Here is a 56,896-nt window from a genome sequence, read left to right on the forward strand (position 1 = left end):
CCGTCGCTTGGCCCCCGTCGCCGGCCGACCCGTCGGCATCGGCTGCCATCGACAGGTCCTGCTGGGCATTTCCGGTCATAGCGCCTTTTCTGGGAATTGCCTGCGTGATAGGCAGACGTTTGGAATGCTTCGGCACAGGATCCCGACCGGTTGCCCCCGGGCCGCTCGGCTTGAGCCCACGCGAGGCGGAGCCATGAGCATCAGCCACCACCGCACGGCCAGCGGCCGACCGTTGCGGGTCGCCCCCGCCTGGGTCGGGGCCGCGGGAACGGCGGACGAGGACCACCTCCTGCCGGTACGCGAAGCGGTGTGGATCTGGTCGGTACGCCGCTACGCCCGCTCGGCGCTCTGGGCGCTGCCGGCCGCCGCGGTCCTAGATGGCTGGCTGACGCTGGGCATCGACACCCCGCCCGGGGAACTGCCGGTGGCGCTGGCCGCCGACTGGCTCTCGGTGATCGCCATGATCGCCCTGGCCGGCTTGCTGGCCGGCACCCGCTCCCGCCGCCCCGCCATCGCCGGCCTGCTGATAGGTCTGGCCGGCGCCATGCTGACCCTTCCCCTGGCGGCCCTCCCGGACGGCATCGCGGCCGACGGCAGCCCTCTTACCGTTGACCAAATGCACTATGCAGCGACGGCGGCCGCAGTTACCGCCGGCGCCGGCTGGCTGCTGCTGGGCTGGTCGGTCTTCCGATCAAAACTGGTCAACCCGGCCGACGGCATCCTGCTGATGCTGGCCGCGTGTGCGATCGGCGCCGGGTCGTACGCCCAGCAGCCCCTGCCGACGGTAGGGGCTCTTCTGTTGCTGGCCGCCGGCACCGGCTTGGCCTGGACGGGCGCCCGCCTGATCCCCCGAGCCTGACTACCCACCCGCGCTGCCCACTCGCGCTGCCCGCCCGCGCTGCCGGGCTCGGCTTGGGCGATCTTGTCGACTTCCGGTTCGGAGCGAGCAGGAAGTCGACAGGTTTTGGGGCGGACTCGCGAGCAGTGGGAAACGCGGGCGGAAACTGTCACACGCGGGTGGCATGCTCCCATGAGGTGGCCCGCCGACCGGCGGGCGGCGGGCGGCGGGAAGGAGCAGGTCATGGCCAAGGTGATCGCCGACATCACGGTGTCGCTGGATGGGTTCGTCACCGGCCCGGGCGCGGGCCTGGAGCGCGGGCTCGGGGTCGGCGGCGACGCGCTGCACACCTGGGCACTTGAGCCCGACGCGATCGACCAGGCGGTGCTCGAGGAGTCCGTCGGGGCGACCGGCGTGGTCATCATGGGACGCCGGCTGTTCGACATCATCGACGCGCCGTCCGGGTGGAACGATGAGATGGGCTACGGCGCCGGCCTGGCCGCCGAGCCACCGGTGCTGGTGGTGACCCGCAACCCACCCGACGAGGTGCGGCTCGCCGACCGGATGACCTTCGTGGTCGACGGCATCGCGAGCGCGGTCGCCAAGGGCATCGCCATGGCCGAGGACCGCAACGTCGTAATCATGGGCGGCGGCGAGACGATCCGCCGAGCCATCGAGGCCGACGTGGTCGACGAGCTGCGCCTGCACGTCGCGCCACTGCTGCTGGGCGCAGGCACACCGCTCTTCACCGACGCCACCCCACGCACGCTGCGGCAGATCCACGTGCAGGCCTCCGGCCACGCCACCCACCTGACCTACCGCCTCAACTGAGCGACCCTCCAGCGCCGCGCCGGGATTGGAGGTTGGCGTGCGGGTGGGGCCGTCAGGCGGAGGCTCGCCAGACTATGGGGGACGGGAGCAGTAGGCCCTGCTCGGGGATCTGCTCGCCGCCCAGTTGGCGTAGGACCATGTCGGCCGCGTGGGCGCCGATGTCGTCGGCCGGCTGGTGGACGGTGGAGAGGTTCGGGCGGGTTCGGGTGGCCCAGGAGCTGTCGTCGAAGCCGACCACGCCTACGTCGCCGGGGACGCTTCGGCCGGCCTCGCGCAGCGCCTCTATCGCGCCGGCGGCCACCGCGTCCGACGCTGCGAAGACGCCGTCGATGTCGGGGTCGCGCTCCAGGAGCGTACGCATTCCTTTGGCGCCGCAGGCGAAGTCGTAGAGCGGGACCTCGGCCACCAAGGTCTCGTCGAACAGCGGGCCGAGGGCCCGCCGGAAGCCGGTCAGGCGGTCGGCGCCGGAGTCGCGGTCCACCGCGGCGGCGATCATGCCGACACGGTGACGGCCGGTGGCCAGCAGGCGGCGGGTGATCTCCTCGGCCGAGGCCAGGTTGTCTATGCCGACGTAGGGGATGTCGGGGTGCAGGTCGCGTGGGTGGCCGACGAAGGCGGACGGCAGGTTGAGGCCGCCCACCACCTGGATGATCGGGTCGTGGCTGCGGGCCGAGACGATGATCGCGCCGTCTACGAAGCCGCCGCTCAGGTAGCGGGTGATGCGGGCCGTGTCGCGTTCGGAGTCGACCACCAGGTTGACCATCTGGTAGTCGGCGGCGGACAGCGTCGAGTTGGCGCCCAGCATGATGCCACCGATGTTGGGGTCCTCGAGGAACAGTGAGTGCGGCTCCAGCACGATGAAGCCGATGGCCTGGGAACGCTGCATGACCAGGTTGCGCGCCGCCGTGTTCGGCACGTAGCCGACCTCACGGATGGCGCGCTCGATGGCGGTGCGGGCCGTCGCCGACACGTAGCCGCCGTTGAGCACACGGCTCACCGTGCCCCGGGAAACCCCGGCGGCGGCGGCGATGTCGTGCACGGTGGCCCTTTTGCCGGGCTTGTTCGGCACTCCTGGCGAACTCACGTGCTGACTTTATCTTTTTCGGTCTTGACGCTGGTCACAGGCAATCCTACTGTGTGCACGTTCACACATCTGACCTGCGGAATTTTCCGGCCGGAAATGTGTGCACGTGCACAGGCAAAGGAGAGACGCCCGTGATCACTCTGGGCTGCGATTACAACCCGGAGCAGTGGCCGGCCGAGGTGTGGGCCGAGGACGTCGCTTTGATGCGTGCCGCCGGAATCAATCTGGTGGCCATCAATATCTTCGGGTGGTCGGACCTCGAGCCGCGCGCCGGTGAGTACGACTTCAAGCAGCTCGACCGGATCGTCGAACTGCTGCACCAGAACGGCATCCGGATCAACCTGGGTACCGCGACCGCGTCCCCGCCGCCGTGGCTGGCCAGCCGGCACCCGGAGATCCTGCCGATGGCGGCCGACGGCACCCGGCGCTATCCGGGTGGCCGGCAGGCCTGGTGCCCGAGCTCGCCGGTCTTCCGCGAGCGGGCCTTCGCCCTGGTCGAGCAGGTCGCCCAGCGGTACGGCGACCACCCGGCCATCGCGCTCTGGCACGTCTCGAACGAACTCGGCTGTCACAACGCGCTCTGCTACTGCGACGCCAGCGCCGAGCGTTTCCGCGAGTGGCTCACCGACCGCTACCGGACGGTCGAGGCCCTCAACACCGCGTGGGGCACGTCCTTCTGGAGCCAGCGGTACGGCGCGTGGGACGAGGTGCTGCCGCCGCGGGCCGCGCTGTCGTTGCGCAACCCGGCCCAGATGCTCGACTTCCAGCGGTTCTCCTCGGACGAGCTGCTCGGTTACTACGAGGCCGAGGCCGCGATCCTCCGCCGCCATTCGGCGGTAAGAGTCACCACGAACTTCATGGTCACCGCGCACATCCGCAACATGGACTACTGGCGCTGGGCGCCGCGGATGGACGTCATCGCCAACGACCACTACCTCGACCACCGCCTCGGCCACCCGGCCGCCGAGCTGAGCTTCGCCGCCGACCTGACCCGCGGCCTGGCCGGCGGCAAGCCGTGGATGCTGATGGAGCAGTCCACCGGCGCGGTCAACTGGCAGCCGGTCAACCTGAGCAAGGCGCCCGGCGAGATGCTCCGCAACACGCTCACCCACGTGGCCCGGGGCGCCGACTCGATCTGCTTCTTCCAGTGGCGCGCCTCGGCCCAGGGCAGCGAGAAGTTCCACTCGGCGATGCTGCCGCACGCGGGCACCGAGACCGAGCAGTGGCGCGAGGTCCTCGACCTGTCGTATTCGCTGCGCCGGCTGGCCGAGGTGGCCGGTTCCACCGTCGAGACCGACACCGCGGTGATGTTCAGCTGGGAGTCGTGGTGGGCGGTCGAGCAGGAGGGCCGACCGTCGTCCGCGGTGAACTACCTGGAGCAGGTGCACGCGGCGTACCGGGGGCTGCGGGAACTGAGTGTGACGGCCGACGTGATCAGCCCGGACGGTGACCTGAGCAAGTACCGCTTTGTGGTCATCCCCTGCCTCTACCTGGTCACCGACGAGCAGGCCGCGGCCGTGCAGAGCTTCGTCGACAACGGCGGCCACGTCCTGGTCACCTTCTTCAGCGGCATCGCCGACGGCGACGACCGGGTCCGGCTCGGCGGCTACCCGGGCGCCTTCCGCGACCTGCTGGGCGTGAGCGTCGAGGAGTTCGCGCCGCTCGGCCCGGACACCACGGTCATTCTCGACAACGGCGGCGAGGCCGGCCTCTGGGCGGAACGGCTGCGCGCCACCACCGCCGAGGTCAAGGCCCGTTACGTCGACGGCCCGCTGCCCGGCGTGCCGGCCATCACCCGCAACGGGAACGCCTGGTACGTGGCGACCGCGCTGGACCGACCGGCGATGCGCGCGGTGCTGCGCGAGGCGGTGGAAAGCGCCGGCGTCCGGAGCAGCGGCCCGGAGAACGACGGGTCCATCGAGGTGGTGCGAAGAAAGACCACCAGCCAGACGTACGCCTTCGTGATCAACCACGGGGCGCGCGAGATCGAGTACGCGGTCGCCGGGTGCGACCTGATCAGCGGAGAACACGTGCGCGGCCGGCTGCGGGTGCCGCCCGGAGGCGTACGCGTCGTCCGTGAGGAGGTCCAGCCGTGAAGCGCCATGCCAGCGCGATTCTCTTCTTCGTCACGCCGTTCGGCGTGCTGTTCGCGCTCTTCTATCTGATTCCCATCCTGTACGCCGTGTGGCAGTCGCTCTACACGGTGAAGCGCACCGGAACCTTCGGACCGGCCACCGACGTCTTCGGCGGTCTCGTGCAGTACCGCGAGGTCTTCACGAACGGACCGTTCTGGCAGTCCATCGAGCGGGTGTTCCTGTTCGGCATCGTGCAGGTGCCGGTGATGCTGGGCGTGGCGCTGTTCCTTGCCCTGCTGCTCGACTCCGGCCTGGTGAAGGGCAAGGGTTTCTTCCGGCTCGCGTTCTTCCTGCCCTACGCGGTGCCGGGGGTGGTCGCCGCGATCATGTGGGGCTACCTGTACTCGCCGAACCTGTCGCCGTTCACCGCGGTGACGGCGAGCGCCGACCTGCTGTCCCCGAGCTTCGTGCTCTGGGCCATGGCGAACGTCGTGACCTGGGTCTACATCGGCTACAACATGCTGATCATCTATTCGGCGCTGCTCGCCGTGCCGACCGAGATCTACGAGGCCGCGAAGATCGACGGCGCCGGGGTCTTCCGTACGGCGTGGTCCATCAAGATCCCGATGGTGTTGCCGGCGATCGTGCTGACCACGGTGTTCTCCATCATCGGCACGCTCCAGCTGCTGGCCGAGCCGCAGGTCTTCCGCAGTTTCAGCTCCGCGGTGTCCAGCACGTACACCCCGAACCTGACCGTGCTGTCCACCTCGGCCGTGCCGAACTTCCACCTGGCCGCTGCGTTCTCGGTGGTCCTGGCGCTGGCCACATTCATCCTCTCGTTCGCGTTCCTCAAGGTCACCCAGCGCAAGGGAGTGCAGTGATGGCTGCCTTCAAGCTGCCGAAGTACGCCGCCATGCTCGTGATGGCCGTCTTCACGCTCTACTTCCTGACCCCGCTGTGGTGGCTGTTCGTCGCCTCCGGAAAGAAGGACGGGCAGGTCACCGAGGGAAGCCCGCTGTTGCCGGACCACTTCGCGCTCGGTGCGAACCTGGCCGACCTGTTCCACTACAACGACGGGATCTTCCTGCGCTGGATGGCGAACTCGATCGGCTACACGGTCGGGGCGGCGCTGCTCGGCACCCTGCTGGCCGGCATGTGCGGCTACGCCCTCGCCAAGTACGTCTTCCGCGGCCGGGAGCTGATCTTCAACATCGTGCTCGGCGGTGTGCTGGTGCCGGCCACCGCGCTGGCCCTGCCGCTGTTCCTGATGTTCAGCAAGGTCGAGCTGGCGAACACCTTCTGGTCGGTCTTCCTGCCCAGCCTGGTGAATCCGTTCGGCGTGTACCTCGGCCGGATCTACGCCGCGGCCAGCGTCCCGGATGAACTGCTGGAAGCGGCCCGGATCGACGGTTCCGGCGAGGTGCGCACGTTCTTCACGCTGTCCACGCGGCTCATGGCGCCCGCTTTCGTGACGATTTTCCTGTTCCATTTCGTCGCGGTGTGGAACAACTTCATGCTGCCGCTGATCATGCTCGGCAATGAGCGGTTGTTCCCGGTCACCCTCGGTCTCTATTCCTGGAACACCCAGGTCAACCAGCATCCGGAGCTGCGCGCCCTGGTTCTCGTCGGAGCGTTTGTGTCGCTCGTTCCGATGGTTATCGCATTTCTCTCACTACAGCGCTTCTGGCGCAGCGGCCTCGGGGCCGGATCCATCAAGTAAAAGGCAAAAAAGTCCCAGGAGGGAAAATGCGCCTTCGCGCTCGCTCCATCGCGATTCTGCTTCTGTCCACCCTTTCGATCACCGCCTGTTCGTCCGGCGGTGACGACGATGCCGCCACCACCGCCGGCGCGGCGTCCTGCGCGCCGTCCAGCGGCCCGGTCACGCTGACCTACACGACCTGGATCCCGAACATCGAGAAGGTCGTCGACGTCTGGAACAAGGCGAACCCCGACATCCAGGTGAAGGTGCAGACCGGTCCGAACGGCAACGGCGGCACGTACGCGAACTTCTTCAACCAGCTCAAGGCCGGTAACGCGCCCGACCTCGGCCACATCGAGTACGACGCGCTGCCCAGCTTCCGCGTCCAGGACGGCCTGACCGACCTCGGCAGCTGCGACATCGTCGCGAGCGCGCAGAGCAAGTTCATCGACTGGACCTGGAACCAGGTCAGCTTCGGCGAGCAGGGCCACGTGTACGGCATCCCGCAGGACGCCGGCCCGATGGCGCTGTTCTACCGCAAGGACCTGTTCGAGAAGAACAACATCCCGGTCCCGACGACCTGGGAGGAGTACGCGGCGGCGGCCGCGAAGGTGAAGGCCGCGGGCGGTTACATCACCAACTTCTCGCAGAGCGACATCAACCAGTTCGCCGGCCTGGCCTGGCAGGCGGGCGCCCACTGGTTCGGCAACGACGGCACCAACTGGACCGTCAGCATGACCGACGACGCCACCAAGAAGGTCGCCGATTACTGGCAGGGACTGATCGACAAGAAGCTGGTCTCCTCGGTGCCGCCGTGGACCCCGGAGTGGGACAACGCCTACAACTCGAGCAGCGCGTGGACCTGGGTCTCCGCCGTGTGGGGCGCCAACTCGATCGCCAGCGGTGCGCCGAAGACCTCCGGCAAGTGGGCGGTCGCCCCGATGCCGCAGTGGAGCGCGGGCGAGAAGGTCGCCGGTAACTGGGGTGGCTCGTCCACCGCGGTCTTCAAGACCTCGAAGCACCCGTACGAGGCGGCGAAGTTCGCGCTCTGGCTCAACACCTCCACCGAGGCGCTCACCCTGCTGAACAAGGAGGCCAACCTGTACCCGGCCACCAAGGAGGGCGCGTCGCTGCCGGCGCTGAAGGAGGGCGTCGAGTTCTACGGCGGCCAGCCGATCTACGACGTCTTCGCGGAGGCCTCCACCCAGGTCAAGGCCGACTTCACCTGGGGTCCGACGATGACCCAGACGTACGCGGACGCCTCCGACGGCTTCAAGAAGGCGGTCACCGGCCAGAGCACGCTCACGCAGGCCCTGACCGACGCCCAGGCGAAGACCGTTTCGACGCTGAAGTCGCAGTCGATCCCGGTCAAGGAATAGGTACGACGGCCGGCCCGTCCGCGGGCCGGCCCACATCCCGATACGTCTGGGCGGCCGGATCGTTGTCCCGGTGTGGCGTGTTTCCGGCGCCGTCAGGACGGTCCGTGTACGGCTGCGAGGATGGGATCCGGCTGTGACCTACCAGGGAGTCTCCGGGGCCGCGCTCGTTCATCCGCAGGCCGACCCGTTGACCGTGCAGCCCTCCGGTCCGGCCGAGCCGGAAAGCTGGAAGTGAAACCGCAGCGAGCCGGTGGACCCGGCGGCCAGCGGGACCGAGGACGTCCAGGTGTAGGACGTGCCGCGCTGGACGAGGGTGGGCTGGGGGAGCGACTCGAGCCAGGACGTGACGAGGGTGCCCGGGTAACGGAGGCTGACCGTCCAGGACCGTCCGGCGCCGGTGTCGTTGCGGATCAGCACCTCGCCGATGAAGGAGTCGGGGTAGGAGTTGAGGACCCGGTAGGTGCCGGTGACGCCGGGCGGGGCGGTGGTCGGCTGCGGGTCGGCCGTGGGGTCACCGGGCGGCACCGTTTTGGAGGCCTTCTCGACGTCGGCGCTCCGAGCGGGGCTGTCGGTGGGGGTGCTGGGCAGGAGGCTGACCGGGATCTGCGGCCCGGAGGTGACACCCGGGAGAGTGAAGGCGGGCTCGGGTGGGGGCAGGCTGCTCGGCTCGGACCGCCCCGGAACGCTGCGCAGGATGAGGACCGACATGATCCCGATTACTGACAGAGCGACTATCCACGGCAAAAAACCTTTATTGCCCGATTTTTCGGCCAAGTTATTCACATCCCGGTCATAGCCCGCATCACCGGACGTAAGGCTAGCTATTACCGAGGTCGCTGAGAAGCCCCGAATTCCGACCGTGAAAGTGATTCCGGAATTCAGCGGGAAAGTTCCCAGAATGCGATCGCCGCGGCCGTGGCCACGTTGAGCGAGTCGACCCCGTTCTGCATCGGAATCGCCACCCGCACGTCACTCGCGGCCAGCGCCGCCCGGGTCAGACCCGGTCCCTCGGCGCCGAGCATCAACGCCGGCCTTTCCCGGTCGGCCGCGCTGAGCGCCTGCAATTCCACCGAATCCGCCCCGGGCGTGAGCGCGAGCAGGCGGAACCCCGCGTCCCGGACCACCTTGAGCGCTTCCGGCCAGGTCTCCGCCTTGGCGTACGGAATCGCGAACACCTCGCCCATGCTCACTCGCACGGCCCGCCGGTAGAGCGGATCGGCGCAGTTGGGCGACAACACGATGGCATCGATGCCGAGGGCGGCCGCACTGCGGAACAACGCACCCAGATTGGTGTGCGTATTCAGCCCTTCGAGCACGACCAGCCGCCGGGCCGGAGCCACGAGTTCCTCGAGAGACACCAGTTCCCGCCGGTGGAACGAACCCAGCACGCCGCGGTGCACGTGGAAACCGGTGATCGCCTCGAGAACCGGCGGGGTGCCCGCGTAGACGACGGCGTCGTCCGGCAGATCGGCGAACTGATCGATCCTTTTCTCGTCGACCAGAATCGACCGCAGCCGATAGCCGGCCCGTAGGGCGCGCCGGATGACCAGCTCGCCCTCGGCGATGAACAGCCCGTTGGGCGGTTCCCACCGGGTGCGCAACTCCAGGTCGGTCAGTGCGCGGTAATCGCTGATCCGCGGATCGTCCGCGCCCTCAACCCGAATTACGACCACGGGCCCATTCGCTTTCTCTCAGCCGCCGCTGCGCCGGTTCCCGAAGGACTTACGCGCCGGCACCACCCCGCGTCCGTGCGGTTGCCCGCCGGCCTGGGCGACGCCGCTATCGGAATGCCCCTGCTTCTTGCCCTTCGCGGCCCGCCGAGCAGCCCGATTCATGAATTCCTCGGGTTGCTCGGCCTGCTCGGCTTCTTGTTCCTGCTCGGAGTCAGCCATGACGTCAGTATGGCCGATCAGGCTCGCATCGAGGCGAGCAGGCCCAGTTCAGGCTGGAGGGCGCCGTCCTGGCCCAGCGCGACGAAGTCCGCCTCCACCTCGGCCAGATCGAGCGTGCCGTCCCGGACCGCCTCGTAGCGGACGTAGCTCCAGAGGAACACGTCCAGGTTGTCGAAACGGGTGCCCTCCTCGAGGACCTCCTCCTCGTGGAACCAGATGGCCACCTGACCGTTGGTCAGCACGACCCAGAGGTTGCCGCCGCCGTCCGCGCCGATCGAGTAGACGTCGTCGTCGCTGAGCCGGGTCTCGTAGTCGGAGTCGAGGATCCCGCAGTCGTTGGCGGCGAAGTCGAAGCCGTAGGACCACTCGGCGACGTCCAGGAACTCGGGCAACGTGCCGGAGCGGACCAGTCGATCGAAGGCCGCCAGGGCGGCCGCGGCCGGTGCGGGCAGGCGCGCCAGGAAGGGTTCGATCGGGCGTACGTCGCTCAGGTCCAGGTCGTCGAGGGCGGGACGGTCGGTGAGGAAGAGGGTCAGGTCGGCGTCAAAGTCGCGCTCGACGTAGCCGGTGAGATCTTCGACGGTCAGGGTCACGCGCGGATCTTAGTGGCCGCTACTGTTGCGTCATGATCGGGTTACGCGTCGGTTTCATGTTCGAGCGCGACCGTGCTCCCGAGGAGCTGCCGGCCTGCGCGGCCGCGCTCGAGGAGCTGGGCGCGGACGACCTCTGGGTGGTCGAGGACCTCGGCTGGGCCGGGTCGATCAGCGCCGCGGCCCTCGCGCTGGCCGCCACCCGCCGGCTGCGGGTGGGCATCGGCATCGCACCGGTGGCGTTGCGCAACCCGGCCCTGCTGGCGATGGAGGTCGCCAACCTGGCCCGGGTCCACCCGGGACGGTTGGTGGCCGGCGTGGGGCACGGGGTTCCGGAGTGGATGCGCAAGGTCGGCGCCGAGACCCCGCGGAAGCTCGCCCTCCTCGAGGAGACGATCGTGGCGGTACGCGGCCTGGTCGCCGGGGAGACCGTCACGTTGCACGGCCGCGAGGTCACGGTGGACGGGCTGAAGCTGGTGCACCCGGCGAACGAGGTGCCGCCGATCGTGACCGGCGTGGTGAAGCCGCGGTCGCTCGAACTGTCCGGGCGGGTCGCCGACGGCACCATCCTCGCCGAGGGCGCCGGACCGGCCGAGATCATCGCGGCCCGCACGCACATCGACGTCGGCCGCGAGGCCGGTGACCGGCCCGGGCACGAGCTGATCGTCTTCGCCTACCTGCATGTCTCGGACGACCCGGAGCAGGCCGCCGAGGCCACCCGCGAGATGGTCACCGGCCAGGCGGCGTGGCTCGGCGTTCCGCCGGAGGAGCTGTTCACCCTCATCGGGCCGGCTGCCGACATCCCGGGGCGGGTGGCCGCGCTGCACGAGGCCGGCGCCACCACGGTGATCCTGCGCCCGCTCGGGGCCGACCCGGAGGGGCAGGCCCGCACGGCGCTGGAGGCGCTCGGCCGCGTCCGGCAATGATCCGGAAAGTTCCGATCCGAGCTGGGACGCTGGAGGAAGGCAGAAGGTCCGGAGCGGCAGTACGGTTGTACTGTTCGGGTGATCCGTCGAACGGGGGGTGTGACTGTGTCGTCCGGATCGGGTTCTGGTTCGGGAGCGGACCAGCACCTGCTCGCGCTGCTGCGCGCCATCCGCCTGCGACAGGCCGCGCCCGATGCGGCGGAGGCCGGCGCCGCCGACACGGCCGCGGCGCTGAGCGAGATCAACCGGCGCGCCGGCGCGCCCCGACCGGCCGGGGAGCCGCACGACGCCCCCGCACCGGGCCGACCGGAGCCGCCGACCGGTTCGATGCCGCAGCGGCCGGGATGGGCCGAGCCGCACGCCGGCGACGAGCCCGCGGCCACTGACGAAGGGTTGACGGCCTCGGCCGGTGACTTCTTCGGTCGCGGGGGCATCCCACCGGTGCCCACCAATTCCGAAAAGACGGATTTGTCCGGAAAGCCATCCGCAGGCGCGACTCGACCGCCGGTGCCCGAGACGGCGACTCGACCGCCGGACGGCCCGGCCCACCGGCCCGCGATGCCGGCCACCGGCGGCCCGTTCACCGAGCGCGGGCCTCTGCTCCGCCCGCCGGGCCTGTCCCCGATCGACCCGCTGCGCAAGCCCACCGACACCGTCGCCGGGGAAACCGCCGCCGCAGACGGCACCGCGAGTGCCCGAGGCAATGCCTCGGCCGGAGGCAATGCCGCTGCTGGAGGCAGTGCGGGCGCCGGCGGCAGTGCGGGCGCCGGCGGCAGTGCGGGCGCCGGCGGCAGTGCGGGCGCCGGCGGCAGTGCGGGTGCTGGCGGCAATTCGGGTGCTGGCGGGACTGCGGGCGGCGGGCCGGTCAGGGTCCGGGAGTTGGCTGACGAGGGCTATGGGCCGGACGGTGAGGATCGGGTCGGGCGGCTGAGTCGGAACCGGTTTGCCGGGCTCGGGCCGGGGCAGCCGGCGCGGGAACCGGCCGCGCCTCGGGCGGAGGCGGTCGTCGAACCGGCCGAGACCGGTGTGCCGGGGCGGCCCCGCTGGGCCTCGGGCGATGAACCGGAGCACGACACCCGCCCGCGGATCCCGCACTTCGAGGGCGTGACCTCGCCGACCGTGACGACACCGGCCCGGACGTCCTCGGTGGACGGCATGGACCCGGCCGACGACGCCCTGCTGCGGCAGACGCAGCGGCTGCTGGCCACCAGCGTCACCTTCGCGGGCGGCGCCGACGAGGTGGCGGTCCGGCTGCGGGAGGCGCTCTGGCAGGCGCACCCGTCGCTGCTCGCGATCCTGCCGGGCGACGCCGTCGCGCAGGCCGACCGGCTGGCCCAGGGCCTGGTCTGGCTCGTGCACCACCTCGACCAGCCGCCCCTGCTGGTGGCCGGGTGCGACGCGCTCGGCAAGGTCCTCGCCGAGGCGGGGGTGGAACACGACCGGCTGCAGCTGGTCGGGGCCGCCCTGGCCGAGGCGATGCGGGCCGGCATGGCACCGGGGGACTGGCGGCAGGAGTTCGACCTGGCGTGGCGCTCGACCTGGCAGCACCTCTACGAGTGGATCCGGCACGGCGAGGCCACCGCCGCCGAGATGCTCGGCTGGACGGCGGTCGTGGTGTCGCACGAGCTGCGCCGCCCCGACCTGGCCGTCATCAAGCTGCGCCCGCACCTGCCGCTGCCGTTCCGCCCGGGGCAGTACGCCCGGGTCGAGGTGGCCGCCCTGCCGGGGATCTGGCGGCCCTACTCACTGGCCGGGGCCCCGCGCCGCAACGACCTCATCGAGCTGCACGTGCGGGCCAAGACCCAGAGCGGGGTCAGCGGCACCCTCGTCCAGCGCACCCGGGAGGGCGACCGGCTGCGGCTGAGCCGGCCCGAGGGGCAGATGTCGCTGCCGGCCGCGCCGGACCGCAACCTGCTGATGATCGCGGGCGACACCGGCGTGGCGCCGCTCAAGGCGTTGCTGACCGAGCTCGCGGACACCGGCGACCCGCGCTCGGCGGTCCTCTTCTGGGGCGTGCGCAACCTCGACGAGCTGTACGACATCGACGACATCGCCGAGATCGCCCGCTCCGCGAAACGGGCCACGGTGGTGCCGGTGATCTCCGAGGGCGACCCCGGACCGTACGCGTCGGGCCTGGTCACCGACGCGGTCGCGGCCTACGGCGAGTGGTCGCGCCACGAGGTCTACCTGGCCGGCCCGCCGCTCATGCTGACCAACACGACGATCGCGCTACAGCTGCTGGGCGTCGCGCCCGACCACATCCATCACGACGCGCCGGAGTAGGGCACCGCGTAGCCCGGCACCGAGGGCCAGCGGCAGGTCAGCACCACCGACTCCTGTTCGGCGAACCACGAGTGGTCGTCGCCGGCTCCCCACAGCACGTAGTCGCCGGGCTCGGACAGCACCACCGTGCGCTCCGGGAAGATCATCTGGAAGCGGCCGCTGATCAGCACCAGGACGGCGGTGCGGTGCTCGCCGCGTACCCATTGGGCCCGCCGTTCGCCGGCCTCGTGCCGGCCCCACTTGATCTCGACCTCGGTGCTGTGCCGGGCGTCGCCGGGTGGCAGGAAGTGCCCGACCAGCCAGCCACGCTCCTTCGGAGCGTCAAGGTCCGCTTTGCCGAAATAGATCATGCGAGGGCGGCATCCAGGATTTTGGCGTACGCCTCCGGGACGTACGTTTCTCCGCCCGGCGTGAGCACCGCCTCGCGGGAGGCCTCCGCCCAGGCCTGCGGCGGCACCGCGGCCCGCAGCGCAACCAGCACCGGGGCGTCGTCGTCGAGCATCGCCAGGGCGACCAGGGATTCCTCGACCTCGCCGACGCACTCGAACGGCTTGTGCGCGTCGATGCCGAGCAGCTCCAGGAAGCCGGGCACCTGTGCCGGGTCGGCGAACAGGTCGTGGCCGAAGATGTGGGTGAGCCGGGCCCGGTCCATCGCCGGCGCCATCGCCAGGAAGACGAACCGGCACTTCGGGCAGTCGCCGCACCAGCGGACGGTCGGGTCGTGCAGCTTGAACGCCTTGTTGCAGCTGGTCACCACGTCGTCGTAGATGGTGTGCCGGGCGAACAACTGGGCGATGTGCAGCTCGGACAGCGACCGCAACAGCGAGAAGTAGGGCTCGGTGAGCCCGGCGTGGGCGGTCACCGCGGCACGCAGCAGGCCCTCGGCGACGACGCCCTTGGACCACTGGTGGTTGATCTCGTGACCGTTCCAGACCAGGTTGGGGTCGGACGCCGAGCGCTCGTTCGACATGACCACCGGGCCGAGGCCGTGCCAGGCCGCGGTGGCGATCGCGATCAGCGAGTTGATCGCGGTGACCGGGATGTGGCCGTTGAGCGCGCCCGCCTTGTTGAGCTCGAACAGGCGCGGGTCGAGCTGCCGGCGGGCGGCCAGCGCGTCCAGGCCGGAGGCGGCGTTGACCGCCTTTATCACCGGGTTCGGGTTGACCGAGAACGGGACCGGGTCGAGCCCGGCCGCGCGCAGGATCTCAAGGGTGACGATCGAGTCCTTGCCGCCGCCGACCGCGGAGAGCGGGCGACCCTGCGAGTTGTCGACCGGCTCGGCCGTGCCGGCTTCCGCGGGCACCTCGACTGTCAGATCGAGGACATGGGCAAGTTGGTTGCGATACGCGTACTCGGCCAGGCCGTGGGTGTAGATCGCGGTGAAGAACGCGCCGACGGCCGGCGGGACCGGCTTGGGCGCGAGCACCCGCAGGGGAGCGCCGACCTTGTAGTAGCTGACCCCGGCGACCACGTGGAGCAGGTCGAGGACCCGGTAGAACGCGTCCGGGGCGGTGCGGCCGGAGGGCACCGGGAAGGTGATCGTCTCGGTGAATTCCAGCGGTTCCGGGCCGTCCAGCACGTAGTCGAACGTCGCGACGCCGGTCTCCGGGTCGAACGCGTACGAGGGGAAGCGCATGACGTCGAACTGCACCCGGAAACTCCTGTCTTTGGGCCGACCGGCAATACTAGTTCGACTCGACTAGGAGGGCTCGACGTGCGTCTGGCAGACCTGAACGGCCGGTCGGTGGCGATCTGGGGAACCGGCCGGGAGGGCAGGGCCGCGGTCACCGCGATCGCCAAGCACAAGCCGTCCCGGCTGATCGCGGTCGACGACAGCGCGAACTTCCTCTCCGTGCCCTGGGACGAGTTCGCCGCGACCGCCCCGCTGGCCGGTGGCGACCACGCTTTTCCCGCCCTCGTCACGGCCGACGTGGTGGTCCGCTCGCCGGGCGTGCCGCAGACCCACCCGTGGATGAAGGAGCTGCGCGAGCGCGGCGTCACGGTCACCGGCGGTAGCGCTCTCTGGATGGCCGATAACGCAGCGCGAACCATCGGCGTGACCGGGAGCAAGGGCAAGAGCACCACCTCGAGTCTGATCAGCCACCTGCTCGCCGCGGTCGGCCGGCCCAACATCTTCGGCGGCAACATCGGCGTGCCGCTGCTCGACCTGCCGCCCGCGGCGCAATACGTTCTGGAGCTGTCCAGCTATCAGTGCGCCGACCTCACCGACTCGCCCCGGGTCGCCGTGGTGACCTCGCTGTTCCCCGAGCACCTCGATGCGCACGGCGGCGAGGAGGCGTATTACCGCGACAAGCTCAACCTGCTGCGGCACGGCCCCGAGATGATCGTGGTGAACGGCTCCGACCTGCGCCTGCGCGACAAGGTCCGGGGCATCTGCGATCTGCACGGCTTCCCGCCGATCCCGGCCGGCGCCGACGATTCCCGGTTCCGCATCCACGACGAGTGGGTGTACTGCTCGGACGAGCCGCTGTTCCACCGGGAGGCGCTGCACCTCAAGGGCGCGCACAACGGCCGCAACCTGTGCGTGGCGCTGGCCGTGCTGGACGGCCTCGGTGTCGACGTGCCCGGCTCGAAGGACGAGCTGGAGGCGGCCGTCGAGGCGTTCGAGGGGCTGCCGCACCGGCTCACCGAGATCGAGGACCCGTCCGGGCTGACCTTCGTCGACGACACCCTGTCGACGAGCCCCTATTCGGCGATCCACGCGATCGACGCGTACGCGTCGCGGCCGCTCACCGTGCTCGTCGGCGGCACCGACCGCGGCCTCGACTACGCACCGCTGCGGGAGTTCCTCACCGACCGCGAACTCACCGTGATCGGCATTCCCGACTCGGGGCCGCGCATCCTGGAGGCCCTGGCCGGGCTGGCCGGGGTGCGCACCGAGAACGCCGAGGATCTCCCGGCGGCGGTCCGGCTGGCCCGCAAGCTCACTCCGTCCGGCGGAGTGGTCCTGCTGTCGCCGGCGGCCCCTTCCTACGGCCGCTACCGCAACTTCGAGCACCGCTCCGAGGCCTTCGCCACCGCTATCCGCGAATCCGCCTGAGTCGGCCACGGCCCGGAGCGGACGCCATCGGTGAATACGCCGGAAACCTGCGCGGCCGGCTCGGCGGTAATCATTACCGGCGGTGACGCCGGTCCGTGCTTTGAGCCCGGCCACCGGGGCCGGGCCGGTGGCCGGGTGACCAGCGCAAGTGCCGCCTGGCCGGTCCCCTCGGCGGGGCGGCCAGGCTGCGTTTGGGAGCGTTCCCGACGCGTACGGTAAATTTTTGATCTTGTTTCCGGGGTTGCCTGGATGTTTCGAATCGTTCGTGAAGTCATCCGAACGGCGGATCAGCTCTAGTTCTTGTGGCGTCCGACGGCTGTCCGAAAAGCCTATGCGAAATGCGGACAAACCCTTTCAGGTGACGCCGGTCACTCCGTAAAGAACATTTCCGGATTGATGGACGTCAAGTGGCTGCCGCGTAACACGCGTTCATCGTCGCTGGTCAGGTAACGGTTTGAAAACTTCGCCCACAGTCTTGACACAGGTGGGTGATTAGTAAGAACTTTTACCGCGACAGTAAACAGTCCTTCCTGAAAGGGTGGCCGATGAGCGAGCCGGAGATGGACGGCGCCGCGCGGACGGCGGTCGTCGACTCGCTTGTCGTCGACTCGCAGCCGTCGGACGGCGTGCTCCTGCGTGTCCGTTCGCTGCTGCCGGAATTCACCGGTGCACTACGGCGCGTGGCCGAGCAGGTCCTCACCGACCCGGCCGCGGCCTCCCGGGCAACCATCGTCGAACTCGCCGAGCGCAGCGGCACCTCACCGGCGACCGTCACCCGGTTCTGCCGCGCGCTCGGCTTCGACGGGTACGCCGATCTGCGGCTCGGCATCGCCGCCGAGACCGGGCGGGCCCGCTCGGCCGGCTGGACGGTCGACATCGGCCGCGAGATCCAGCCCGGCGACCCGCTCGCCCGGGTCCTCGGGCAGATCATGGCGGCCGACACCCGCGCCATGCACGACACCGCAGCGCTGCTCGACCTGGCCGAGGTGGAGCGGGCCGCGGTGGCGATCGCTGCGGCCCCGCGGGTCAACATCTTCGGCGCCAGCGGGAGCGCGCTGGTCGGCGAGGAGATGCAGTTCAGCCTGCACCGCATCGGGGTGCCGGTGTGGGCCTGGACCGACGTGCACAACGGCCTGGCCAGCGCGGCGCTCTCCCGGGCCGGCCACGTCGCGCTCGGCATCTCGCACTCGGGGGAGACCGGCGAGACGATCGAGCTGCTCGCCGAGGCGAGCAGCCGGGGAGCGACCACCATCGCCCTCACCAGCTTTCCCCGGTCGCCGCTCGCCGAGCTGGCCGACATCGTGCTGCTCACCGCCACCCAGGCGACGACCTTCCGGCCGGACGCGCTCAGCGCCCGGCACCCGCAGCTGGTCGTTCTCGACCTGCTCTATGTCGCGGTCGCTCAGCGGACCCACGAACGTTCGCACGCGGCCTTTCAGAAAACCGCACAAGCCGTCCACGGCCACAAGGCCGCAAAAGACGGCACCCCCCTTTAAATCCCCTCTTTTGCAAATTTCCTTCAGGAGGAAGCGATGAAGCGCCAACTCGTCGCAGTGGCCGCCCTCGCGGCGACGCTGCTCGGGGCCGCGGCCTGCGGCTCCAACGACGACGACTCCCCCACGACGTCCGCTTCCGGCCCGGTCGACGGCAAGGGCAAGACCCTCAAGGTCTGGCTGATGGTCGACGCGCAGAGCGCCTGGAAGGGTGTCGTCGACGACGCCTCCAAGCGGTTCACCGACGCGACCGGCGCCCAGGTCAGCGTGGAATACCAGCAGTGGGCCAACCACCTCACCAAGCTGGACGCGACGCTGGCCGGCTCGGACGTGCCGGACGTCGTCGAGCTCGGCAACACCGAGTTCCCGAAGTACGTGTTCAGCTCGGCCTTCGCCGCCATCAACCCGGGCGACTACGAGAACTCGGGCACCTGGCTGCAGGGCCTCAAGGGCGCCTGTGACTTCGAGGGCAAGACCTACTGCGTGCCCTACTACGCCGGTGCCCGCGTGCTGATCTACCGCACCGACCTGTTCAAGGCGGCCGGTATCGCCGCCGCGCCGAAGACGTACGACGAGTTCCTGGCCGACGCGGACAAGCTGCAGACCGCCAAGAAGTCGGACTCGAAGTTCGGCGCCGTCTACATGCCGGGCCAGTACTGGTACTCGGCGATGTCCTGGGTCAAGTCGACCGGTGGCGACATCGCGAAGCAGGACGGCGACAAGTGGGTCGGTCAGCTGTCCCAGCCCGCCTCGGTGCAGGGCCTGCAGCGCTGGGTCGACATGGTCAAGAAGTACTCGAAGGCCGACCCGACCAAGAACGAGAACGACCAGGCCGGCATCTTCGCGCAGGGTCAGTCCGGCATGTTCTACGGCAACGCCTGGGAGCTGGGCGCCGCCGAGCAGATCAAGAAGGACCCGAACGACCCGAACTCCGCGCTGGTCGACACCAAGGTCAAGGGCAAGCTGGCCGCCGCGCCGATGCCCGAGGTCCCGTCCTTCCTGGGCGGCTCCAACCTGGGCGTCACCGAGAAGAGCCAGAACAAGGAACTGGCCGCTCAGTGGATCAAGGCGTTCACCGACAGCACCTCGATGGCCGGCCTGATCAAGGCCAACGCGCTGCCGAACGCGACCGCGCTGCTGGACAAGGCCGCCACCGACAACCCGGCCATCGCGCCGGCCGCGCTGGCCGCCAAGAGCAGCTGGTTCCCGCCGAACGCGGAGAAGTGGGCGGACGTCGAGAAGGGCAACATCCTGCAGACGATGCTCACCGACATCCTCACCGGCAAGAAGTCCGTGGCCGACGGCGCCAAGTGGGCCGACGACCAGATGAACACGACGCTGAACGAGAGCTGATCCCGCAACCGCCCGCCCCCGCTCCGGGGGCGGGCGGCACCGCTCCCGGAAGAGGAATCTGATGTCCGTCGTCGAATCCCCGACGACCCGCCGACCGGGCGGGTCCACACCGCACCGGGCACCCGGCCGTGCCGCCCGGCCGCGTCGCCGTCGTCAGGGCGCCAGCACCCCGTGGCTGCTCGTCATCCCCACCCTGCTCCTGCTCGCCGGCCTGCTCGGTTATCCGCTCATCCGGATGATCGTGCTGTCGTTCCAGAACATGCGGCTGCGCGAGCTGCTCAGCGGTCGCACCCCCGCGTGGGTCGGTCTCGACAACTACACCAAGGTCCTCACCGACTCGGTCTTCTGGACGGTCGTGGGCCGTACGGTCCTGTTCACGATCGTCTGCGTGCTCATCTCGGTCTTCATCGGACTCGGCATCGCGCTGCTGATGCGGCGGGTCGCCCGTGGCGTCCGGCTCTTCATGATCGTGGCGATGATGTTCGTCTGGGCCCTGCCGCAGCTGGTCGCGGCGCAGATCTTCCGCTGGATCACCGACTCCGACTTCGGCGTCCTCAACTACGTGCTCAACTTCCTGCCGGGCGTGAACTTCGACAACCACAGCTGGTTCGTGAACCCGTGGCAGGGCTGGGGAGTCATCACCACCCTGGTGGTCTGGGCCGGCATCCCGTTCCTCGCGATCACCCTCAACGCCGGGCTCACCCAGGTGCCGAAGGAACTCGTCGAGGCGGCCACGGTGGACGGCGCGACGCCCTGGCAGGTGCTGCGCAACATCACCCTGCCGATCCTCAAGCCGCTCATCACGATCGTCACCACGCTCTCGGTGATCTGGGACTTCGGCCTGTTCACCCAGAACTGGGCGCTGCGCGACGGGCACCCGGAACCGCAATTTCAGACGCTCGCGACCTACTCGTACACGCAGGCGTTCGGACAGTCGCGGTACAGCATCGGCTCGGCCATCTCGGTGATCACCGTGCTGCTGATGCTCGGCGTGATGGCGTTCTACATCCGGCAGATGTTCAAGATCGGGGAGGTGGACTGATGGTGGTGGCAGCCAGCCCGCGCCGTAAGCGCGTCGACGACGGTGTCGTCACCGTCGGTCGGTCCAAGGCCGGGACCGTCGTCGCCAACGCGATCGGCGTGATCTTCTCGGTCCTCATGCTCTTCCCGGTCTACTGGGTGCTGAACACCGCGTTCAAGCCGGCCGACGAGGTGCTCGCGCTGACCCCGACGTTCTGGCCGGAGCACCCCACCTTCGCCAACTTCACGTCGGCGTTCAAGGCGCCGCTGTTCCTGCAGGACATGCTGAACGGCCTGATCGTGACGGTGCTGGCGGTGGCCGGCGCGCTGGTGGTCGGCTTCCTGGCCGCGCTCGCGATCGCCCGGTTCAGCTTCTACGGCCGCAAGGCGATCATCCTGGTCGTCCTGGCGGTCCAGCTGGTGCCGTTCCTGGCGCTGCTCATCCCGCTGTTCCTGATGCTGCAGACGGCGTCCTTGACCAACAGTCTGATCGGTGTGAGTATCACCTACTTGGTCCTGATCTTGCCGTATACGGTGTGGACACTGCGTGGGTTCATCTCCGGCATCCCGCGGGAGCTCGACGAGGCAGCGCTGATCGACGGCTGCACCCGGGCTCAGGTGTTCTGGCGCATCATCCTGCCGCTGACCGGTCCGGGCCTCGTCGCGACCAGCGTCTACGGATTCATCCAGGCCTGGAACGAATTCATCATCATCAACACGCTCAACAGCCCGGCCAAGCAGAACCTGATGGCCTGGCTGCTGCAGAACCAAACCACCCGCGGTACCGCCTGGGGACCCCTCATGGCCGGTGCGATCATCACCTCCATCCCGGTGGTGGTGTTCTTCCTGCTCATCCAACGCAATATCGCCACCGGTCTGACCGCCGGTGCTGTAAAGGGCTAGCACCTGAGGAGATGCTGTGACCGAGATATTCGCCAAGACCGAGGTCGACCGCCGTACGCTACTGCGTCGTGCGGCCGCCGTCGGACTGATGGCCACCCCCGCGGTGGGCCTGCTAAGCGCCTGTGTCGGCGGCGGTGACGACGAACCCACGACCCAGTCGACCGGCACCAAGTCGGCCGACAACCCGCTGGGTATCGACACCAAGGCCGGTGTCGAGATCGTCATCTTCAACGGCGGTCTGGGCACGGCGTACGCCACCGATGTCGACACCCCGGCGTTCAACAAGAAGTGGCCGGACGCCAAGATCACCTACTCGGCCACCGAGCAGATCTCGACGGTCATCCAGCCCCGGATCAACGCCGGCAACCCGCCGGACATGATCAACAACTCGGGCTCGAACCTGATGGACTTCGGTGCGATCGTCAAGGCCGGCCAGGCCGCCGACCTGACCGATCTGTTCGCGGCGCCGTCCTGGGACGTGGCCGGCAAGACCGTCGCCGAGACCCTGGTGCCGGGCGCGGTCGAGCAGGGCACGTACGACGGCAAGCCGTTCGCGATGAACTACTCGTACACGGTCTTCGGCCTCTGGTACAACAAGAAGCTGTTCGAGAAGAACAGCTGGACCATCCCCACCACCTGGGCCGACTTCACCGCACTGTGCGACAAGATCAAGGCGGCCGGCATCACGCCGTTCGGCTACGCGGGCGCCAACGCGTCGTACTACATGGTCCGGGCCCTGCTCACCAGCGCCGCGAAGATCGGCACCGAGCAGGCGCTCAAGGACATCGACAACCTGAAGCCGGGTGCCTGGACCGCCGAGCCGATCAAGCAGGCCGCGCAGGCCTGGGGCGAGATCGGCAACAAGTACATCAACAAGACCTTCCTGGGCCTCAAGCACACCGAGGTGCAGCTCCAGCAGGACCAGGACAAGGTCGCGTTCTACCCGTGCGGTTCCTGGCTGGAGAACGAGCAGGCCAAGGACACCCCGGCCGGCTTCGAGTACGCGGTCTGCGCGTTCCCGAGCGTCACCGCCGCCGACAAGCTCCCGGCGACCGCCATCAACGCGGCGGCCGGCGAGATCTACTTCGCGGCGGCCAAGGGCAAGAACCCGCAGGGTGGCAAGGAGTACCTGCGGGCCATGCTCTCCAAGGAGGCGGCGCTGGGCTTCACCAAGCTCACCAAGTCGCTTACGGTGGTGGCGGGCGCGTCCGACGGCCAGACCATTTCTCCCGGTCTGACCAGCGCGAACGACATGCTGACCAAGGCCGGCCAGGACGTCTTCGTGGGCTACCTGTTCGACACCTGGTACAAGAAGCTCGACGACGAGTCCCGCGGCGCGGTCAACGACCTGATGTTCAAGGGCGGCGACGCGCAGAAGTTCTGCGACCGGATGGAGGCGGCCTCCCAGGCGGTCGCCAAGGACTCCTCGGTCACCAAGTTCACCCGCAGCTGAGTTCGAGTTTTAGGTAGGGCGCCATGCGGCACGGCAAGTATCCCTTCATCATCGGCTTCCTTGTCGTGCCGGTGGCGCTCTACGCCACCTTCGTGGTGGCGGCGTATCTCCAGACATTCCAGCTCTCGCTGACCAGTTGGTCGGGCCTCGGCAAGATCGATTACATCGGCTTCGACAACTTCGTGAAGCTGTGGCACGACGACGTCTTCTGGAAGTCGATCAAGCACAACCTGTTCCTGCTGATCCTGCTGCCGATCATCACGATCGTCATCGCGCTGGTCTTCGCGTTCCTGCTGAATGTCGGCGGCGGGCACAAGGGCGGCCAGACCCGGGGCGTCTGGGGCTCCAAGGTCTACCGGATCATCTTCTTCTTCCCGCAGCTGCTGGCCCTGGCCATCGTCGCGGTGATCTTCGGCCGGGTGTTCGGCCCGGACAAGAGCGGCATGCTCAACGGCCTGTTCCCGGCCTCCTGGAAGCCCTGGCTGTTCCTGGCCGACGAGCGGTACGCGATGGCCTGCATCCTGATCGTGCTGATCTGGCAGGCGGTCGGCTTCTACGTCGTGCTCTTCTCGGCCGGCATGGGCTCGATCTCCACCGACATCTACGAGGCCGCCGCGCTCGACGGCGCCACCCGGATCACCCTGTTCTTCCGGATCACGGTCCCGCTGCTCTGGAGCACCATCCAGGTCGCCTGGGTCTACCTCGGCATCGCCGCTTTCGACGCGTTCGCCCTGGTCAACATCATGACCGTGGACCGGGGTGGGCCGAACGGCGCGTCGTCGGTGCTCAGCCTCATGATCTACCGGAACGCGTTCGACTTCTCGCAGGCCGGTTACGCCTGCGCGCTCGGCGTCGTGCTGTTCTTCCTGACCCTGACCTTCGCGGCGCTGACCCTCCGGGTCACCCGGCGCGAATCCGTGGAAGCCTGAGGGGGCCACGATGACTCTCGTCGCCGAAAAGCCCGCCACGAAGAGCGCCGGCACCAAGCCCAGCGCCAAGCGGGACATCAACGCCTTCACCGGGCTCGCGCACATCGCCCTGATCGCCTGGGCCCTGGTCACGGCCGGTCCGCTGATCTGGGTCGTGCTCGCGTCGTTCAAGAACAACACCGAGATCTTCCTGGGCAAGCCGTTCGCGCTGCCCTCCAGCTTCTCCCTGCAGACCTACTTCGACGCCTGGACCGAGGCCCACATCGGGCGGTATTTCCTGAACTCGGTGATCGTCGTCCTGGTCAGCACGGCGGGGACGATGCTGTTCGGGTCGATGGCGGCGTACGTTCTGGCGCGCTACAAGTTCCCCGGTAACCGGTTCATCTACTACCTGTTCGTCTCGGGGCTGGCGTTCCCGACGTTCATGGCCCTGGCCCCGCTGTTCTACATCCTCAAGAACATGGGGCTGCTCGGCTCGTACACCGGCCTGGTGCTGGTCTACATCGCCTACTCGCTGCCGTTCACGGTGTTCTTCCTGGCCGCGTTCTTCAAGTCGCTGCCGTACGAGATCGAGGAGGCGGCGACCGTCGACGGCGCCTCGCACACCCGCAAGTTCTTCCAGATCATGATGCCGATGGCCCGCTCCGGCCTGGTCAGCATCACGATCTTCAACATCGTCGGGCAGTGGAACCAATATCTTCTGCCGGTGGTGGTGATGACCGGGCCGGGCGCCGAGTCGAAATACCTGCTGACCCAGGGCATCGCGAACATCAGCACCTCGGCCGGTTACCACGCGCAGTGGTCGACGCTGTTCGCGGCGCTGACCCTGTCGATCCTGCCGATGATCGTCGTCTACGCGATCTTCCAGCGGCAGATCCAGGCCGGTCTGACCGCGGGCGCCGTCAAGTAGTACCTGGGTACCACGGGCGGCACGCAAGTGCCGCCCGCGGTACCGCTCCTCCCCGGTGGCGGCCCGTGACGATTGACCCATGATCGAGGTACGCGAAGTCACCAAGCGGTACGGGACGAAGACGGTCGTCGACCACCTGTCCTTCACCGCCCGGCCGGGTCAGGTCACCGGCTTCCTCGGCCCCAACGGGGCCGGCAAGTCCACCACCATGCGGATGATCGTCGGCCTCGATGCGCCGACCTCCGGGGAGGTGCTGGTCAACGGGCGCTCGCTGCGGAACAGCACTGCCCCGCTGCACGAGATCGGGGTGCTGCTCGAGGCCAAGGCCGTGCACCCGGGCCGCACCGCGGTCAGCCACCTGCTCGCCATGGCCCGCACCCACGGCATCCCCCGCTCCCGCGTCGACGAGGTGCTGCGCCTCGCCGGCCTGGAGAAGGTCGCGCACAAGCGGGTCGGCGCCTTCTCCCTCGGCATGGGCCAGCGGCTCGGCATCGCCGCCGCACTGCTCGGTGACCCCGCCGTGATCATGCTCGACGAACCGGTCAACGGCCTCGACCCGGAGGGCGTCCTCTGGGTGCGTAACCTCCTCGCCGGCCTGGCCGCCGAGGGCCGTACGGTCATGCTCTCCTCGCACCTGATGAACGAGGTGGCGCTGATCGCCGACCACCTGGTCATCGTCGGCCGGGGCCGGCTGCTCGCCGACACCACGGTGGCCGACCTGATGACCTCCGAGGGCGTCCGGGTCGTCACCGCCGCCCCCGACGCGCTGCGCTCGCTGATCGGCGGCCCGGGCGTCACGGTCACCTCGGCGGGCGCCGAGGAACTGTTCGTCACCGGCTGCTCCGCCCGGGAGATCGGGCTGGCCGCGGCCACCCGCGGGATCCCGCTGTTCGAGCTCACCCCGCAGAACGCCTCGCTCGAGGAAGCGTTCATGGACCTGACCCGCGACGCGGTGGAATACGAGGCTGCCCGATGAAGATCACCCCGGGCGGCGTCGTCGCCTCCGAATGGACCAAGTTCTCCTCGCTGCGCTCCACCTGGATCACCACGGGCGTCTCCGCCTTTCTGCTGATCGCGTTCGGCATGATCGCCTCGGCCTCGTTCTCCGGTTCCGAGATGTCCGCGGTCGACCTGGCCCTCGGCGGCAGCACCCTTGCCGCGCTGGCCGTCGGTGTTCTCGGCGTGCTGCTTGGCGCGGGGGAGTACACCACCGGCATGATCCGGTCGACGTTCGCCGCGGTTCCGCGCCGGCTTCCGGTGCTGTGGTCGAAGAGCCTCGTCGCCGGCCTCGCCGCTTTCGTCGTGATGACCATCGGGGCCTTTGTCGCCTTCGCGCTCGGCGGGGCGGTGCTCAACGACGCGATCGGCAGCGTCTCCCTGGGTGATGACGGCGTGCTGCGGGCCCTCTTCGGCGCCGGCCTCTACCTGGGCCTGGTGGCGGTCCTGGGCGTCGGGCTCGGCATGCTGGTCCGCTCCAGCGCCGGTGCCATCGCGATCCTGGCCGGCGGGATGCTGATCCTGCCCGGGCTGGCTCCGCTGCTGCCGAATTCGATCGCCGACGCGGTCACGCCCTACCTGCCGAGCAGCGCGGGCAGCGCCGTGATGGCGCTGACCCACGGCGACGGCACCCTCGCCCCGTGGGCCGGCCTGGGCGTCTTCGCCCTCTACGTGGCGGCCACCCTCGCGGCCGCGGCGTATCGACTCCGGAAGGCCGACGCGTGATCGCGGTGCCGGGGAGAATCGGCTGATGAACGCGCAGGGATGGCTGCTCGACCGGCAGCAGCGGATGCGGGCGCTCGACCGCCGGCGACCGTGGCTGCTGGACACCCTGATGGCCGTCCCGATCGTGCTCTTCAGCATCCCGAGCATCGTCGAGGCACCCGTGTCGGGGACGATCGCGACCGTGGCGCTGCTGCCGCCGCTGTACTGGCGGCGGCGGCACCCGTTCCCGGCCTTCCTGGTCACCGCGGCCATCGAGCTGACCGAGGTGTTGCTGCACGTCAGCGTGGGTGCCGGGGTGATCCTGCTGGTGATGCTCTTCACGGTGGCGTCCCGCGACACCTGGCGGGCGCTCGGATGGGCCTCCGGGATCACCACCACCCTGCTGGTCGCCGAGATCTACCTGTTCGAACCGGTGCTGGAACACCGCACCACCACGCTGTTCCTGGTGCTCGGCACGTCGGCCGCGGCGGTCGCGTTCGGTCTGGTGGCCCGCACCCGCCGGGCCTATCTGCTGGCTCTCGAGGACCGCGCCGCCCGCCTGGAGGTCGAGCGGGACCAGCAGTCCCGGCTCGCGGTCGCCGACGAACGGGCCCGGGTGGCCCGGGAAATGCACGACATCGTCGGCCACCACGTGTCGGTGATCGTCGGTCTCTCCGACGGCGGTGCCGCGCTCGCGGCCGCCCGCGGCGAGCAGACCGCCGAACCCCTTCGGCTGATCGGGGAGACCGGCCGGCAGGCCCTCGCCGAGCTGCGCCGGGTGCTGGGCGTGCTGCGCGACGAGGACGCCGACCCGCAGCTGAGCCCGCAGCCCGGCCTCGACGACCTGGACCGGCTGCTGCCGAGCGTGCGGGCGGCGGGCCTGCCGGTGACCTACTCGACCTCGGGCGACCTGCACCGACTCGGGCGGGGCGTCCAGCTCGCGGTCTACCGGATCGTCCAGGAGGCGCTGACCAACACCCTCAAACACGCGGGGCGCGGGGCCGCGGCGGAGGTCACGGTCGCTGCGTCGTCCGGAGAGGTACGGGTACGCGTACGGGACAACGGTGTGGGTATTGCGGCGCCGGCGAACCATGGGCTGTTCGGGATGCGTGAGCGTGCCTCGATGTACGGCGGCGAGGTCAGCGCCGGGCCGATCGAGGGCGGCTGGCTGGTCGACGCCGTCCTGAAGGAGCCGGTATGACCGCCTGCACCGAGCGGCACCCAGCCGCACCGAACGACGGCATCGCCGGCGAGGGCCGGAAGGGCATGCCAAAGGTGGGCACAGCGTGACCACCGTGCTGATCGCCGACGACCAGCCCCTGCAGCGGATGGGTTTCCGGATGCTGCTCGACGGCACACCCGGGATGACCGTGGTGGGCGAGGCGTCGAACGGCTCGGAGGCGGTCCGGATGGCCGGCCAGGCCCGGCCCGACGTGGTGCTGATGGACGTGCGGATGCCCGGCATGGACGGCATCGAGGCGACCCGCCGGATCACCGCCGCCGGCGACCGCACCCACGTGCTGATTCTCACCACCTTCGACCTGGACGAGTACGTCTACGCCGGCCTGCGCGCCGGGGCCAGCGGCTTCCTGCTCAAGGACGCCCGGCCGGAGGAGCTGATCGCCGGCATCCGGGCGGTCGCGGGCGGGGATTCGGTGGTGGCGCCGAGCCTGACCCGCAAGCTGATGGACGCGTTCGTCGACCGCCCGGACGCCGCTCCGGCGGCGGACCCGCGGCTGGCCGCGCTGAGCGAGCGGGAACGGGAGGTGCTCGTGGAGATCGGCCACGGTGCCACCAACACCGAGATCGCCGAGCGCTTCACTCTCACCGAGTCGACCGTGAAGAAGCACGTCGGCCGGGTCCTCGCCAAGATCGGCGCCCGTGATCGCATCCAGGCGGTGATCTTCGCGTACGACAACGGATTGGTCCGACCTAATACCGGCCGGTAGCTGTTCTCAAGGTCGCGCAGATCCCGAAGGCCCACCTGATGGCGGCCTGACCATCCGCAGCAGTGCCTCGCCGGCCGGACCGGGCGGGGCGGCCGCGGGCAGCGCCACCGAGACCTGCCACGCCGCGCTCCCGCCCCCGTGCAGCGCGGCCGCGTGCAGGCCCTTCGCGTGCGGCTTGCGGGTGACCGGGGCCGGCACCAGCGCCACGCCGAGGTCCTGGTGCACGAAGTCGAGCAGCGTGTGCACGTCGTTGACCTCGACGCTGACCCGGCGGGCCGCGTCGGCCCGGGCGAACGTCTGATCGTTGACCCGCCGGGCACCCCAGTCCGCGCTGAAGTCGATGAAGTCCTCGTCGAGAAGGTCGGCGACGCCGACCGCGTCCTTCTCAGCCAGTCGGTGGCCCGGGTGGCAGAGCAGCATCATCTCCTCGGTGGCCACCGGCATGAGGCGTACGCCGTCGGGAGCCGGCCCGGGCAGCGCGACGAACCCGACATTGAGCCGGCCCAGCCGGATCTGTTCGACGATCTCCCCGGAACCGGCGTAGGCCAGGCGGATCTCCACGCCCGGGTGCGCACGCCGGAACGCGGCCAGCATCGGCGGCAGGTCGATGACGCCGAGGCACTGCTCGGAGCCGACCGTGAGACTGCCCCGGAGCAGCCCGCGCACCGCGGCCACCGCGTCCCGGGCCGCCGCCGCGCTGGCCAGGGTGCGGTGCGCCTCGGCGAGCAGCGCCCGGCCGGCATCGGTCAGCTCGACCCGCCGGGTGTGCCGCACGAACAGGTCGGCGTCCAGGTCTTTCTCCAGCGCGCGGATCGACGCGGACAGACCCGACTGGGCCACCCGCATGCGTTCCGCCGCCCGGGTGAAGTGGCGCTCCTCGGCGACCGCCACGAAGTACTCCAGGTGCCGCAATTCCATGATTGAGCAGTCTAGGTGCTGAATCCGAGCGCTTTCTTCTGTTGGACGCGCGGCCGGTTGGGTACGAGGGTGGAGTTGTCACCCGTACCGAAAGGACCCCTCCATGCAGAGCCGCCGGATCGGCGATGTCCAGGTCAGCGCGATCGGCCTCGGCGGAATGCCGATGTCGATCGAGGGCCGTCCGGACGAAGAACGGTCGATCAGCACCATCCACGCCGCGCTCGACGCCGGCATCACCCTGATCGACACCGCCGACGCCTACCACCTCCACGCCGACGAGGTCGGCCACAACGAGTCGCTGATCGCGCGGGCGCTCGCCTCCTACGGCGGGGACACCAGCGACGTACTGGTCGCCACCAAGGGCGGTCATCTACGCCCCGGCGACGGCAGCTGGACGCTGAACGGCTCCCCTTCGTATCTGAAAGAGGCCTGCGACGCGTCGCTCAAGCGCCTCGGTGTGGAAGCGATCGGCCTCTACCAGTTCCACCGGCCCGACCCGTCCGTGCCCTACGCGGAGTCGGTGGGCGCGATCCGCGACCTGCTGGACGCCGGCAAGATCCGGATGGCCGGCATCTCCAACGCCGACCCGGCCCAGATCGTCGAGGCGAACGAGATCCTCGGTGGCCGGCTGGTCTCGGTACAGAACCAGTTCTCGCCGGCGTTCCTGTCCTCCACGGCCGAGTTGGAGCTGTGCGACCAGCTCGGCATCGCCTTCCTGCCCTGGTCACCGCTGGGCGGCATCGGCCGGGCCGGCGGGCTGGGCGGCGGCTTCGCCGAGGTGGCCGAGCGGTACGGGGTGAGCCCGCAGCGGGTCTGCCTCGCCTGGCACCTGTCCAAGTCGCCGGTGGTCATCCCGATCCCGGGCGCCAGCCGCCCCGAGACGATCACCGACTCGGCGGCCGCCCCCGAGTTGACGCTGACCGCCTCCGACCTCGCGCTTCTTCCCTGAGAGTGGATATGACCTTCGTTCCTGACGGCGGCCGCTACGAATCCATGGAGTACCGGCGGACCGGACGCAGCGGCCTCAAGCTGCCCGTCGTCTCGCTCGGCCTGTGGCACAACTTCGGTGACGACAAGCCGCTCGAGACGCAGCGGGCCATCCTGCGCCGCGCCTTCGACCTCGGCATCACCCACTTCGACCTGGCCAACAACTACGGGCCGCCCTATGGCTCCGCAGAGGCCAACTTCGGCCGGTTCATGGCGTCGGACTTCCGTCCGTACCGCGACGAGCTGGTCATCTCGACCAAGGCCGGCTACGACATGTGGCCCGGCCCGTACGGTGATCTCGGTTCCCGGAAATACCTGACCGCGTCGCTGGACCAGTCGCTGAAGCGGATGGGCCTCGACTACGTCGACATCTTCTACTCGCACCGGCACGACCCGGACACCCCGCTCGAGGAGACGATGGGTGCCCTCGACGCGGCCGTGCGGGCGGGCAAGGCGCTCTACGTCGGCATCTCGTCGTACTCGCCGTCGAAGACCGCGGAGGCCGTCGCCATCCTGCGCGACCTCGGCACACCGCTGCTGATCCACCAGCCGTCGTACTCCCTTCTCAATCGCTGGATCGAGGACGGCCTGCTGGACACCCTCGCGGAAGCCGGGGCAGGGTGCATCGCCTTCTCGCCGCTGGCGCAGGGCATGCTGACCGACCGTTATCTGGGCGGGGTGCCTTCCGATTCCCGCGCGAGCCAGGACAAGTCGCTCTCGACCGACCTGCTCAGCGCCGACAATCTGGAGAAAATCCGCGCGCTGAACGATATCGCCCAGCGGCGGGGTCAGTCCCTCGCGCAGATGGCGATCGCCTGGGTGCTGCGCGACCCGCGGATGACCTCGACGGTGCTGGGCGCCAGCTCGGTGCGCCAGCTGGAGAACAACGTGGCCGCCCTGGACAACCTGTCGTTCAGCGAGGACGAGCTGGCCGAGATCGACAAGTACGCCACCGAGTCCGGCATCAACCTCTGGGCCCGGTCCAGCGAATCCTGATCCGGCGTCACACGGTTTCGCACACGCCGCGGCGGCACAGTGCTCTCATCCACTTGAAGGGGGAGGGCGCTGTGCCGCTTATCAATGTCCGGGTCATCGAGGGAGTCTTCGACACGGCCCAGAAGAACCGAATGATCTCCGACCTGACCGACGCGATGGTCGCCATCGAGGGCGAGAACATGCGCCCGGTGACGTGGGTCGTGGTCGAGGAGGTGGCCAGCGGCGAATGGGGCATCGCCGGCAAGCCGCTGACCACCGCCGATGTCAAAGCTCTCGCCGCCGGCGTCGGCTGAGCGACTGCCGGATGCCGTCGTCAGGAGCAGAATCACCCGACGTGGGATCGACGATTCAGCTACTCGGGCGTCCCGGCATCCATCGGCCGGGCGAGCAGGGCCCGCGGCCACGTGGCCGCAAGACGTGGGCCCTGCTCGCCCTGGCCTCGTTCAGCGAGCGCCCGGTGCCGCGGCACCAGCTGGCCCGGATGCTGTTTCCCGACGCGGACGACGCTCCGGCGGCCTTGCGATGGTCGCTCTCCGAGCTGCGCCGGGGCCTGCGCCCGGACGCCGGCATCGACGGCGACCCGGTGGCACTCGACCTGGGCCGGGACACCGTCGTGGACGCCCAGGTGTTGCTGGCCGGCCAGGCCGAGGCCGACGTCGACGCGGGGGAACTGCTCGCCGGCATCGACCTGGCCGACTGCCCCGAGTTCGACCTGTGGCTGGCCCACCAGCGCGAACGGGTGGCCGGAGCGCTGCGTTCCTCGTTGCGGGCCGCGATCGGCGCCCGGCTGGCCGAGCGTCGCCCGGCCGAGGCCGTGCCTCTCGCCCGCCGCCTGGTCCAACTGGCCTCGTTGGAAGAGCAGAATCACGAGCTTCTGGTACGCGTACTGGCCGCGACCGGCGACCGCATCGCCGCGCACGCCGCCGCGGCGGCCTGCACCGCCCTGTTCCAACGCGAGCTCGGCGTGCCTCCGTCGTCCCGAGTACCCGGCTTCGCTTATCCGTCGGCCGAGCCGGATGGTGGTCGCGGTGCTGCCTCGGTGCGGTCCGCCGGGCCGGGCCCGGGTGGCGGCGTGGCCTGGGGGTTCACCCTGCTGCCGGACGGGCGGCGGCTGCTGGCCCGGCTCGAGGTCGAGGCAGGCAAGGCCGCGCTCGCGGCCGGCGCGACGGCCGACGGGCTGGAGCGGCTGCGGTCCGCGGTGATGATCGCCCGCGACCTCCGTGACGCGCAGGTCGAGGGCGAGGCCCAGGTGGCGCTGGGCGCGGCGATGGTCCACTCCGTCGCGCTCACCGAACCGGCCGGGGTGGCCGCGCTGGAGCGGGGGGCTTCGCTGGCCCGGGCCACCGGCGACCGGGCGACCGCGGCCACCGCCAGTCGTGAGCTGGCCTTCGTGGCACTCGGCTCGCGCGACGGTGCCGGCGGCATGCGGTTACGTGCGGCCCGCGAGCTGGCCGACGACGACGGCAAGCTCTCGGCCGTCCTCGGGATCGAGGCGTTCGCGCTCACCGACAGCGGCCGGTCCGGTCCCGCGATGGCCGGGTTCCACCGCTCGGTCGAACTCGCCGAGCGGGCCGGCGAGCCGCGCAAAGCGGCCTGGTCGCTGGCATTACTGGCCCGGGCCGAACTGATCGCGGGCGATACCGTGGCGGCCCGGGAGCACATCGGCAAGGCCCGCGAGCTGGTCACCGCCGAACGGTGGACCGCCTACCTTCCACTGGTGCTGGCCATCGCCGCCGAGCTCGACCTGCACGAGGGCCGCCTCGACGAAGCCGGCCAGCAGTTGGCCGCCGCCTGGACGACCACGCTCCGGCTGGCCGACCCGTGCTGGCTGTCGGTGACCGGGCGCGGGCTCGGCCTGCTGGCGGCCCGGCGCGGTGATCCCACCGAGGCGATGCGGTGGCTGGACGGCGCCTACCACCGCGCCACCGACCGGCCGCCGCTGATCTGCCGGTGGATGGACGCCGCGACGCTGGACTCGATCTGCGAGGTGGCGACGACCTTCCGGCTGCCCCGCGCCCGGGCCGCGGTCGCCGAGCTGGTCGCGCTCAGCTCGACCGCCCGGCTCCCCGGCTACGCGGCGCGGGCCCGCACCTACCAAGCTCTGCTGTCCTGAAGGGACGTCATGGAACGACGAGTCATCTCCACCGACCAGGCTCCGGCCGCTATCGGCCCGTACAGTCAGGCGGTTGTTGCCGGGGGTTTGGTCTTCTGTTCCGGCACCGCCGGGATCGATCCGGCGACCGGGGAGATCCCGCCCGGCATCGCCGAGCAGACCCGGCTCGCCCTGCGCAACCTCGACGCCGTGCTGACCGCGGCCGGTGCCTCGATGGCCACGCTGGTCAAGACCACGATCTTCTACCGGCACGTGGCCGACTTCGCGACGATCAACGAGATCTACGCGAGCTTCATGCCGGACCCGCCGCCGGCCCGCTCGGCCCCGGCCGGCGTCGACCTGCCCCGCGGGCTGCTGATCTCGATCGAGGCCGTCGCCGTGGTGCAGTGACGGGCCGGCCCCCGAGGAGGCCGGCCCATCTCTATATGAGTTACCAGCGGCGGCGGCGGTAGTGGCCGTGGTGCCGGTAGTGCCCGTGGTGCCGGTAGTGGCCGTGATGGCGGTAGTGGCCGTGGTAGCCGTACTGCTGCTGCGGGTGCTGGCCGTGGCCGTAGCCGTGACGGTGCGTCATGCGCTGGACCTTCGACGCGACCATCGAGAGCAGGAAACGCTTGACGAAGCCGCTCAACCGGGGTGCCGTCCTTCCGTTGGAAGCTTGGCACTTCACCGTAACGCGCTCTGTCGAGTACTCCCTGTGACCGACCTGGGTGCTTCCTGAGTCAGTCGATGTCGTAGGCCAGGTTGGGGCGCAGCCAGCGCTCGACCTCGTCGACCGGCATCCCGCGGCGCTTCGCGTAGTCGGTGATCTGGTCCTTGCCCAGGCGGCCGACGGTGAAGTAGCGGGACGCCGGGTGGGCGAAGATCAGGCCGCTGACCGCGGCGGCGGGCATCATGGCGAACGACTCGGTCAGCGCCACGCCGATCGAGTCCGTGCCGAGCAGCTCGAAGAGGTCCTTCTTCTCGCTGTGGTCGGGGCTCGCCGGGTAGCCCAGCGCCGGCCGGATGCCCCGGAAGCGCTCGGCGTGCAGGTCGGCGAGCTCGGGCTGAGCGTCCGGCTCGAACCAGTCGCGCCGGGCCCGCAGGTGGATGTATTCGGCGAACGCCTCGGCCAGCCGGTCGGCCAGCGCCTTTACCATGATCGCCCGGTAGTCGTCGTTCTCCGCCTCGTATTTCGCGGCCAGCTCACCGGCGCCGTGGATGCCCACCGCGAAGCCGCCCAGGTGGTCGCCCTTACCGGCCGGCGCGATGTAGTCGGCCAGGCTGCGGTTGGCCCGGCCGGCCGGCTTCTCGGTCTGCTGGCGCAGCATCGGGAACCGGTGCCCGTCGTTGTCGAGCACGATGTCGTCGCCCTCGGAGTGCGCGGGCCAGAAACCGTACAGTCCGCGGGCCTGGAACGAGCCGTCCGCGATGATCTGGTCGAGCAGGGTGTTGGCGTCGTCCCACAGCTCGCGGGCCACCGGCTGCTCGAGGATCGCCGGGAACTTGCCCTTGAGCTCCCAGGCCAGGAACAGGAACGTCCAGTCGACCATCTCGCGCAGCTCGGCGATGGTCGGCTCCACCATGCGTACGCCGGTGAAGGCCGGGGTGGGCAGCTCGCTGAAGTCGACCGACTCGCGGTTGGCCTGCGCCTCGGCCAGGCTCAGCAGCGGCTGGGCGCGCCGGTTCTCGTGCTGCAGGCGAAGCCGCTCCTGGTCGGCCCGGTTGGCGACGTCGAGCTTCTCGGCGCGGCCCGGGTCGAGCAGGTCGGAGACCACGCCGACGACCCGGGAGGCGTCGAGCACGTGCACCGTGGAGCCCTGGTAGGCCGGGGCGATCCGGACCGCGGTGTGCTGGCGGGACGTGGTCGCGCCACCGATCAGCAGCGGCAGCTTGAGGCCGCGGCGCTGCATCTCGGCGCCGACCGTGACCATCTCGTCGAGCGACGGGGTGATCAGGCCGGACAGGCCGATCGCGTCGGCGCCCTCGGCCACCGCGGTGTCCAGGATCTTGGCGGCCGGCACCATCACGCCGAGGTCGATCACCTCGTAGTTGTTGCAGCCCAGCACCACACCGACGATGTTCTTGCCGATGTCGTGCACGTCGCCCTTGACCGTGGCCAGCACGACCTTGCCCTGGCCGCGGTCGGCCTCGACCCGGCCCTCGAGTCGCGCCTGCTCCTTCTCGGCCTCCATGAACGGCTCGAGGTAGGCGACCGAGCGCTTCATCACGCGGGCGCTCTTGACCACCTGGGGCAGGAACATCTTGCCCGAGCCGAACAGGTCGCCGACCACCTTCATGCCGTCCATCAGCGGGCCCTCGATCACGTCGAGCGGCCGGGGGAGCTGGGCGCGGGCCTCCTCGGTGTCGGCCTCGATGTAGTCGACGATGCCGTGCACCAAGGCGTACGACAGCCGCTCGCCGACCGGGGTCTCCCGCCAGGACAGGTCGACCTCGCGCTGCTTGCCCTTGCCGGTGACGGTGGACGCGAACGTGACGAGCCGGTCGGTGGCGTCCGGCCGGCGGTCGAAGATGACGTCTTCAACCAGCTCGAGCAGGTCGGCTGGGATGTCCTGGTAGACGGCGAGCTGACCGGCGTTGACGATGCCCATGTCGAGGCCGGCCTGGACGGCGTAGTAGAGGAACGCCGAGTGCATGGCCTCGCGCACCACGTCGTTGCCGCGGAACGAGAACGACAGGTTGGAGATGCCGCCGCTGGTGCGCGCGCCCGGGCAGCGCTCCTTGATCAGCGGGAGGGCCTCGATGAACGCCTTCGCGTACCCGTTGTGCTCGCTGATGCCGGTGGCGACGGCCAGCACGTTCGGGTCGAAGATGATGTCGTCGGGGGCGAAACCGGCCTTCTCGACCAGCAGGTCGTAGGCGCGGCCGCAGATCGCGACCTTGCGGTCACGGGTGTCGGCCTGGCCCTGCTCGTCGAAGGCCATCACCACGACGCCGGCACCGAAGTCACGGATCCGCCGGGCCTGCCGCAGGAAGGGCTCCTCGCCCTCCTTGAGGCTGATCGAGTTGACCACGCCCTTGCCCTGCACGCACTTGAGGCCGGCCTCGAGCACGGTCCACTTGGAGCTGTCGATCATCACTGGGATGCGGGCGACCTCGGGCTCGGTCGCGATCAGGTTGAGGAACGTGGTCATCGCCTGCTCGCTGTCGAGCAGGTCGGCGTCCATGTTCACGTCGAGCAGGTTGGCGCCGCCGCGCACCTGGTCCAGGGCCACGTCGACCGCGCCCTGGTAGTTGTCGGCCTCGATGAGCCGGCGGAACTTCGCCGAGCCGGTGACGTTGGTGCGCTCGCCGATCATGACGAAGCCGGTGTCCGGGCCGATCGCGAAGGGCTCGAGGCCGGAGAACCGGGTGGTGGGCGCGGGCGGGTTGATCTGCCGCGGCGCCGCACCGGCCGCCACCCGGGCGATCTGCCCGATGTGGGCGGGCGTGGTGCCGCAGCAGCCACCGACGATGTTGACCAGGCCGTCCTCGACGAAGCCCTGGATCAGGGCGGAGGTCTGGGCCGGCGTCTCGTCGTAGCCGCCGAACGCGTTGGGCAGGCCCGCGTTGGGGTGCGAGGCGACGTAGGTGTCGGAGAGGCGGGCCAGTTCGGCCACGTGCGGGCGCATCTCGGCCGCGCCCAGCGAGCAGTTCACGCCGACGACCAGCGGGTGGGCCCGCTCGATCGAGCGCCAGAACGCCTCCACGGTCTGGCCGGAGAGCGTGCGGCCGGACAGGTCGACGATCGTCACCGAGATCCACAGCGGCAGGTCGGGGGCCACCTCGTGGGCGGCCGCGATCGCCGCCTTCGCGTTCAGCGTGTCGAAGATCGTCTCGACCAGCAGCAGGTCGACACCGCCCTCGACCAGTGCCGCGATCTGCTCGGCGTAGGCCGCCTTGACCTGGTCGAAGGTGACCGCGCGGTAGGCCGGGTCGTCGACCTTGGGCGACAGCGACAGGGTCACGTTGAGCGGGCCGACCGAGCCGGCCACGAACCGGGGGCGCCCGTCCCGCTCCTGCGCCTCGGCCGCCGCCTCGCGGGCCAGCTGGGCGCCGCGCACGTTCATCTGCTTGACCAGCGACTCGAGGCCGTAGTCGGCCTGCGCGATGCTGGTGGCGGTGAACGTGTTGGTGGTGGTGATGTCGGCGCCGGCCGCCAGGTATTGCCGGTGGACGTCGAGGATCACGTCGGGCCGGGTGAGGATGAGCAGATCGGGGTCGCCGGTGACGTCCTGCAGGTGATCGGGAGCGATCAGGTCACCGCGGTAGTCCTCGGGTCTGAGCTTGGCGCCCTGCAGCATGGTGCCCCAGGCGCCGTCGAGCACGAGGATGCGTTCTGCCAGGAGTCGCTTCAGCTCGGCGATGCGTGCGCTTCTCTCCATACCGACCACCTCCGTGGTAAACAACGGAGGCGCCCTTGGTCGGAATTCACCGAGCGAGCGTGGCGGGTGTCACCCCGTTGCAGCGCCTCTCGCTTCGGACCCACAAAGCTACCGCACTTGTCACTTGGCTTCGGCGTAAGCGCCAACTACTGAGACGTCCAACGGAAACCGCACCGAGGTCTCGCCGAACAGCAACCGTCCGGCCGTCGCCGCGCACTCGTTGACCGCGGCCACCACGGTGTCGGCCTCGTCGGCCGGGCAGTGCACCACCACCTCGTCGTGCACAAACAGCACCATTTCCGCTTTCATGCCGGTCAGCGCCGTGCGCAGGGTGGCCAGCAGGGTCAACGCCCACTCGGCCGCGGTGGCCTGGATGACGAAGTTGCGGGTGAAACGGCCCCGGGCCCGCCCGGACGCGCCGCCCTGGGCCTCGCCCGAACCGGTCTCCTCCGGCGGGTCGAGGCCCGCCTCCCGCCAGGCGGCCGCGGCGGGTGGGCAGGTGCGGCCCAGCCAGGAGCGGACCAGGCCGCCGGCCTCGCCGGTGCGGGCCGCGGCCTCGACGAACTCGAAGGCCTTCGGGTACTGCTTGCGCAGCACGGCCAGCGCCGGGATCGCGTTGCCGCCGGTCTGCCCGTACATCGCCCCGATCAGGGCGACCTTGGCCTTGGCCCGGTCGCCGTCGAACGAGTCGGTGGCCAGCGCCGCGTAGAGATCGCCGGCCGCGCCGGCCGCCGCGAACCGCTGGTCACCGGAGACGGCCGCCAGCATGCGCGGCTCCAACTGGCCGGCGTCGGCGACCACGAACCGCCAGCCCGGGTCGGCCACCACCGCGCGGCGCACCACCTTGGGCACCTGCAGGGCGCCGCCCCCGCGGGTCGCCCAGCGACCGGACACCACGCCACCCGGCACGTATTCCGGGCGGAACCGGCCGTCGCGCACCCAGGCGTCGCACCAGGACCACCCGTGCGCCGTCCAGATGCGGTAGAGCTCCTTGTATTCCAGCAGCGGGCGCACGGCCGGGTGGTCGACCTGTTTCAGCACCCACTGCCGGGTGTTGGGGATCGTCACCCCGCTGCGGGCGAACGCCTTCACCACCTCGGCCGGCGAGTCGGGGTGCAGGCCGTGCAGGCCGAACGCCTCGTTGATCTCGGCGGTCAGCTCGGCCAGCCGGCGCGGCGGCCCGACCGGTTGCGGCGCACCGAGCAACTCGCGCAGCAGCTCGTCGTGCAGGTCGGCGCGCCACGGCAGGCCCACGTGCCCCATCTCGGCCCCGACCAGGGCACCCGCCGACTCGGCCGCCACCAGCAGCCGGAATCGGCCGGGGTGCTCGGTGCCGGCGATGCGGGCGTGCTGATCCGCATACACCTCCTGGACCGCCTCGAGCACGTCGAAGCCGGCGGCGGCCGGCGGAGCGCCGGTGGTCTCGAAGAGGGCGGCCTGGGCGAAGCCGGGCGGCTCGGCCGCCAGGCGAGGCGTATCGGGCGGGACCGGCAGGCCGAGCAACCGGGCCCGCGCCGCGGCCAGCGCCCGCGGCGCACCCCACCGGCCGGCGTGGCCGAGCAGCAGCGATTCGGTGAGCTCGAGATCGTGGCAGCGGGCCACCCGCACGCCCGCGCGCAACAGCACCGGATAGAGATCGAACGTGGCCGGCCAGACCCACCGGGGATGATCGGCCGCCTCCCGCTCGCCGATCGCCGCGGCCAGGTCACGCACGTGCCGGGGCGGGCCGAGGGGGATCCCGTCGGCCCGCAGATCGAGCAGGCGCCCGTCGGGCGCCACCGCTACCAGCACACCGTCATTGTGCGGCCGGGGTACGACAGTTTTTGGTCAGAGCCAGACGGTGGCGAGCCAGGCGGCCACCACGGCCAGCACCAGCAGGACGGCGTTGAGCCAGAGCACGCTCGCCTCGCCCCGGCGCAGGTGCACGATCGCACCGCCGATCTGGATCAGCACCAGGCCGATCGCGGCGGCCAGGGCGAGGCCCTCGGCGATCCCGGTCAGCGGCGGCAGGACCAGGCCCAGCCCGCCGAGGATCTCCAGCGCGCCGATCAGCCGGACCACCGGCATCGGGATCTGGTCGACCCAGCCCATCATCGGCCGGAGCTTCTCCTGGCTCTGGCTGACCTTCTGCACGCCGGCGAAGAGGTAGAAGACGGCAAGCAGCCCGGCGACGATCCAGTACGCGATTTCCATGTCAGCCCCTTGGTTACTATCGGGAAGTAACCACATGATGGGGTACTCAAGAAGGCCGTACAAAAGGCACATCCGTGTGCCTGAGGAACCGGGAGCCGTCATGAAGTACGTGCACAGCTGCATGATCCGCGGGGATGGCGGCCGGACGCTGCGGGCCATCCTCGACCAGATCTGCAACAAATGGACGTTGCTCGTCGTGGCCACCCTCGACGCCGGCACGCTGCGCTTCAAGGAGCTGCACCAGCGGATCCCCGGCATCTCTCAGCGCATGCTGACCCTGACCCTGCGCAACCTGGAACGCGACGGCCTGGTGTCCCGCACGGTGCACGCCGAGGTGCCGCCCCGGGTGGACTACGAACTGACCGAGACCGGCCGCAGTCTCCTCGAGCCCGCGCTGGCCCTGGCCGGCTGGGCCATCGAGCATGTGCCGCAGATCGAGGCCAGCCGGGAGGCGTACAAGAAGGCTTAGGGTGCGTTGTCGGCCCAGGCGTCGAGTTCGAAGCGGTGCAGCAGGCCGGGGGCGAACATCGCGGCGATCGACAGCACCGCGATCAGGGTGAAAGCCGTCCGCAGCACGATCGTCTCGGTCTTGCCGCCCACCCGCACGGCCAGCCCGTTCGGGACGCCGACCATCCGCCACATCCGCCGGCCGGTCGGTATCGGCCACAGGATCGGCACGCCCGCCGAGGTGATGATGTCGCCGAGCAGGTGCACGAAACAGCCCACCCCGACCGCGAACCCGAGCATCGGATAACCGCGGTCACCCGGCAGGGCCGCCGCCGTGAGCCAGGCGATCACGCCCGAGCAGATCGTGACGATCACCCAGCCGGCCCGCTCGGCCCACTCGTCGAACAGGCCGCGAAGCGCGAGGCCCGCCATGAAGAAGATGATGCCCACCACGGCCCACTTGCCGTAGTGCGCACACAGCGCGGTCGTGCCCCAGCCGACCAGGGCCGCGAACGGCAGCGTGTGGGTGAACGTGCGATGCCCGTTGTTGCGCCGCGGATCCCGGCTGAGCCGGGTGGCGGTGTAGACGCCGAGCGAGATCTTCTCGATCACCTCGGCCACGAACAGGGAGAACACCCCGAACGTACGGGCTACCGTGGCGCCGCCCTTGTTGCGGGTGACCTTGCCGGACAGGTCGAGGTCGGGCAGCAGCGCCGCCCCGGCACAGACCGTGGTGCCCACCGCCACCGTCAGCGGCGACTGGCCGTAGCCCGCGAAGTGGTCCAGAGCCCAGCTGCCGGCCAGCCACGCGGCCGCCCCCGAAAGGGCGTGCGACGGTCCCATCATCTTTTGTTGTCCCCTCCCCGCAAGCCGCTCACTTTCGCAGAGCGGGGAGGGGCGTTCAACGACCGTCGCGTCCACTGTCGATCTTTATTGCCTCCGCCACTCCGGGCCGTTCCACGGCGCGACGCGGTGCGCGTAGCTGTAGCGCGGCTCGTAGTGACTCCACCGGGCGTGCCGCACCAGCCCCATGACCAGGAAGACCAAGGGGATGGCCGGCCAGAAGAAGTGAGCGCCGGAGAGCACCCACAACCCGGTCAGGACGCCGGCGGCGATCATCACGAAACTGGCGTGCCGGCGCAGGGCCCGGCGTGTCGCGAGCCGGAACTCCGGCGCGTGCGCCTCGGCCATCGCCCGCCGGCCTCCGTCGGGGAGATCCGCCGTCAGCGGCCCCAGCTCATCGCGGTACTTGGTGGCGTACACGGCGGCCAGCCGCTCCTCGCCTTCCTCCAGGGTCAGGCGGCCCTCGGTCATCGCGGCGCGCAGGATCTCGGCGATCTGCTCGCGCTCTTTGTCGGAGGTCCGCATGCGGGTCGGGGTCTCGTTCGGGTTCACGTTGTCCTCCTCGTGGACGTCGTGTCTCCAGAGTCGGCCTTCCGCCGCGCCGCGGCGTCGGCCCGGCGGCGCATCTTGGCGGCGGCTTTCCGGCGGTCAAAACCCTTGCGTGTACGACCGGGGGCTCATCGCCGAGTCGTCGCGTACGACCCAGGTCGTACCGGTGCTTCAGACCCAGCTCCGATGCCCCGGCCGGGCCCGGTGCCGTAGGTTCGGCCGCATGGAGGAAGTGATGCGACCGTGGGGTCCGCCGTGGCGGGAGGACCGCCGCAACCGGCGGTTCCGGAGTCGCCACTGGGCGCGTCCCGGTGCCGGTGTCGTCGCCGGCTTCTTCCATGTGATCGGGGCAAACAACGCGGCCGACGAGGGGGCCGTCTTCCGCCCGATCACCCGGTGGGTCGACGTCCTGCTGCTGGCCGGTCCGATCGCCCTGGTCTGGCGCAAGCGGTTCCCGGTCGCCGTCTTCGCGATCGCCGCGGCCGCCTCGATCGGCTTCGCCACGTTCGCGGCTCCCCGGTGGAGCTACGCGGTGGCCCCCGCGATCGCCCTGTTCAACCTGGCCCGGATGGGCCGCCCGTGGCCCGCCGCGATCGGCGGCGCCGTGTCCTACGTCGCCTACTTCGCGATCTGCTGGGCCTTCGCAGACCGGCTGGGGGTGCCGGCCGGCGCCCGGCCCGGCCTGCGTGAGGCCGTGCTCCTGGCCGTCGCCATGATCGTGCTGATCTTCCTGGGCGGTGCTTCGAAGGTCCGGTCCGAGCACATGGCCGAGATGATGAAGATCCGGGCCGAGCGGGAACGCGCCAAGAAGGAGCAGGAGCGCCGCCAGGCGTCCGAGGAGCGGCTGCGGATGGCCCGGGAGCTGCACGACGTGCTCGGCCACCACCTGTCACTGATCAACGTGCAGGCCGGGGTGGGCCTGCACCTGATGGACAAGCAGCCCGAGCAGGCCCGTGAGGCGCTCACCGCGATCAAGACCGCGTCCGCCGAGGCGCTGCGCGAGGTGCGGGCGGTGCTCGACGTGATGCGCGCGGAAAACGAGTCGGCACCCCGGCAGCCGGCCCTGGGCCTCAACCGGCTGGAGGAGCTGACCGCCGACGCCGGCCTGCCGATCACCACCAAGATCACCGGTGACGAGCGCCCGCTGCCGCCCGAGGTCGACCGCGCGGCCTACCGGATCGTCCAGGAAGCGCTGACCAACGTCCGCAAGCACGCCGGCCCGGGCGCGACCGCCTCGATCGCCGTCGATTACCTGCCGACGGCGTTGCACCTGGCCATCCGCAACGAGGGTCCGGACGCCGCCGAGACCGGCACCGACCCCGGCGAGGGCACGGGCATCGCCGGCATGCGCGAGCGCGCCCAGAGCCTCGGTGGCTCGGTGGAGGCCGGTCCGGTCGACGGCGGCTTCCTCGTCTCCGTCCTGCTGCCCACCCCCGACGACGGGAGCCTTTCGTGATCACCGTGCTGCTGGCCGACGACCAGGCGCTGCTGCGGGCCGGTTTCCGGGCGCTGCTCAACGCCGAGCCCGACATAAAGGTCGTGGCCGAGGCCGCCGACGGCCTGGAGGCGGTCCGGCAGGCTCAGCAGACCCGCCCCGACGTCGTGCTGATGGACATCCGGATGCCCGGCGTCGACGGCCTCGAGGCGACCAAGCGCATCGCCGCCGACCCGGCCCTGGCCGAGACCCGGGTGGTCATCCTGACCACGTTCGAGCTCGACGAGTACGTGTTCGAGGCCCTGCGCGGCGGCGCCTCCGGCTTCCTGGTGAAGGACACCGAGCCGGTCGACCTGCTGCGCGGCATCCGGGCGGTCGCGGCCGGCGACGCCCTGTTGTCGCCGAGCGTGACCCGCCGGGTGATCGGCGAGTTCGCCACCAAGCAGGCCCAGTTCCGCCCGGTCGCCCCGCCCGCCCTGCTCGATGCCCTGACCGACCGTGAGCGGGAGGTCCTCGTCCTGGTCGCCGAGGGCCTGTCCAACGACGAGATCGCCGCCCGCCTGGTGATCAGCCCGGCCACCGCGAAGACCCACGTGAGCCGCACCATGATCAAAATGGGTGCCCGGGACCGCGCCCAGCTGGTCGTCATCGCCTATGAGGCCGGCCTGATCCGCCCGGGCTGGCTCGGTTGAAAATTCCTTCCGCGGCTCTGTCGAAAACGCCGGGGCGGCGGCGTCATCACTTCGCCGGTGCCGCAACGGGCGGCGCCCGGGAGGGGAGACCCTGATGCACTACGCACTTCTGATCTACGGCAACGAGAAGGCCTGGGAGTGCCGGGACGAGCGGGAGAAGCAGGAGAACCACGAGCGGCACGGCCGATTCATGGCGATGCTGCGCGAGCGTGGCGCCCTGCTGCCCGGCGGGCAGGAGCTCGCGGCGGCCAGCACGGCCACCACCGTGCGCAACGGCGACCAGGTCTCGGTCACCGACGGGCCGTACGCGGAGACGGCCGAACAGATCGGCGGGTTCTACCTGATCGACGCGCCCGACCTGGACGCGGCGCTGGAGATCGCCCGGCAGCTGCCCGAGCCGATCGTCGAGGTCCGGCCGGTCGTGATGCACCCGGAGATGGGCAACTGACCGCTGAACAGGCCGTCGAGCAGGCGTACCGCGACGAGTGGTCACGCCTGCTCGCCCTGCTCGTCACCCGGCTGCGGCGGTTCGACGTGGCCGAGGACAGCCTGCAGGACGCGTTCGTGGCGGCCGCGCGGGTCTGGCCGGAGCAGGGCGTGCCGGCGAAACCGGCGGCGTGGCTGTGGACGGCGGCCTACCGGCGGGCGCTCGACCGGGTGCGGCGGGAGGAGGCCGACGCCCGGCGGCTCCCGCTGCTGATCGCCGACCCGGCGCCGGCCGACGACTACAGCGATGTCGCCGACGAGCGACTGCGGCTGCTCTTCGCCTGTTGCCACCCGGCGCTGCGCCCGGACGCCCGGGCCGCGCTGATGCTGCGCTTCGTGGCCGGCCTGACCACCGCCGAGATCGCGCGGTTGTTCCTGGTCGGCGAGCCGACGATGGCTGCGCGGCTGACCCGGGCCAAGGCGAAGATGGCGGTGGCCGGCATCCCGCTGCGCGCGCCGTCGGCGGCCGACCTGCCGGAACGCCTCGACGTGGTGCTGCGGGTCATCTACCTGATCTTCACCGAGGGCTACCGGGCCACGGCCGGCCCGGAGTTGGTCCGGCCGCGGCTGGCCGACGAGGCGATCCGGCTCGGCTACCTGGTCGGTGAGCTGCTGCCCGGCGAACCACGCACGCTGGCCCTGCTCGCGCTGATGCTGCTGCAGCACGCCCGGCGGGACGCCCGAGTGGCCGAGGACGGCGCCCTCGTCCTGCTGCCCGACCAGGACCGCGCACGATGACGGCACGACGAGATCGCCCGCGGGGTGAGCCTGCTCGGCCTGCTGGAGGCGGCGCCGATGCCGGGGGAATACCACCTGCAGGCGCTGATCGCGGCCGAGCACGCCAAACCGGCACCGACCGACTGGCCGCGCATCGCCCACCTGTACGCCGAGCTGGAACGCCGCACACCGTCCCCGATGGTCCGGCTCAACCGGGCCGTTGCGGTGGCCGAGGCCGGTTCGCCGGAGGCCGCGCTGTCCCTGATGGACGGGCTGGTCGTGCGGGACAGCCACCTGCTGCCCGCGGTCCGCGCCGAGTTGCTCACCCGCCTGGGCCGGCACGCCGAGGCCGCTGAGGCCTTCGACGAGGCACTGACCCTGGTCCGCACCGACCCGGAACGCCGGCACCTGCTGCGCCGCCGCGCCACTCCGCCGCAAGGCTGAGGGGTGCCGAGCGGATCGAGGACGGCCGCACCCTAAAGGGCGGATCTTTGACGCGGAGGGTGTCGGCTTTTGTGCGGAGCGTTTCGGCGGACGGGGTCGTACTCCTAGCATCCGGGGGATGGGGGAGTACGGCCTCGGAGTCGATCTAGGTACCACTTACACCGCCGCGGCGACCAATGTCGACGGTGTGGTGGAGACTGTCCGGCTCGGTGGGCGCGGGCCGGAGATGCCCTCGCTGGTCTTCCTGCGCTCCGACGGTGAGGTCCTCGTCGGGGACGCCGCGCAGCGTCGCGGGGAAGGCGAACCGACCCGGCTGGCGCGGGAGTTCAAGCGCCGGCTCGGTGACCCGGTGCCGATCATGCTGGGTGGCACGCCGATGTCCGCGCACGCGCTCACCGCGCGGGTGCTGCGGCACGTCACGGCCGCCGTCGCGAACGGTCAGGGCGGGCCGCCGAGCCGGATCGTGCTCACCCACCCGGCCAACTGGGGTCCCTACAAGCGGGAGCTGCTGCAGCAGGCGGCCCAACTCGCCGACCTGCAGCAGGTGACGCTGCGAAGCGAGCCGGAGGCGGCCGCCGTGCGCTACGCGAGCACGGCGCGGGTCGCGGTCGGCGAGACCATCGCGGTGTACGACCTGGGCGGTGGCACCTTCGACGCCGCGGTGCTGCGCAAGACGGCGAGCGGCTTCGACGTCCTCGGCGAGCCGCAGGGTGTCGAGCAGCTCGGTGGGATCGACTTCGACGAGGCGATCCTCGAATACGTGCGCGAGCAGCTCGGCGCCAACCTGGCCGAGATGGACCTGTCCGACCCGGCGGTCACCGAGGCACTCACCCGCCTGCGCCGCGAGTGCGTCGAGGCCAAGGAGAGCCTGTCCTTCGACACCGACGCGGAGATCGGGGTCGCCCTGCCCCGCCTGCACACCCGGGTGCGCATCCACCGGGCCGAGTTCGAGTCGCTGATCTCCCCGGCGCTGGAGGACACCATCGCCGCCATGCGGCGGGCCCTGCGGTCCGCCTCGGTCGAACCGTCCGACCTGCACTGCATCGTGCTGGCCGGCGGCTCCGCCCGCATCCCGCTGGTCGGCTCGCTGGTGGAGGAGGCATTCGGCCGCCCGGCCGCCTCCGACGAGCAGCCCGAGCTGGGCATCGCCCTGGGCGCGGCCCGCCTGAGCGGCCCGGCCGGCGTGCTGCGAGAGCCGCCCATGCCGGACTCAGCCGGCCCGTCGCGGATCGCGAGCGTCCGGTCGCCCATCTCGCCCACCGGCCCGGCCAGGACGGCCGGGCGAGCGGCCGCGGGCGCGGCAGGCGGCGGCGCGAGGACAGCGGGCGGCGCCGCGGGCTCGGTGGCCGCGGGCGCAGCGGGCGGCGCGGGCGCGGGCGGCTCGGGCGCGGGCGCCGCGGGCGGCTCGGGTGCGGGCGCCGCGGATATGGGCGCAGTTGGTGGAGGTGCGCGCGCCGGTGGGCCTGGGGGGCGTGGCGCGGGCCCTGGGCGTCAGGTGCCTGTTGCCGGGACGGCTGCTGCCGGGGCCGCCGGCCCGGGCCTTGCGGCCGCGCCTGCGGGAACCGGTGGGGCGCCCGCCCACGGAGTTGTGGGCGGAGCCGCGCCGGGTGGCGCCGGGCCGGTGAACTCGGCGGTGCCCGGGACTGCGCCGACGCTTCACGACGGTGCCGGGGCCGCTGTGCCGTCGTCGGTCCGGCCGTTGAGTCCGGGCGCGCCCGGACTGCCCTCGGCGCGGGTTTCCGGGTCGGCGCAGGTGCCGGGCAGCGGCGGGACGGGCAGCGGCGGGACAGGCAGCGGCGGCGGGACGGGCAGCGGCGGCGGGACGGGCAGCGGCGGCGGGACGGGCAGCGGCGGCGGGACGGGCAGCGGGGCGTTCCCGCAGCAGCGGGGGGCCGCGCCGACAAGCTTTTCGACGGGCGTGAGCTCGGGCGTGAGCTCGGGGGCGATCCCGCTGAGCGTGCCGCCGGCGGACACGGCCTCGCGGGGCTGGCCCGGGCCGGCGCAGGCGGCGAAGAAGCGGTCGGTGAAGTGGCCGATCATCGGTGGATTCGCGGCTGTGCTGGTGACGGTGGCCGCGGTATCGGCGATCGTTCTCTGGCCCAAGGACCGAGATGGCGGGGGGACCACGCCGGCCGCGGGTAGTGCGACCAGCGAGGTTGCCTTGCCGGCGGCGACGGCGGCGACGGTGGTCTGGAAGACCGCTACCGGAGTGGCTGCCACCGAACCGCCGGCCGTCGGTGCCGAGCTGGTGTTCGTGAGCGGTAAGGACGGCACGCTGCGGGCCTTCCGGCGCTCGGACGGCGGGGCCGCGTGGGAACGTCGACTGGGGGACGGGCTGCGGGCCTCGACCCGGGTGGTGGGCGGGGTCGTCTACGCGGTCACCGGGGACGGCGGGGTCTATGCGATCGACGCCGCCAAGGGCAGCGAGGTCTGGAACCGCAGCACCGGCAATCCGATCGTGGCGCGGCCGGTCGTCGACGCCGAGCGGATGTTCGTGGGTGGCCAGGACGGTGTGCTCTACGGGTATCGCTCGGCCGCCGGTAACGGCCGGTGGCGGGTGCAGGTCGGGGAGGTCAGCTACCCACCCACGGTGATCGGCGGGGTGGCCGTCGTCGCCGGTGGTGACGGGCGGATCCACGGGGTGAACGCCGATGGCACCCAGCTCTGGAAACCGAGTGTGGGCAAGGCGAGCGGCGGGCCGGTGGACGCGGGCGAGGCCGCCTGCGTGGCGCTCGCGGACGGGACCGCCCGCTGCGTACGGATGGCCGACGGCGAGCTGCTGCCCGTGATCAAGGCCGACGGTACGACCCTGACCAGGATCTATGCGGCGGGCGGGGTGCTCTACGGCGCGGGTGCGGACGGGTCGGTCGGTGCCTGGGACGTGGTTACCGGGGAGAAGCGCTGGCGGACCGCGGGGGCGGGTGCGGCCGGTTTCCCGGTGGTGCGGGCCGGCGGCGTCGACGTCGTCTTCCCGGACGGGCGGATCGAGGGGCTCGACGCGGCCACCGGGAAGGTGCTGTGGGAGGCGCGGACCGGTGACCGGTTCGGCGCGGCGTCCCGTGGTGACGATGCCGGGCTCTACGCCGTCGGTGACGGCGGTGTTCTGTACTCGCTGCGACCGCCGGGCACCGCCGCCGCACCGGCGGTGACGACCACGGCGCCGACGACCGCACCCACCGGGACCAGGAAGCCGACCACCCGGCCGACGACGAGACCGACGACGAGGCCGACCACGCGGGAGCCGATCACCACGCCGCCGACGACCGAACCCACCACCGACCCGACGCCGACCGACGACGGCGGCGCCGGTGGCAACAACGGCGCCGGCAACAACGGCAACAACGGCGGTGACCCGAACGGCGACGGGGTCTTTCCGGGAACCGGGGGCTAGAGCCGGCGGGCGCGCAGGGTCTCGGCGACCGACCAGGCCTGGAACGGGCAACCCGTCGCCGAGTGCGGGGCGTCGCCGTCCGCGGTTTCCGAGACCGAGCCCAGCCCGTACTCCCCGAGGTGGTCGTCGGCGTCGGAGAGGGTCTGGTCGGCCGAGACGCCGAGCCGGCGCCAGGCCTGCACGAACGGCCCGGTCAGCCACGGCCAGACCGTGCCGGTGTGGTAGGCCGTGTCCCGGGCGGCCGGGTCGCCGCGGTGCACGCCCTGGTAACCGGGGGTGCCGGGGGCGAGGCTGCGCAGCCCGAGCGGTGTCATCAGGGCCGCGCCGATGGCCTGGAGGGTGGCCGGTTCGGGGCGCAGCGGGGCGTACGGCAGGGACCAGGCCAGCAGCTGGTTGGGCCGCATGGCCGGGTCGTCGCCGCCGGGGCCGTCGACCACGTCGTACAGCCAGCCGGTCGGCGCCGGGAAGCGGCGGGCGAAGCCGGCCAGGGCCTCCGGGTGCGCGCGCACCGCCGCGCCGGCGCCGGTGCGGGCCTGCCAGGCCAGTTTGATCACGGTGGCGAGGCCGTTGACCCAGAGCGCGTTGATCTCGACCGGCTTGCCCATCCGCGGGGTGACCGGCACCCCGTCGACCCGCGCGTCCATCCAGGTCAGCGCCTCGCCCTCGGCGCCCTGCCGGAGCAGGCCGTCGAGCGGGTCGGCCGCGATGCCGTAGCGGGTGCCCTTGAGGTGGTGGTCGACGACGTCGAGCAGGGCCGGCAGCAGCTCGGCGGCCAGGTCGAAGTCGCCGGTGGTGGCCACGTGCCGGCCGACCGCGTGCAGGAACCACAGGGTGCCGTCGGCGGTGTTGTACTCGACGCTGCCGGTGTCGGCGGTGTTCGCCAGCATGCCTTCGGACAGGGTCGCCGCGTACGACCGGAGCAGTTCGCGGCCCTCGGACGCCCGGTTGGTGGCCAGGAACAGGCCCTCGTAGCTGAGCATGGTGTCGCGTGACCAGGCGCCGAACCACGGATAGCCGGCCACCACGTCGGGCCCGGCGGCGGTGCGCACGATGAACGCGTCGGCGGCCAGGGCCAGGGTGGCCTGGGCGTCGTCGGCGGGAGCGGCGGCGGCCACCACGGCCCGGTTGCGCCGCCGGGCGGCGGCGACGACCTCGGTCGCGGGCGGTGGCGCATCGTCCAGGTCGAACGCCCAGGCGGACACCGACGCGGTGGATCCGGGCTGCCGTAGTTCGGCGTGGAAGCTCCCGGCGTACCAAAGATCTTCTATTGGTTGAAGCCCGCGGGCCGCCTCGGCCCGGTGCCGCACCCCGCGCCACCAGCCGCCGCCGGGCCGGAATTCCGGCCCGCGCAAGCGGTACGCGTCCTCGACCACGCACCCGCCCTCGGCCGTCCCGACCACCGGCGGTGGACCGCCCGCGGTCCGCTCCTTGTGCACGTCCCGCCAGGTGACCAGGGCTTCCAGGGAGAGGCCGACCGGGCCGCCGGTGAGCAGGCGGTGCACGACGGCGACCGACGGCCGGCCGTGGACCATGGCGAGCTCGCGTTCGATGACGACGTCACCGATCCGCCAGCGCCAGCGGGGGAGGCCGTCGACGAGTTCGAAGCCGGCGAGAAGTTCGTGCCCGCGTGGGGCGATCGTCCCGTCCGACCACTCGTGGGTGGCGAGTCGCACCGTCGCGCCGGAGGCCAGGGTGACGATCGGATCGAGTGCGGCGAGGCCGAGCCGCCGGCCCTGATCCGACCCGGCGACGAGCAAGCCGTGGTAACGCCGTGTTCGCAAACCCGAAACGGTGCCCATCGCATAGCCGCCGCAACCGTCGGGTACGAGCCACTCGCGGGCCGCACCCTCCGTGACGCTGCCACACACCTGAGGTCCGAAAGCCAGGCGACGCACCGTAGCCATCAGATGACCTCCAGTTGTCGGGCAGAATCATTTGTTGTCAACAGACGTAACACGCGACGGTGAGAATCAAGTTATGGGGGTGAGTCACGGCGTGGCGGAGCGCGTACGGCTGGCGCAGGCCGATTCCGGTGAGCAGCCGTGGCGCTCGTGGGGCCCTTATCTCGCCGAGCGCGCGTGGGGCACGGTCCGCGAGGACTACAGCGAGCACGGCACGGCATGGGACTACTTCCCGCACGATCATGCGCGGTCCCGAGCGTACCGGTGGAACGACGACGGCATGGGTGGCATCTGCGACGACCGGCAGACGTTCTGTTTCGCCCTGGCGCTCTGGAACGGCAAGGATCCGATCCTCAAGGAGCGGATGTTCGGCCTGGGCGGCGACGGCGGCAACCACGGTGAGGACGCCAAGGACTACTGGTGGTACCAGGACTCCACGCCCACCCACTCGTGGATGAAGTGGCGCTACCACTACCCGCAGAAGGAGTTCCCGTACGACCAGATCGTCCGGGAGAACGGCACCCGGTCGCGCGAGGCGTCCGAGTACGAGCTGGTCGACACCGGAGTCTTCGACGACGACCGGTTCTGGGCGGTCACCGTCGACTACGCGAAGGCCGGCCCGAAGGACATCTGCATCGCGATCACCGTGTCCAACCGCGGCCCCGAGCCGGCCACCCTGGACGTGCTGCCCACGCTGTGGTTCCGCAACACCTGGTCGTGGGGTGCGCCGAACCGGCCGAAGCCGACGCTCACCGGCACCCCGGGCCGCCTGGCCGGCCGGCACCGCACGCTCGGCCACCTCACGCTCGAGGGCGAGGGCGACGCGCCCACCCTGGTCTGCGACAACGAGACGAACGCGCAGCGGCTGTGGGGCCAGCCGGGCACCAGCACGTACCCGAAGGACGGCATCAACGACCATGTGATCGCGGGTGCGCCCACGGTCAATCCGGCGAACGTCGGCACCAAGGGTGCGCTGCATTACCAGGTGACACTCGGGGCGGGCGAGACCCGTACCCTCCGGCTTCGGCTCACCCAGGGTGAGGGTTTCGAGGAACCGTCGAATCTGGACCTGGGCGCCGGCTGGGAAGCCGTCATGCGCGACCGGGCCCGCGAGGCCGACGACTTCTTCGGCGAGATCATCCCGCCCGAGGCGTCGGCCGAGGAAGCGGCGGTGGCCCGGCAGGGCATCGCCGGGCTGATGTGGGGCAAACAGTTCTACCACTTCGACGTGAAGCAGTGGCTGACCGGCGACCAGGGCTCGGCGCCACCCCCGCCGGGCCGCCGTTACGGGCGCAACAACGCCTGGTGGCACATGAACAGTTTCGACGTCATCTCCATGCCGGACCCGTGGGAGTACCCGTGGTACGCGGCCTGGGACCTGGCGTTCCACTGTGTCTCGATCTCCCGGGTCGACCCCGGATTCGCCAAGTCCCAGTTGCTGTTGCTGCTCCGCGAGTGGTACATGCACCCCAACGGCCAGATTCCGGCGTACGAGTGGGCCTTCGGCGACGTCAACCCGCCGGTCCACGCGTGGGCGGCGTTGCGGGTCTTCGAGATCGACGGCGGTCGCGACTTCGACTTCCTGGCCCGGGTCATGCACAAGTTGCTGCTCAACTTCACCTGGTGGGTCAACCGCAAGGACGTCGGCGGCAACAACGTCTTCGAGGGCGGCTTCCTCGGGCTGGACAACGTGGGCCCGTTCGACCGGTCCGCGGCCCTGCCGGTGGCCGGTGTCCTCGAGCAGTCGGACGGCACCGGCTGGATGGCGATGTACGCGCTGAACCTGCTGGACATGGCGATCCGGCTGGCCCTGCACGACCGCACCTACGAGGACATGGCGACGAAGTTCTTCGAGCATTTCGCCTACATCGCCGAGGCCGCCTACCGGCAGGGCCTGTGGGACGAGGAGGACTGCTTCTTCTACGACCAACTGCGCCTGCCGGACGGCCACAAGCTGCCGCTCAAGGTGCGCTCGATCGTCGGACTGCTGCCGCTCGCCGCCACCACCCGGCTGACCGCGGCCACCCTCAACCGGCTGCCCGAGCTGAACGCGCGGTTGCGCTGGCTGCGGCACTCGCAGGGCGAGGTGGCCGACATCATCAGCGCCCGCCGGCTGTCGGCCGAGGGCCGCCAGCAGCGGCTGCTCTCCATGGTGGGCCAGGACCAGCTGCTGCGCATTCTGGCCCGGATGCTCGATCCGGAGGAATTCCTTTCGGCGTACGGGATCCGCACCCTGTCGAGGTCACACCTGGAGAAACCGTTCACGGTGTCGCTGGGCGGTTCCGACTTCACCGTCGGTTACGAGCCGGCCGAGTCGACGAGCGGCCTGTTCGGCGGCAACTCGAACTGGCGCGGCCCGGTCTGGATGCCGGTCAACTACCTGCTGGTCGAGGCCCTGCGCGAGTTCGCCGACTTCTTCGTCGAGGACCTCATGGTGGAGTACCCGACCGGCTCGCAGCAGAAGGTGTCACTCGGCGAGGTGGCGAACGACCTGTCCCGCCGGCTCATCTCGTTGTTCCTGCCGGACGAGAACGGCCACCGGCCGATCTACGGCGCCAACGAGATCCTCCAGCAGCACCCGGACTGGAAAGACCTGATCGTCTTCCCCGAGTACTTCCACGGCGACAACGGCGCGGGCCTCGGCGCCTGGCACCAGACCGGCTGGACGGCGCTGGTCGTCGATCTGATTCTCACCCTGCGGCGCTGACGCGCGTCGATGCGGCGGGCTACCATCTCGCCACCGCAATACGACACACGGGGGAAATCGATGAGCAGCTTCCGGCTGTCTCGTCTTGGCTATGCCGTGCTCGCCGGCCTGGTCGCCGCAGGTGCTCTCGCAGCACCCGCGTCGGCCGCCGCCGGCGGCACGATCCAGGGCGACTTCACCAGCAGCACCAACCAGCCGATCGCGTACGCGTCGGTGAACGCCTACTCGCCCGGCGGCGCCTGGCTGGCCGGTGGCGGCACCGACGAGCTCGGCCACTACGTCATCACCGACGTGCCGGCCGGCCGGGTCCGGATCCAGTTCGACGACTCCGGCCGCCAGCAGTGGGCGCCCGGCAAGCGGACCGGTGCCGAGGCCACCAACTATCGGATCACTGCGGGCGGCACGCTGACCGTCGACGAGCAGCAACTGCCCACCGGCCGGCTCGGCGGCCACCTCGACGGGCCGCCGACCAGCGTGGTCGTGGTCGGCGGCGTCGACCAGGTGAGCGGCTACACCGACGAGAACGGTGACTGGGCGATCGACGTGTTCCCGGGGACCTACCGGGTGAGCTACCGCTGGGACGCGGTGACGCAGTGGGCGGTGCAGTCGGCCACCGCGGCCGGCGCGGCCACCTACCCGGTAGCGGCCGGGCAGACCGTGGCGGTCGACGACACCAGGTTGCCCACCGGGACGTTCTCCGGCCGGCTCACCGAGGCCGACGGTTCGCCGCTGGCCGAGGCATGGCTGACGCTGCACCACGGCGACGAGGAACTCGGCTATGTCCTCAGCGGCGCCGACGGCACCTACTCGTTCGGCGAGGCGCTCGCCCGCGACGGATACACGGTGTCGTTCGAGGTCGACGACACCGTCCAGTGGATCGCCGGAACGCTCGACCCGGCCAAGGCCCGCCGGTTCACCGTGGTCGCCGGCGAGACGACCACGGCCGACGACGTGATGCTCGGACCGTCGGCCGTGCACGGCCGACTGGCCGACCCCGACGGCACCTCCAAGGTGGGGTACGAGGTCGAGGTCCTCGGCAGCGGCGTCTCCTACTCGGCGACCACCGGCAGCGACGGCCGGTGGAGCGTGCCGAAGGTGCTGCCCGGCGACTACCGGGTCTCCTTCCGCACTCCCGACTGGAGCCGCACCCAGTGGGCGTACGGGAAGAACACCCAGGACGAGGCCACCGTGATCACCGTCGAGCCCGGCCAGGACGCCGCTGTCGACGACACCTGGGTGCCCGGCGCGACCCTGGTGGTCAACGCCGTGGACGCGGCGACCGGCGCGCCGGTCAGCGACTTCTGCGTCTGGGTCGCCACCCCGACCGACGGCAGCGGCTGCGCCACCGGCAGTTCGGTGACCATCGGGGACCTGCCGGCCGGCAGCTACACCGCACTGGTCTCGCCCGCGAGCACGTCGTACTACCTGCAGTCCAGGAACGTGCCGGTGACGCTGGCGGTCGGCACCACCACCACGATCTCGGTGCCGGTCACCAAGGGCGGCAAGGTTTCGGTCAGCGCGACCGACCGGGCCACCGGCAAGGCCGTCCGCGACGTCTGCCCGATGCTCCAGGTGCTCGGCCGGGGCGGCCTGCCCAACGGGTACGGCGACTGCACCGGCGCCCAGGGCAAGGTCGTCACCGCGGCCCTCGCCCCGGGGACGTACGAGCTGTTCGCGGTGGCCCCGAGCAACGCGTACGGCCACCAGTGGGTCGGGACCGACGGCGGCACCGGCGACCAGCAGGCGGCCGCCCGCATCACGGTCACGGCGGGCGGGACGGTCACCGCCCCGGCCGTGCGGCTCGACAAGCCGGGCACGATCAGCGGGGTGGTGACCGACCCGGCCGGCGCCGCGCTCTCCGGCGTCTACGTCGGTTACAGCGCGTGGGGTGACTCCGGGCCGTCGTGGGGCACCCGCACCGGCTCGAACGGTGCCTACCTGATCACCGGGCTCGGGCCGTACCAGTGGCCGCTGCTGTTCGGCAACAACGAGTACCCACGGCAGTGGTCGGGGCACACCGGCAACCGGTTCGAGGCGGAGAAGGTCCCGGTCACGGCCGGGACCGCGACCACCTACAACTTCACCGTACGGACGTCGGCGGCGCTCGCCGGCACGGTGACCGTCCCGGCCGCGCCGGCCGCACAGTGGCGGATCCACGCGTTCAACGCGGTCACCGGCGACGTGATGGGCTCGTTCGACAGCTACGCGGCCGGGCCGGGCGGGACGTACCGGATGCCGCTGACCGGTGCGCAGACGGTGAACCTGAACTGGTCGTACGACACCGACACGGTGCACGGCAACGGCACCTACGACACCCCGGTCGCCGTCCCGGCCGAGGACACCGCAAGCCTCGATCTCACCCTGAACTGATACCCGGGGGAAACGATGAGCAGGAATCGACTGACTCGTCTTGGCTACGCCGTCGTCGCCGGTCTGGTCCTCGCGGGCGCTCTCGCAGCGCCCGCGACGGCCGCGGCCGGTGGCACGGTCCAGGGCGACTTCACCACCATCGACGACGGTCCGATCGCCGACGCCTACGTCACCGCCTACACCGCCGACGACGAGTGGCTGGCCTGGGCGTACACCGACGGTCAGGGCCACTACCAGTTCACCGATCTGCCGGCCGGTGGCATCAAGCTCCAGTTCGACATCAACAACCTCCAGCAGTGGTCGCCGGGCAAGCGCAACAGCGCCGACGCCACCGTCTACCAGCTCGCGTCGGGCGGGTCGCTCACCGTCGACGAGCGCCAGCCGGCCACCGGCACCATCGCCGGCCACCTCACCGACAACCCGCCGTACTTCAACGTGACCGCGACCGGCGTCGACCAGCCCGCGGCGGTCGGTGGTTACGCCGTCGACTCCGGCGACTGGTCGATCCCGGTCTTCCCGGGCACATACAAGATCGGCTTCAACTGGGATGGCTCCAAGCAGTGGGCGGTCGGGTCGGTCAGCGAGGCCGACGGCGCCGTCTACACCGTCGCGGCCGGGCAGACCACCACGGTCGATGACACCAAGCTGCCCACCGGCACGATGTCCGGGCGACTCACCAAGGTCGACGGATCCCCGCTGGCCGACGTCTGGGTGAGCCTGTTCCGCGGCGACGAGCAGACCGGCTGGAACGTCACCGACGCCGACGGCCGCTACACGTTCGGCGAGGTCATCGCGGGTGAGGGCTACACCGTGGCGTTCGACGCCGACGGCCAGGAACGGCAATGGGTGCCCGGTGTGCGCAGCCAGCAGCAGGCGACCCGGTTCACGGTCACGGCCGGGGAGCCGACCACCGTCGACGACTCCCAGATCGCCCCGGCCACGCTGCACGGCCGGCTGGTCGGCGAGGACGGCACGGC

At 70.6% G+C, this 56,896-nt stretch carries 50 protein-coding genes (1 of these 50 cut by a window edge); 35 read left to right on the top strand and 15 right to left on the bottom strand.

Translation table 11 applies throughout. The annotated features are described in order from the left end of the window. Positions 1–193: 193 nt before the first annotated feature. Positions 194–859 (top strand): hypothetical protein, encoded by a 666-nt coding sequence (locus Ato02nite_RS15650; RefSeq protein WP_213007249.1) that lies wholly within the window; start codon positions 194–196, stop codon positions 857–859. Positions 860–1,030: 171 nt separating this feature from the next. Beyond that, positions 1,031–1,669 (top strand): dihydrofolate reductase family protein, encoded by a 639-nt coding sequence (locus Ato02nite_RS15655; protein ID WP_246607019.1) that lies wholly within the window; start codon positions 1,031–1,033, stop codon positions 1,667–1,669. A 52-nt stretch (positions 1,670–1,721) separates the two neighbouring features. On the opposite strand, the gene Ato02nite_RS15660 is transcribed toward Ato02nite_RS15655, so the two are convergent. Continuing rightward, positions 1,722–2,753 (bottom strand): LacI family DNA-binding transcriptional regulator, encoded by a 1,032-nt coding sequence (locus Ato02nite_RS15660; RefSeq protein WP_246607020.1) that lies wholly within the window; start codon positions 2,751–2,753, stop codon positions 1,722–1,724. Between the two features lie 131 nt (positions 2,754–2,884). Between Ato02nite_RS15660 and Ato02nite_RS15665 the strand changes: the two genes are divergently transcribed. Genes Ato02nite_RS15665 through Ato02nite_RS15680 form a run of 4 tightly spaced genes read left to right on the top strand, consistent with a single transcriptional unit; the run spans position 2,885 to position 7,906 of the window. Next, complete coding sequence (locus Ato02nite_RS15665; protein ID WP_213007250.1) at positions 2,885–4,849, top strand: beta-galactosidase; 1,965 nt, start codon at positions 2,885–2,887, stop codon at positions 4,847–4,849. Beyond that, positions 4,846–5,709: a carbohydrate ABC transporter permease gene (locus Ato02nite_RS15670; RefSeq protein WP_213007251.1), complete on the top strand. Its 864-nt coding sequence runs from the start codon at positions 4,846–4,848 to the stop codon at positions 5,707–5,709. Before Ato02nite_RS15665 ends, Ato02nite_RS15670 begins: the two co-directional genes overlap by 4 nt. Then, positions 5,709–6,548 (top strand): carbohydrate ABC transporter permease, encoded by an 840-nt coding sequence (locus Ato02nite_RS15675; protein WP_246607022.1) that lies wholly within the window; start codon positions 5,709–5,711, stop codon positions 6,546–6,548. The genes Ato02nite_RS15670 and Ato02nite_RS15675 overlap by 1 nt, the downstream gene beginning before the upstream one ends. Positions 6,549–6,574: 26 nt before the next feature. Further along, positions 6,575–7,906, top strand: a complete 1,332-nt coding sequence (locus tag Ato02nite_RS15680) for an ABC transporter substrate-binding protein (protein WP_213007252.1) — start codon at positions 6,575–6,577, stop codon at positions 7,904–7,906. 168 nt (positions 7,907–8,074) lie between these two features. Here Ato02nite_RS15680 and Ato02nite_RS15685 read toward each other — a convergent pair whose 3' ends face one another. The 4 genes from Ato02nite_RS15685 to Ato02nite_RS15700 all read right to left on the bottom strand — a co-directional run bounded on the left by Ato02nite_RS15685 (position 8,075) and on the right by Ato02nite_RS15700 (position 10,391). Continuing rightward, entirely contained in the window at positions 8,075–8,614 is a 540-nt protein-coding gene (locus Ato02nite_RS15685) for a cellulose binding domain-containing protein (protein WP_213007253.1), read from the bottom strand. Between the two features lie 170 nt (positions 8,615–8,784). After that, positions 8,785–9,579 carry a TrmH family RNA methyltransferase gene (locus tag Ato02nite_RS15690; protein WP_213007254.1) on the bottom strand — a complete coding sequence of 265 codons (795 nt, stop codon included), beginning with the start codon at positions 9,577–9,579 and terminating at the stop codon, positions 8,785–8,787. An 18-nt stretch (positions 9,580–9,597) separates the two neighbouring features. Then, complete coding sequence (locus Ato02nite_RS15695; protein WP_213007255.1) at positions 9,598–9,798, bottom strand: hypothetical protein; 201 nt, start codon at positions 9,796–9,798, stop codon at positions 9,598–9,600. A 17-nt stretch (positions 9,799–9,815) separates the two neighbouring features. Beyond that, entirely contained in the window at positions 9,816–10,391 is a 576-nt protein-coding gene (locus Ato02nite_RS15700; protein ID WP_213007256.1) for a hypothetical protein, read from the bottom strand. Positions 10,392–10,423: 32 nt separating this feature from the next. Here Ato02nite_RS15700 and Ato02nite_RS15705 point away from each other — a divergent pair, with 32 nt between their 5' ends. Together Ato02nite_RS15705 and Ato02nite_RS52515 are read left to right on the top strand one after the other, a co-directional pair. Further along, positions 10,424–11,314, top strand: a complete 891-nt coding sequence (locus Ato02nite_RS15705) for an LLM class flavin-dependent oxidoreductase (protein ID WP_213007257.1) — start codon at positions 10,424–10,426, stop codon at positions 11,312–11,314. Positions 11,315–11,419: 105 nt separating this feature from the next. Continuing rightward, positions 11,420–13,597: an FAD-binding oxidoreductase gene (locus tag Ato02nite_RS52515; RefSeq protein WP_281419744.1), complete on the top strand. Its 2,178-nt coding sequence runs from the start codon at positions 11,420–11,422 to the stop codon at positions 13,595–13,597. Here Ato02nite_RS52515 and Ato02nite_RS15715 read toward each other — a convergent pair. Both Ato02nite_RS15715 and Ato02nite_RS15720 read right to left on the bottom strand, forming a co-directional pair. After that, positions 13,579–13,947: a signal peptidase I gene (locus tag Ato02nite_RS15715; RefSeq protein WP_213007258.1), complete on the bottom strand. Its 369-nt coding sequence runs from the start codon at positions 13,945–13,947 to the stop codon at positions 13,579–13,581. The two genes, Ato02nite_RS52515 and Ato02nite_RS15715, sit on opposite strands and share 19 nt — an antisense overlap. After that, on the bottom strand, positions 13,944–15,233 hold the full coding sequence (locus tag Ato02nite_RS15720) for a MurL-like N-terminal domain-containing (RefSeq protein ID WP_213007305.1): 1,290 nt from the start codon (positions 15,231–15,233) through the stop codon (positions 13,944–13,946). Before Ato02nite_RS15720 ends, Ato02nite_RS15715 begins: the two co-directional genes overlap by 4 nt. A gap of 78 nt (positions 15,234–15,311) precedes the next feature. On the opposite strand from Ato02nite_RS15720, the gene murD reads away from it, so the two are divergent. The 12 genes from murD to Ato02nite_RS15780 all read left to right on the top strand — a co-directional run bounded on the left by murD (position 15,312) and on the right by Ato02nite_RS15780 (position 28,369). Next, positions 15,312–16,658: a UDP-N-acetylmuramoyl-L-alanine--D-glutamate ligase gene (murD, locus tag Ato02nite_RS15725; protein WP_213007259.1), complete on the top strand. Its 1,347-nt coding sequence runs from the start codon at positions 15,312–15,314 to the stop codon at positions 16,656–16,658. Between the two features lie 545 nt (positions 16,659–17,203). Beyond that, positions 17,204–18,154 (top strand): MurR/RpiR family transcriptional regulator, encoded by a 951-nt coding sequence (locus Ato02nite_RS15730; RefSeq protein ID WP_213007260.1) that lies wholly within the window; start codon positions 17,204–17,206, stop codon positions 18,152–18,154. Between the two features lie 36 nt (positions 18,155–18,190). Continuing rightward, a complete protein-coding gene (locus tag Ato02nite_RS15735; RefSeq protein WP_213007261.1) occupies positions 18,191–19,504 on the top strand; it encodes an extracellular solute-binding protein in 1,314 nt (437 codons plus the stop codon). A 61-nt stretch (positions 19,505–19,565) separates the two neighbouring features. Beyond that, entirely contained in the window at positions 19,566–20,546 is a 981-nt protein-coding gene (locus tag Ato02nite_RS15740; RefSeq protein WP_213007262.1) for a carbohydrate ABC transporter permease, read from the top strand. Further along, complete coding sequence (locus Ato02nite_RS15745; RefSeq protein WP_213007263.1) at positions 20,546–21,427, top strand: carbohydrate ABC transporter permease; 882 nt, start codon at positions 20,546–20,548, stop codon at positions 21,425–21,427. Before Ato02nite_RS15740 ends, Ato02nite_RS15745 begins: the two co-directional genes overlap by 1 nt. A gap of 16 nt (positions 21,428–21,443) precedes the next feature. Then, positions 21,444–22,880 (top strand): N-acetylglucosamine/diacetylchitobiose ABC transporter substrate-binding protein, encoded by a 1,437-nt coding sequence (ngcE, locus tag Ato02nite_RS15750; protein WP_213007264.1) that lies wholly within the window; start codon positions 21,444–21,446, stop codon positions 22,878–22,880. A 23-nt stretch (positions 22,881–22,903) separates the two neighbouring features. Beyond that, positions 22,904–23,809, top strand: coding sequence for a carbohydrate ABC transporter permease (locus tag Ato02nite_RS15755; RefSeq protein ID WP_213007265.1), 906 nt, complete (start codon positions 22,904–22,906; stop codon positions 23,807–23,809). Between the two features lie 10 nt (positions 23,810–23,819). Next, complete coding sequence (locus Ato02nite_RS15760) at positions 23,820–24,719, top strand: carbohydrate ABC transporter permease (RefSeq protein WP_213007266.1); 900 nt, start codon at positions 23,820–23,822, stop codon at positions 24,717–24,719. 79 nt (positions 24,720–24,798) lie between these two features. Continuing rightward, positions 24,799–25,695 carry an ABC transporter ATP-binding protein gene (locus Ato02nite_RS15765; protein WP_213007267.1) on the top strand — a complete coding sequence of 299 codons (897 nt, stop codon included), beginning with the start codon at positions 24,799–24,801 and terminating at the stop codon, positions 25,693–25,695. Then, a complete protein-coding gene (locus Ato02nite_RS15770; RefSeq protein ID WP_213007268.1) occupies positions 25,692–26,441 on the top strand; it encodes an ABC transporter permease in 750 nt (249 codons plus the stop codon). The genes Ato02nite_RS15765 and Ato02nite_RS15770 overlap by 4 nt, the downstream gene beginning before the upstream one ends. A gap of 25 nt (positions 26,442–26,466) precedes the next feature. After that, positions 26,467–27,621 (top strand): sensor histidine kinase, encoded by a 1,155-nt coding sequence (locus tag Ato02nite_RS15775; RefSeq protein WP_213007269.1) that lies wholly within the window; start codon positions 26,467–26,469, stop codon positions 27,619–27,621. Positions 27,622–27,706: 85 nt separating this feature from the next. Then, complete coding sequence (locus Ato02nite_RS15780; protein WP_213007270.1) at positions 27,707–28,369, top strand: response regulator; 663 nt, start codon at positions 27,707–27,709, stop codon at positions 28,367–28,369. A 6-nt stretch (positions 28,370–28,375) separates the two neighbouring features. Here Ato02nite_RS15780 and Ato02nite_RS15785 read toward each other — a convergent pair whose 3' ends face one another. Further along, positions 28,376–29,287: a LysR family transcriptional regulator gene (locus Ato02nite_RS15785; protein WP_213007271.1), complete on the bottom strand. Its 912-nt coding sequence runs from the start codon at positions 29,285–29,287 to the stop codon at positions 28,376–28,378. A gap of 103 nt (positions 29,288–29,390) precedes the next feature. Here Ato02nite_RS15785 and Ato02nite_RS15790 point away from each other — a divergent pair, with 103 nt between their 5' ends. The 5 genes from Ato02nite_RS15790 (at position 29,391) to Ato02nite_RS15810 (ending at position 33,773) form a co-directional block, all read left to right on the top strand. Then, complete coding sequence (locus Ato02nite_RS15790) at positions 29,391–30,236, top strand: aldo/keto reductase (protein ID WP_213007272.1); 846 nt, start codon at positions 29,391–29,393, stop codon at positions 30,234–30,236. A gap of 8 nt (positions 30,237–30,244) precedes the next feature. Beyond that, the gene (gene mgrA / locus Ato02nite_RS15795; RefSeq protein WP_213007273.1) at positions 30,245–31,270 is read left to right on the top strand and encodes an L-glyceraldehyde 3-phosphate reductase; all 1,026 of its coding nucleotides are present in this window, start codon (positions 30,245–30,247) and stop codon (positions 31,268–31,270) included. 71 nt (positions 31,271–31,341) lie between these two features. Beyond that, on the top strand, positions 31,342–31,563 hold the full coding sequence (locus tag Ato02nite_RS15800) for a tautomerase family protein (RefSeq protein WP_213007274.1): 222 nt from the start codon (positions 31,342–31,344) through the stop codon (positions 31,561–31,563). 41 nt (positions 31,564–31,604) lie between these two features. After that, entirely contained in the window at positions 31,605–33,383 is a 1,779-nt protein-coding gene (locus Ato02nite_RS15805; protein ID WP_213007275.1) for an AfsR/SARP family transcriptional regulator, read from the top strand. A 9-nt stretch (positions 33,384–33,392) separates the two neighbouring features. Then, positions 33,393–33,773, top strand: a complete 381-nt coding sequence (locus Ato02nite_RS15810) for a Rid family detoxifying hydrolase (protein WP_213007276.1) — start codon at positions 33,393–33,395, stop codon at positions 33,771–33,773. 40 nt (positions 33,774–33,813) lie between these two features. On the opposite strand, the gene Ato02nite_RS15815 is transcribed toward Ato02nite_RS15810, so the two are convergent. The 4 genes from Ato02nite_RS15815 to Ato02nite_RS15830 all read right to left on the bottom strand — a co-directional run bounded on the left by Ato02nite_RS15815 (position 33,814) and on the right by Ato02nite_RS15830 (position 39,937). Next, positions 33,814–34,011, bottom strand: coding sequence for a hypothetical protein (locus tag Ato02nite_RS15815; protein WP_213007277.1), 198 nt, complete (start codon positions 34,009–34,011; stop codon positions 33,814–33,816). A 91-nt stretch (positions 34,012–34,102) separates the two neighbouring features. Further along, a complete protein-coding gene (metH, locus tag Ato02nite_RS15820; RefSeq protein ID WP_213007278.1) occupies positions 34,103–37,744 on the bottom strand; it encodes a methionine synthase in 3,642 nt (1,213 codons plus the stop codon). A gap of 120 nt (positions 37,745–37,864) precedes the next feature. Beyond that, on the bottom strand, positions 37,865–39,535 hold the full coding sequence (locus Ato02nite_RS15825; protein WP_213007279.1) for a bifunctional 3'-5' exonuclease/DNA polymerase: 1,671 nt from the start codon (positions 39,533–39,535) through the stop codon (positions 37,865–37,867). 36 nt (positions 39,536–39,571) lie between these two features. Further along, complete coding sequence (locus Ato02nite_RS15830) at positions 39,572–39,937, bottom strand: DoxX family protein (RefSeq protein WP_213007280.1); 366 nt, start codon at positions 39,935–39,937, stop codon at positions 39,572–39,574. A 100-nt stretch (positions 39,938–40,037) separates the two neighbouring features. On the opposite strand from Ato02nite_RS15830, the gene Ato02nite_RS15835 reads away from it, so the two are divergent. Next, on the top strand, positions 40,038–40,406 hold the full coding sequence (locus tag Ato02nite_RS15835) for a winged helix-turn-helix transcriptional regulator (protein ID WP_246607025.1): 369 nt from the start codon (positions 40,038–40,040) through the stop codon (positions 40,404–40,406). On the opposite strand, the gene Ato02nite_RS15840 is transcribed toward Ato02nite_RS15835, so the two are convergent. Continuing rightward, positions 40,403–41,230, bottom strand: a complete 828-nt coding sequence (locus Ato02nite_RS15840; RefSeq protein ID WP_213007281.1) for a metal-dependent hydrolase — start codon at positions 41,228–41,230, stop codon at positions 40,403–40,405. The genes Ato02nite_RS15835 and Ato02nite_RS15840 overlap by 4 nt on opposite strands. Before the next feature lie 84 nt (positions 41,231–41,314). Beyond that, entirely contained in the window at positions 41,315–41,779 is a 465-nt protein-coding gene (locus Ato02nite_RS15845; protein WP_246607026.1) for a DUF1707 SHOCT-like domain-containing protein, read from the bottom strand. A gap of 220 nt (positions 41,780–41,999) precedes the next feature. Between Ato02nite_RS15845 and Ato02nite_RS15850 the strand changes: the two genes are divergently transcribed. From Ato02nite_RS15850 to Ato02nite_RS15870, 6 genes are all read left to right on the top strand, one after another. Continuing rightward, positions 42,000–43,232 (top strand): sensor histidine kinase, encoded by a 1,233-nt coding sequence (locus Ato02nite_RS15850; protein WP_213007282.1) that lies wholly within the window; start codon positions 42,000–42,002, stop codon positions 43,230–43,232. Next, the gene (locus Ato02nite_RS15855) at positions 43,229–43,903 is read left to right on the top strand and encodes a response regulator (protein ID WP_213007283.1); all 675 of its coding nucleotides are present in this window, start codon (positions 43,229–43,231) and stop codon (positions 43,901–43,903) included. Before Ato02nite_RS15850 ends, Ato02nite_RS15855 begins: the two co-directional genes overlap by 4 nt. A 94-nt stretch (positions 43,904–43,997) precedes the next feature. Further along, positions 43,998–44,351, top strand: a complete 354-nt coding sequence (locus tag Ato02nite_RS15860) for a YciI family protein (protein ID WP_213007284.1) — start codon at positions 43,998–44,000, stop codon at positions 44,349–44,351. A 47-nt stretch (positions 44,352–44,398) separates the two neighbouring features. Then, positions 44,399–45,127, top strand: coding sequence for an RNA polymerase sigma factor (locus Ato02nite_RS53260; RefSeq protein WP_438873044.1), 729 nt, complete (start codon positions 44,399–44,401; stop codon positions 45,125–45,127). Positions 45,128–45,151: 24 nt separating this feature from the next. Then, a complete protein-coding gene (locus Ato02nite_RS53265; RefSeq protein ID WP_438873043.1) occupies positions 45,152–45,550 on the top strand; it encodes a tetratricopeptide repeat protein in 399 nt (132 codons plus the stop codon). A gap of 118 nt (positions 45,551–45,668) precedes the next feature. Next, positions 45,669–48,941 (top strand): hsp70 family protein, encoded by a 3,273-nt coding sequence (locus tag Ato02nite_RS15870; RefSeq protein WP_213007285.1) that lies wholly within the window; start codon positions 45,669–45,671, stop codon positions 48,939–48,941. Here Ato02nite_RS15870 and Ato02nite_RS15875 read toward each other — a convergent pair. After that, a complete protein-coding gene (locus Ato02nite_RS15875) occupies positions 48,938–50,845 on the bottom strand; it encodes an amylo-alpha-1,6-glucosidase (RefSeq protein WP_213007286.1) in 1,908 nt (635 codons plus the stop codon). The two genes, Ato02nite_RS15870 and Ato02nite_RS15875, sit on opposite strands and share 4 nt — an antisense overlap. Before the next feature lie 73 nt (positions 50,846–50,918). Between Ato02nite_RS15875 and Ato02nite_RS15880 the strand changes: the two genes are divergently transcribed. The 3 genes in view from Ato02nite_RS15880 to Ato02nite_RS15890 are tightly spaced (at most 60 nt apart) and all read left to right on the top strand, a layout consistent with a single transcriptional unit that may run on beyond the window. Continuing rightward, positions 50,919–53,549: an MGH1-like glycoside hydrolase domain-containing protein gene (locus Ato02nite_RS15880; protein WP_213007287.1), complete on the top strand. Its 2,631-nt coding sequence runs from the start codon at positions 50,919–50,921 to the stop codon at positions 53,547–53,549. Between the two features lie 60 nt (positions 53,550–53,609). Continuing rightward, positions 53,610–55,919 (top strand): carboxypeptidase-like regulatory domain-containing protein, encoded by a 2,310-nt coding sequence (locus Ato02nite_RS15885; protein ID WP_213007288.1) that lies wholly within the window; start codon positions 53,610–53,612, stop codon positions 55,917–55,919. A 15-nt stretch (positions 55,920–55,934) separates the two neighbouring features. Beyond that, positions 55,935–56,896 carry the 5' end (the start) of a carboxypeptidase-like regulatory domain-containing protein gene (locus tag Ato02nite_RS15890; protein WP_213007289.1) on the top strand. Its footprint extends 1,396 nt past the window's final position, so only the first 962 of its 2,358 coding nucleotides appear in the window; its start codon is at positions 55,935–55,937; its stop codon lies beyond the right edge, outside the window.

It is taken from the genome of Paractinoplanes toevensis, assembly GCF_018332695.1.
Taxonomy (GTDB): Bacteria; Actinomycetota; Actinomycetes; order Mycobacteriales; family Micromonosporaceae; genus Actinoplanes; species Actinoplanes toevensis.

What these genes read in the sequence shown, in the direction of transcription:
- Ato02nite_RS15650 (WP_213007249.1), top strand. Translation starts at nt 194, where the DNA reads ATGAGCATCAGCCACCACCGCACGGCCAGCGGCCGACCGTTGCGGGTC.
- Ato02nite_RS15655 (WP_246607019.1), top strand. Translation starts at nt 1,031, where the DNA reads ATGAGGTGGCCCGCCGACCGGCGGGCGGCGGGCGGCGGGAAGGAGCAG.
- Ato02nite_RS15675 (WP_246607022.1), top strand. Translation starts at nt 5,709, where the DNA reads ATGGCTGCCTTCAAGCTGCCGAAGTACGCCGCCATGCTCGTGATGGCC.
- Ato02nite_RS15680 (WP_213007252.1), top strand. Translation starts at nt 6,575, where the DNA reads ATGCGCCTTCGCGCTCGCTCCATCGCGATTCTGCTTCTGTCCACCCTT.
- Ato02nite_RS15685 (WP_213007253.1), bottom strand. Translation starts at nt 8,614, where the DNA reads ATGTCGGTCCTCATCCTGCGCAGCGTTCCGGGGCGGTCCGAGCCGAGC.
- Ato02nite_RS15695 (WP_213007255.1), bottom strand. Translation starts at nt 9,798, where the DNA reads ATGGCTGACTCCGAGCAGGAACAAGAAGCCGAGCAGGCCGAGCAACCC.
- Ato02nite_RS15705 (WP_213007257.1), top strand. Translation starts at nt 10,424, where the DNA reads ATGATCGGGTTACGCGTCGGTTTCATGTTCGAGCGCGACCGTGCTCCC.
- Ato02nite_RS15715 (WP_213007258.1), bottom strand. Translation starts at nt 13,947, where the DNA reads ATGATCTATTTCGGCAAAGCGGACCTTGACGCTCCGAAGGAGCGTGGC.
- Ato02nite_RS15720 (WP_213007305.1), bottom strand. Translation starts at nt 15,233, where the DNA reads ATGCGCTTCCCCTCGTACGCGTTCGACCCGGAGACCGGCGTCGCGACG.
- Ato02nite_RS15730 (WP_213007260.1), top strand. Translation starts at nt 17,204, where the DNA reads ATGAGCGAGCCGGAGATGGACGGCGCCGCGCGGACGGCGGTCGTCGAC.
- Ato02nite_RS15735 (WP_213007261.1), top strand. Translation starts at nt 18,191, where the DNA reads ATGAAGCGCCAACTCGTCGCAGTGGCCGCCCTCGCGGCGACGCTGCTC.
- Ato02nite_RS15740 (WP_213007262.1), top strand. Translation starts at nt 19,566, where the DNA reads ATGTCCGTCGTCGAATCCCCGACGACCCGCCGACCGGGCGGGTCCACA.
- Ato02nite_RS15745 (WP_213007263.1), top strand. Translation starts at nt 20,546, where the DNA reads ATGGTGGTGGCAGCCAGCCCGCGCCGTAAGCGCGTCGACGACGGTGTC.
- Ato02nite_RS15755 (WP_213007265.1), top strand. Translation starts at nt 22,904, where the DNA reads ATGCGGCACGGCAAGTATCCCTTCATCATCGGCTTCCTTGTCGTGCCG.
- Ato02nite_RS15760 (WP_213007266.1), top strand. Translation starts at nt 23,820, where the DNA reads ATGACTCTCGTCGCCGAAAAGCCCGCCACGAAGAGCGCCGGCACCAAG.
- Ato02nite_RS15765 (WP_213007267.1), top strand. Translation starts at nt 24,799, where the DNA reads ATGATCGAGGTACGCGAAGTCACCAAGCGGTACGGGACGAAGACGGTC.
- Ato02nite_RS15770 (WP_213007268.1), top strand. Translation starts at nt 25,692, where the DNA reads ATGAAGATCACCCCGGGCGGCGTCGTCGCCTCCGAATGGACCAAGTTC.
- Ato02nite_RS15775 (WP_213007269.1), top strand. Translation starts at nt 26,467, where the DNA reads ATGAACGCGCAGGGATGGCTGCTCGACCGGCAGCAGCGGATGCGGGCG.
- Ato02nite_RS15785 (WP_213007271.1), bottom strand. Translation starts at nt 29,287, where the DNA reads ATGGAATTGCGGCACCTGGAGTACTTCGTGGCGGTCGCCGAGGAGCGC.
- Ato02nite_RS15790 (WP_213007272.1), top strand. Translation starts at nt 29,391, where the DNA reads ATGCAGAGCCGCCGGATCGGCGATGTCCAGGTCAGCGCGATCGGCCTC.
- mgrA (WP_213007273.1), top strand. Translation starts at nt 30,245, where the DNA reads ATGACCTTCGTTCCTGACGGCGGCCGCTACGAATCCATGGAGTACCGG.
- Ato02nite_RS15810 (WP_213007276.1), top strand. Translation starts at nt 33,393, where the DNA reads ATGGAACGACGAGTCATCTCCACCGACCAGGCTCCGGCCGCTATCGGC.
- metH (WP_213007278.1), bottom strand. Translation starts at nt 37,744, where the DNA reads ATGGAGAGAAGCGCACGCATCGCCGAGCTGAAGCGACTCCTGGCAGAA.
- Ato02nite_RS15830 (WP_213007280.1), bottom strand. Translation starts at nt 39,937, where the DNA reads ATGGAAATCGCGTACTGGATCGTCGCCGGGCTGCTTGCCGTCTTCTAC.
- Ato02nite_RS15835 (WP_246607025.1), top strand. Translation starts at nt 40,038, where the DNA reads ATGAAGTACGTGCACAGCTGCATGATCCGCGGGGATGGCGGCCGGACG.
- Ato02nite_RS15840 (WP_213007281.1), bottom strand. Translation starts at nt 41,230, where the DNA reads ATGATGGGACCGTCGCACGCCCTTTCGGGGGCGGCCGCGTGGCTGGCC.
- Ato02nite_RS15850 (WP_213007282.1), top strand. Translation starts at nt 42,000, where the DNA reads ATGGAGGAAGTGATGCGACCGTGGGGTCCGCCGTGGCGGGAGGACCGC.
- Ato02nite_RS15860 (WP_213007284.1), top strand. Translation starts at nt 43,998, where the DNA reads ATGCACTACGCACTTCTGATCTACGGCAACGAGAAGGCCTGGGAGTGC.
- Ato02nite_RS15870 (WP_213007285.1), top strand. Translation starts at nt 45,669, where the DNA reads ATGGGGGAGTACGGCCTCGGAGTCGATCTAGGTACCACTTACACCGCC.
- Ato02nite_RS15875 (WP_213007286.1), bottom strand. Translation starts at nt 50,845, where the DNA reads ATGGCTACGGTGCGTCGCCTGGCTTTCGGACCTCAGGTGTGTGGCAGC.
- Ato02nite_RS15880 (WP_213007287.1), top strand. Translation starts at nt 50,919, where the DNA reads ATGGGGGTGAGTCACGGCGTGGCGGAGCGCGTACGGCTGGCGCAGGCC.
- Ato02nite_RS15885 (WP_213007288.1), top strand. Translation starts at nt 53,610, where the DNA reads ATGAGCAGCTTCCGGCTGTCTCGTCTTGGCTATGCCGTGCTCGCCGGC.